Raw genomic sequence first — 56,578 nt, 5'->3', positions numbered from 1 at the left:
GGCGCCTCGGCGGCCGCGGCGGCCCCCGCATCCGACTCGCCCGAGGCGGGGTTCGCCCGCGACATGCAGGTGCACCACGGTCAGGCCGTCGAGATGGCGATGGACATCTACCGCACGACCCGCAACGACGACGTGCGCGTGCTCGCCTACGACATCGCCACGACGCAGTCGGCGCAGAAGGGCGAGTTCTACGATTGGCTCGTGAAGTGGGGGCTGCCGCAGGCGGGCGGCCCGCTGATGGGGTGGATGGATGCCGCGGACACCTCGCACCAGCACGCCGGCACGGGTGCGGCCCGCCCGTCCGAGGCCGAACTGATGACGCAGATGGGCATGGCCAGTGCGGACGAGCTCGCCGCGCTGCGCGCGCAGACGGGTACCGCGGCGGACTGCACGTTCCTGGGGCTGATGATCCGGCACCACCAGGGGGCGCTGCCCATGGCTCAGGCGCTGCTGCAGCTCGGACACGAGCCGCGTGCGCTCACGGTGGCCCAGGGCGTCATCGACACCCAGTCCGCCGAGATCGACCTGATGACCTCGCTGCGCGCCGGCCTGGGCTGCACCGGCTGAGACCTCAGGCGCAGGCGGGACAGGCCTGCGCCGAGACGTCGGCGGAGGCGGCGCCGGAGTGCCGCCGCGCGTCGATGACGTGCCCGGCCGCGATCGTCCATGCGTTCCGGGTACGGGCGATCTCGTCGTCGGCGCCGGCGAACGGGTCACGGTCGGCGATCGCCAGGTCGGCGGCGGCGCCGACGCGGATCCGGCCCGCCGCCCCGTCGCCGATGAGCGCGTGCGAGCCGCTCGTGTACGCCGCGAGGGCCACCGCCAGCGGCAGGGACTCGTCGGCGCCCAGCGGGTCGACGTCGGGATGGTCCGCCTCCCTCCGCGTGACGGCGACGCCGATCGCGGCCCACGGATCGGGCGCCGACACGGGCCAGTCCGATCCCATCGCCAGCGCCGCGCCCGAGCGCCACAGCGACCCGAACGGGAACTGCCACGCGCTGCGCTGCGGACCGAGCAGCGGAGCGGTGACGGTGCGCATCACCTCGCTGCGGCACGCCCAGAGCGCCTGCGCGTTGACGGTCGTCCCGGTCGCGGCGAACCGCGGGACGTCGGCGGGATCGACGACCTGCACGTGCGCGATGTGGTTGCGCACGCCGTGGGGTGCGGGCCCCGCCGCGGCGAAGGCGTCCAGCGCCTGGGCGACCGCGGCGTCGCCGATGGCGTGCACGTGCACCGGGATGCCGGCCGCGTTCACCTGCGCGACGACGGCGTGGACGACCTCGTCGGGGAAGTAGCTGAGCCCGCGCGATCCGTCCGGGTAGCCCCCGCGAAGTGCGGCCGTCTCCGACTCGACGATGCCGTCGAGCATGAGCTTGGCCGTGCGGGTGGGGAAACCCGTGGCATCCGCTCGATCGGCGCGCTCCCGCAGGCCGGCGACGAAGTCCGCGACGGCGTCGACCGTCAGGTCCCGCGGCACCCAGACCGCACCGGTGGGGCGCCCGCGCATGCCCGCGGCGCGCGCGAGGAGGTACGCGTCGGTGAAGTCCGGGATGCTGCCGAACGAGGCGAGCGCCGCCTCCTGCCAGCCCGTCACGCCGAGGGAGAGCAGATGGTCGGCGGCCGTCCGGATGCCGGGGGCGAGCGCGTCGGGGCCCGGCTGCGGGGCGATGCGGCCCACCAGGTCGACGGCGCCCTCTCTCAGGGTGCCCTGCGGCTCGCCGTCGGCATCCCGCACGATGCGCCCGTCGGGCGGGTCAGGCGTGGTCCGGTCGATCCCGGCGAGGGCGAGGGCGCGCGAGTTGGCCCACGCGCCGTGCCGGTCGCTGTCGAGCAGCAGCACCGGACGGTCGGGCACGACGGCGTCGAGCGCCGCGCGCGAGGGCGTGCCGCCGGCGAACCACTCGGCGCGCCAGCCGCCTCCGCGCACCCACGCCTGCGGGTCGGCGAGCGCCTCGGCGTGCGCGCGGATGCGCTCGAGGCATCCCCGCTCCGAGCCGGTGTCGTCGAGGGTGCAGTCGAGGCCCTCCAGGGCGACGAGGCCGAGGTGCACGTGCGCATCGGCGAAGGAGGGCGCGATGAGACCGCCCGCGGCATCCAGCTCGTCGGCGTGCGGCAGCCCGCGGCGCACCTCGTCGCGCGCGCCGACGGCGACGATGACGCCATCGCGCACGCCCACGGCCTCTGCGTCGATGCGCTGCACGCCGTCGAACACCGCTCCGCCGGTCACGATGAGCTCGCTCATGTCGATCCTCTCTCAGCTCGCGTGGAGCACGGGCCGGAAGAAGCGGTGCGCGGGAGGCGCCCACAGCGCGGCGAGCACGAGCGCGTGGACGGCGATCTGGGCGAGCGACCACCCGTCCCAGTCGTGGTCGACCGCGAGGCTCCACGCCTGCAGCGCGATCAGCGCCAGGGCGAGCACGCTCACGAACAGCCGCGACAGCCCGCTGCCCCGGGCCAGCCCCGACGCGGCGGCCACGGACAGCAGGCCGAACAGCACGATCCCGACACCGATCAGCGACACGCTCATCACCATCGACCCCGGCACGTCGTAGCGGCTGAGCAGGAACAGGATGCCGAACATGGCGCTGGCCAGACCACCGAGGTAGACCAGCGCGACGGCGATCGTGACCGGCACCGGACGCGAGACCTCCCGCGTGTGCGAGACGGCATGCGCCGGAGCCGCATCGGCGAGGGCGCGCGCGACGTAGCGGCGCTGGATCGCGCGCACGACCTCGATCAGCACGATCGCGGCCACGCACGCGCCGGTCACCACGACCGCGGTGACCTGGCCGGGATCGACCAGCAGGAAGAACGACCGCGACAGCGCGACGGAGAAGATGACGACGAGGGCGACGAACATCCCCCCGACGACGGCGCCCTTGTAGCGGTTGAGCGGGCGGCTGAGCACGGCGAGGATCCAGATGCCGACGACGGCGAGGATGATGGTGGCGCCCGTGCGCAGCTCGTCGACCTCGATGCCCGCGCCGCGGACGACGAGCGTGTACGCGGTGAGGGTCAGCGCCACGATGACCCCGGTCGGGATCGCGAAGCTCAGCGAGCGACGCAGGAACCCGGGGATGTAGCGCTGCGCGTTCGGCATCAGGGCGAGGAAGAAGGCGGGGATGCCGATCGTCAGCCCGTCGGTGATGGACAGCTGCCGCGGCAGGAAGGGGAACTCGAGCAGCAGGAGCCCGAAGAGCAGCGCCAGCAGGGTCGCGTACGTGGTCTTGGTGAGGAACAGCATCGAGACGCGCTCGATGTTCGCGATCACCTGCCGCCCCTCGGCGACGACGTCGGGAAGGTGCGAGAAGCGCCCGTCGAGCAGCACGAGGCGGGCGACGGCCTTCGTGGCCGCGGCGCCCGAGTTCATCGCGATGCCGATGTCGGCCGTCTTGATCGCGAGCGCGTCGTTGACCCCGTCGCCGGTCATGGCGACGGTGTGCCCGTTCGACTGCAGCGCGACGACCATCCGCTTCTTCTGATCGGGGCTCACCCGACCGAAGACGGTGTGCTGCTCCAGCACCTCGGCGAGCGCGGCGTCGTCGTCGGGGAGCTCGCGGGCGTCGTAACCCTCCGCGGCATCCACGCCGACCTCGCGCGCGATAGCCGCGACCGTGCGCGGGTTGTCGCCGGAGATGATGCGGATGCCGACCCCCTGGGCGCGGAAGTACTCGAGCGTCTGGGCGGCGTCGGCGCGCACCTTCTCGCGGAAGGTCAGCACCGCCACGGGCCCGAGCCCCTCGGGCAGTCGCTCGTGCTCGGCGTCGTCGGCGCTGAGCACGCTCGCCGCATACGCGAGCACGAGGGTGCGGCGGCCGGTGGAGGCGCGCGCGACCACCGCGGAGCCGAGCGGGTCGGCGACGTCGCTCGCGGCCGCGCCGAACACCATCTCCGGCGCACCGAGCACCCACGTGCCGGCGGCGTCGCCGTCGGCGTCGAACGAGACGGCGCTCCATTTGCGGGCCGACGAGAACGCGATGGTCTCCGCCGCCACGCGGGGGCGCGCGGCGGCTTCGGCGGCGAACGGCTCGCGCAGGGTGCGTGCGGTCGCGTTGGCGTCGGGCGCGGCGCCGTACCAGCCCAGCGTGCGGCGCCAGCCGTCGACCTCGTCGAGCAGGAACGCGTCGTCGTAGACGATCTCGCCCTCGGTGAGCGTGCCCGTCTTGTCCAGGCAGATGACGTCGACCCGGGCGAGGCCCTCCACGGCGGGCAGCTCGTTGACGAGCACCTGTCGGGCGGCCAAGCGTGCGGCGCCCACCGCGAAGGTGATCGACGTCATCAGCACGAGCCCGAGCGGGATCATCGCGGTGAGCGAGGCGATCGTGTTCACCACCGCCTGCACCCACGAGCCGGTCTCCCACGCGACGCGCCAGCCGCCCGCGACCTGCATCTGGGCGTTCAACACGAGCAGTCCGATCGGGCCGATCCCCCACCCGACCCAGGTGAGCACGCGGTTGATCGAGTCGCGCAGTTCGGAGCCCACCAGCGAGAACCGCTTCGCCTCGTCGGCGAACGCGTTCGCGTAGGCGTCGGCCCCGACGCGGATGACCTGCGCGTCGCCGTCGCCGCCGACGACGATCGACCCGGACAGCGCTTCGTCGCCGAGGCGCTTGTCCACGGCATCCGACTCGCCGGTCAGCATCGACTCGTCGATCTGCAGGCCGCGCGAGCCCACGATCCGGGCATCGGCCGGCACCTGGTCACCGGCGCGCAGCACCAGGATGTCGCCCAGCACCACCTCCGTCTGCGCCACCTCCTGCTCGGTCCCGTCGCGGCGCACGCGCGCGGCGGCGGCGTTGAGCAGCGCGAGCTTGTCGAGCGCGGCCTTCGCGCGGAACTCCTGCACCGAGCCGATGACGGCGTTGGCCACCGCCGCGAAGCCGAAGAGGGCGTCCTGCCAGCGGCCGAGGGCGAACAGGATGCCGAAGCACGCGAAGACGATGCCGTTGAAGAGGGTGAACACGTTCGCGCGCACGATGCTGGCGGCGCTGCGGCTCGTCTCGGCCCGATAGGCGTTGGAGCGCCCGTCCGCGATGCGCGCGGCGACCTCGTCGGCGCGGAGGCCGACGGCCGGATCCACCTCTTCGAGCTCGACGCCGACGTCCTGCGCGGGGCTGGTCATGGCTTCACACTAAAGGAGCGGCGCGGCTCGTGTGCCCACGAGTTCCGCGCCGCTCCCCCGAAGGACGGTGCCGAACGATCAGCCCTTCGTCGCCCCCGCGAGGAGCCCCCGCACGAAGAAGCGCTGCAGGGCGAAGAACACCACCAGCGGCACGATGATCGAGATGAACGTACCGGCGGCCTGCAGGAACCACTGGTCGCCCCACGTGCCCGACAGCGAGTTCAACGACTGGGTGATCGGCAGCGACGACGACGGCGCGAAGATCGTCGCGACGAGCAGGTCGTTCCACACCCAGATGAACTCGAGCACCGCGAAGGACGCCAGCGCGGGCGCGGCCAGCGGCAGGATCATCCGGAAGAAGATCTGCCCGTGTCCGGCGCCGTCCACCCGCGCCGCCTCGATGACCTCGCTGGGGATCTCCGCGATGAAGTTGTGCAGCAGGAACACCGCCAGCGGCAGGGCGAAGATCGTGTGCGCGATCCAGACCGTCGCGAAGCTGTGCTCGAGCCCGCGGAGGTCGAGGGCCGGGAAGACGGTCACGTCGCCGATCGTCATGCCGCGGGAGAACAGGCTCAGCAGCGGCACGAGAGCCATCTGCAGCGGCACGATCTGCAACGCGAACACCGCGATGAAGGCGAGGTTGCGACCCTTGAAGTCGATCCACGCGAACGCGTAGGCCAGCAGCGAGGCGACCGCGAGGGCGAAGAAGACGACCGGGATCGTGATCGCCAGCGAGTTGAGGAACGACTCCCCCAGCGTCAGCGCGGTGCCGCCGGAGGTCAGCGCCTTCTGGTAGTTCTCCAGCGTGAACGACGGGTCGGTGAACACCGTCCACCAGCCGGTGCTCTGCACGTCCGATCCGGGGCGGAACGACGTGACGAACAGGCCGAACGTGGGGATGGTCCAGAAGATCGCGATGATGAGTGCCGCGATCGTCGCGCCCTTCGACGACAGGCGCTTGCGCGCCATCGCCTCGTGCTTGCGCGTGTCGCGGGAGACCTGCCGTGCCGAACGGGTGTCGGTGACGGGCTCGATGACGTCGACGCCGGTGCTCATCGGATCTCCCTCTGCTTGCGGATCTGGATGATGTTGAAGACGATCAGCGGCGTGACGAAGATGAACAGCACGACCGCCAGCGCCGCCGCGTGGCCGTAGCTCTGGAAGCGCTGCTGCTGGTTGACCATCTCGAAGGCGAGCACCGAGGTGTTGGCGCGACCGCCCGTCATGACCGCGACGATGTCGTAGATCTTCAGCGCCGCGATGGCCACGGTGGTCACCACGACGACGATCGACGAGCGGATGCCGGGCACGGTGACGTTGCGGAACCTGTCCCAGGCGTTCGCGCCGTCGAGCTCGGCGGCTTCCATCTGCTCCGGCGGGACCGCCTTGATGGCCGCCGACAGGATGACCATGGCGAGGCCCGTCTGACTCCAGATGAACACCACCATCAGCAGCAGGCTGTTGATCAGGGGCGTCACGCTCAGCCAGGCGACGGGGTCGCCCCCGAAAGCCGTGATGATCGCGTTGAGCAGACCCAGCTGATCGCCCTGCCGGTAGTCGTACATGAACTTCCAGATGATGCCGGCGCCCACGAACGAGATGGCGAACGGCATGAAGATGAGCACCTTCAGGAACCGCTCCCCCGCGGCACGGTCGATGAACACCGCGTAGGCGAGCCCGACGATCGTGGCGATGGTGGGGCAGATCAGCACCCAGATGACGGTGTTGATCACCGACCACGTGCCTTCCGGCTGCGTGAACACCCACACGTAGTTCTCGAAGCCCACGAACTCGGCGCCCGTCTTGTCGTAGAACGACTGCACGAACGTGGCGATGAACGGGTAGATGAGACCGATCAGCAGCAGCACCGCCGCGGGAGCGGCGAACAGCACGAGCTGGAAGAGGTAGCCGGCGCCCTTGCGCGCACGGTAGTCCAGCACGAACAGCGCGCCCCCGGAGACCAGGGCGATGCCGAGCACGTAGATGAACGCGTTCGCGTAGGGCCGCAGCAGCATCAGCGCGATCACCGGGATGGCGAAGCACGCGACGAGGCGGATCCAGAAGTAGAGGCGACCGGGGCGCGGCGCGTACTCGATCAGCAGCAGGAGCACGCCGACGACCGCACCGAAGACGATCAGGATGATCGGGATCTGGACGATCGGCCCCATGACGCCGAGCCACTGGAAGAACGCGGTGAGCGAGACGCCCGGGATGACGATCTTGGCGGGATCCTCGACGGGTGCGCTCAGCAGCAGCAGGACGACGAGCGCGAGGACGACGACGAGCGCGCCGGTCGCGATACCCGCGGTGACGCGGGGAGAGAAGGCGCGGCGCCGGCCCGGCGGAGGCTTCGGGGCATCCGTCTGGGATCGCGCGGGCGCGGTGGTGGTTGCGGACATCGATGAGCCTCCGTGTGCTTCGGCGGACGCGGGACGTGGGTGACGACGAGGGCGGGCACCGCGGGCGGGATGCCGAGGCCTCGGCATCCCGCCCGCGGTGTCACGCGGTGGGTGTGACTAGTTGTTGTAGCCGGCCTGGATGTCGCTGAGGACCGTGGCCTGGTCCTTGCCGTCGATCCAGTCGACCATGCCCTTCCAGAACGAACCGGAGCCGACCGTGGCGGGCATGAGGTCCGACGCGTCGAAGCGGACCGTGGTGTTCGGGTCCTGCAGCAGCTTCATCGCCTCGGTGAGGAACTCGCTCGAAGCCTTGCTCGGGTCCGCCTTGAGGTTGGCCGAGATGGCGCCGCCCTCGCTGACGCGGGCGTCGGCGAACTCGGGGCTGGACATGAACTCGAGCACCTTCTGCGTGGCCTCGCTGTCGGAGAAGCCGGCGACGAACTCGCCACCGACCTCGATCGTGGCCGAGCCCTCCTTGTAGCCGGGGAGCACGAAGGCGTAGACGTCACCGTCGGGCGCGACCTTCGGGGTCTCACCCGATGCCGTCTTCACGGTCAGGAAGTTGGCCGTGAGGAACGACGCCTGGTGGGTCATCGGGCAGGAGCCGTCCGCCACCTTCGCCGCGACGTCACCGAACGCGGTGCTGTTGATGCTCTTGACGTCGCCGTAGCCGGCGTTGACGTACGACGGGTTCAGCAGGATGTCGCCGACCGCGGTGAACGCGTCGGAGATCGGCTTGTCCGTGAACTTCACGGTGCCGTCGACCCACTGGTCGTACACGTCGGGACCCGACTGGCGCAGCACGAGGTCCTCGACCCAGTCGGTGCCGGGCCAGCCCGACGCGCCGCCGGACTCGAAGCCGGCGCACCAGGGCGCCGCCCCGGTCTTCTCCTGGATCGTCTTGGTCAGCGTGAGCAGCTCGTCCCATGTCTTCGGGATCTCGACGCCCCACTCCTTGAACTTCGCCGGCGAGTACCAGACGTAGCCCTTGATGTTGGCGAGCATCGGTGCCGAGTAGAACGTGCCGTCGATCGTGCCGTACTTCTTCCAGTCGGGCGACCAGTTGGCGTCGACGTTGTCCTCGACGGCCTTCGGTGCCGCCTTCACGTCGCCCGTGCCGACGAGGGTCTTCAGCAGACCCGGCTGCGGCACGATCGCGATGTCGGGAGCATCGCCACCGGTCACCTTCGTGACGATGTTGGCCTCGAAGCTCTTGTCGCCCGTGTACTCCACGGTGACCCCGCTGGTCTTGCTCCAGTCGTCGAAGACCTTCTGCAGGGCGTCGGCCTCAGAACCGGTGATACCGCCCGCGATCCGCACGGTGCCCCCGGCCGCTGCCGATCCCCCTGTGCTGCCGCCGCTGCTGCCGCCTTCGGCGCAGCCGGCGAGAGCGAATGCCGCCACGCCCATGACGGCAAGAGGCGCAATCCAGCGCCGCCGTGACATCCCCATGTGATTCCTCCTCATTGAGTGCTCGGATGATTCCTGTGCACACGGTTCCTTCCCGGAACCGATTCCAGGCAAAGCTATTGGACACGCTCCCACGACACAAGGCAGCGATTGTCACAACCCGATAACGACAACTATCGCGCGGAACGCGCCGCCACGAAGATGAGAGCAACCGGTTCCATACTGAACCGTGAGAAAGACGATCGATCAGCTCGAGGAGGAGCGCCGATGGCGGGCATAGCGGAGGTCGCCGCCCACGCGGGCGTTTCGAAGGCCACCGCCAGTCGTGCCCTGAGCGGCGCCGGCTACGTATCCGAGAGCACGAAGTCGCGGGTGCGCGCGGCGGCCGCCGAGCTGGGCTACGTCCCGTCCGCCGGGGCCGTCGGACTCGCGACGGGCCGCACGCAGAACGTCGGCGTCGTCATGCCCTACGTCAACCGCTGGTTCTTCGCCGAGGTGCTCGAGGGCATCCAGCAGGCGCTGCTGGAACGCGGCCTCGACCTCACCCTGTACGACGCGAAGCCCGGTACCGACGGGCGCGCCCGGATCTTCGACGACTTCCTGGCGCGCAAGAGGTTCGACGGTCTGATCGCGGTGGGCCTGGAACCGGTGGACCACGAGCTCGAGCGTCTGACGCGCATCGACCGCCCGATCGTCAGCGTCGTCGGCTCGAGCGACCTGACCAGCGTCGTCGCGGTGGACGACGCGGATGCGGCGCGGCGGGCCACCGAGCACCTCATCGCCCTCGGCCATCGCGACATCGCGTTCGTGGGCGGCGCTCCCGAGAGCCACTGGGCGCACGTCGACCAGGAGCGGCTCGCCGGCTACCGCCACGCGATGCGCGAGGCGGGCCTGTCGCAGTTCGCCCGGCACGCGCACTCCGAGGTGACGCTGCCCGACGGCTACGCCGCCTCCGCCGATCTGCTCAGCGACACGCGCCGCCGCCCGACCGCCATCGTGGGCGTCTGCGACGAGGTGGCGATCGGCGCGATCATCGCGGCCCGTCGCCTCGGCATCCAGGTGCCGTCGGCGCTGAGCGTCGTGGGGATCGACGACCACGAGTTCGCCGACATGTTCGCCCTCACCACGCTCCAGCAGGTGCCGCGGGAACAGGGCCGGGCCGCCGTGGGCGTGCTGCTGTCCGAGATCGCCGAGCCGGGCCGCGCGCGCACCGAGCTGCGTCTTCCCGCCCGGCTCGTCGTGCGCAGCTCCACGGCCCCGATCAGCGACGGCGTCGAGCGGGTCTGAGCGCGCCGCACGGACGCGGAAGACCCCCGGGCCGAGCCCGGGGGTCTTCGCTGCAGTTCTTCGAGAAGAGCTGATTACTTGATGGTCACCGAAGCGCCGGCCTCCTCGAGGGCAGCCTTCGCCTTCTCGGCGGTCTCCTTGTTCGCGCCCTCGAGCACGGCCTTGGGGGCACCGTCGACGACGGCCTTGGCCTCGCCGAGGCCGAGCGAGGTGAGCTCGCGGACCGTCTTGATGACCTGGATCTTCTTGTCGCCGGCGGCCTCGAGGATGACGTCGAAGGAGTCCTTCTCCTCGACCTCTTCGGCGCCACCCGCGGCACCCGCGGCGCCGGCAACGGCGACGGGGGCGGCAGCGGTGACGTCGAACTTCTCCTCGAACGCCTTCACGAACTCGCTGAGCTCGACGAGGGTCAGGCCGGCAAACTGCTCGAGCAGCTCCTCAGTGGTGAGCTTCGCCATGATGTATCTCCTAGATGGGTGGGGTGTATGGGAAAGAGCTCGCCGGTCGCTTACGCGGCCTCGGCGGTCTCCAGCTTTTCGCGAAGCGCGTCGATGGTGGCCGCAGCCTTGCCCATCGTCGCCTTCATCATGCCCGCCGCCTTCGCCAGCAGAACCTCACGGCTCTCCAGGGAGGCGTACTTGTTGACCTCGTCGGCGCTCAGGGCGTTGCCCTCGAAGACGCCGCCCTTGATCACGAGAAGCGGGTTGGCCTTGGCGAAGTCACGCAGAGCCTTCGCGGTGGCGACGAAGTCGCCGTGCACGAACGCGACGGCCGAGGGGCCCTTGAGGTCCTCGTCCAGCGCCGTGATCCCCGCGTTGTTCGCGGCGATCTTGGTCAGCGTGTTCTTCACCACGGCGTAGCTCGCGTCCTGACGGATGCTGTTGCGCAGCTGCTTGAGCTGGGCGACCGTCAGACCGCGGTACTCGGTCAGCAGAACGGCAGTCGAGTTCTCGAAGTTCTTCGTGAGCTCGGCGACCGATGCATCCTTCTGCGCCATGGTCACTCCTTGATGTGAACGTGACACCCCGCGGTGGCGGAGCGTCGGCCTCGACCGGCTGTCCTGCGATACGGACCCCGCACAACGAGAAAAAGCTCCGGCGCAAGCGCACGGAGCTTCGTGTCCGGTTTCCCGGTGCTGTCTGTGACACCTGCGCGGGCCCCTGCGATGCAGAGCTTCGTCGGCATCCGCTTGCGCGCACGCCGAGACCAGCGGTCTTTGGCTTCCCCCAGCATAGGCGACGCCGGCACCGTCGCCAAATCCGGGCGGCGCGGGTGTCGCGGGGCCCGGCTGTCGACGGCGCGGGTTAGCCTCGATGTCATGACTCCGGAGGCCTTCGCACGCATCGCTCCGGAACTGGCCTCCCGCATCGTCGCCGACTCGCGCGACCGCGTGGGCTGGATGCGCGCCCGCTCGCGCGGCATCACCGCGACGGATGTCGCTCAGCTGACGAGTCCCGCCGCCATCGCGCGCGCGGCCGACGCCAAGCTCGGCGCCGGGCGCGGCTTCTCGGGCAACGCGTACACCGACCACGGACGTCGCCGCGAGCCGGAGATCGCCGCCTGGGTCGCGGCGACGCACGGCATCCACCCCTCGTCGGCCCTCTTCCACGCCGTCGTCGAGAAGCGCCACCTCGCGACCCCCGACGGCATCACGGTCGATCAGGACGGTCGTGTCGTGCTCGCGGAGATCAAGACCACGAACAAGACGTGGCGCTCGATCCCCCGCACCTACCTGCGTCAGGTGTGGTGGCAGCAGCACGTGCTGGGCGCCGAGCGCACCCTGGTCGTGTGGGAGGAGCACGACGGGTTCGTGCCCGTCGGCGACGAGCCCCGGTGCGCCTGGGTCGACCGCGACGAGCGGGAGATCGGCAACCTCGTGCGCCTCGCGACCGAGCTGATCGACGAGCTCTACCGCCGCACCACCGCGCGCCGGGTCGGGGCGGCGCCGGCCGATGCCGCCGCACCGCGCGCCCGCGAGCCGTTCCGCGCCCTCGCCCTCGCCGACTGACCGCCCGCCGGATGCCGGGGCCTCGGCACGGGCAGAGCCGGGTCGGGAATAGTTGACGCAGGTCAACGTTGCTCATATAGTTGACCCAGCTCAAACGTTGACTGAGATCAACCATCCCGTCGCCCCCGGCGACTCCTCCGCATCGCCGCACCTCCAGGAAGCACCCCTATGTCAGAAACCCTCACCGACGGCGCACCGCGCATGACCCATCGGCAGGTGCTCGAAGCCCTGTCCGGTCTGCTGCTGGGCATGTTCGTGTCCATGCTGGCCTCGACCGTCGTCTCCAGCTCGCTGCCCGTGATCATCCACGACCTCGACGGCAACCAGGCCGCCTTCACGTGGGTCGTCACGGCGACCCTGCTCACGACGGCGATCTCGACCCCCATCTGGGGCAAGCTCGCCGACCTCACCAACCGGAAGGTGCTCTACCAGCTCGCGATCGTGATCTTCGTGCTCGCGACCGCCGCCGCCGGATTCTCGCAGAGCCCCGAGATGCTCATCGCGTTCCGCGCCGTGCAGGGCATCGGCGCCGGCGGCCTCGCCGCGCTCAGCCAGGTGCTCATGGCCGACATCATCAGCCCGCGCGAGCGCGGCCGCTACATGGGCCTGTTCGGCGCGGTGATGGCGCTCGCCACGATCGGCGGGCCGCTGCTGGGCGGTGTGATCACGGATGCCTGGGGCTGGCGCTGGAACTTCTTCGTCTCGCTTCCGGTCGCCGTCGTCGCCCTCGTGCTCGTCCAGGCGACCCTGCACGTGCCGGCCCGCCCGAAGAAGAAGACGACGATCGACTACCTCGGCATCGTGCTGCTGTCGGCCGCCGTCTCGCTGCTGCTGGTCTGGGTCACCAACGCCGGCACGACCAAGACCGGCGACTGGTGGGATCTCGGCAACAACGACTGGTGGAGCCTCACGACGGTGCTGATGGTCGGCGGCGCGATCCTCGCCGCGATCCTGTTCGTCATCGTCGAGCTGCGCTCGCGCGAGCCGCTCGTGCCGCTGACGCTGTTCCGCAACCGCACGTTCACGCTGTCGGTCATCGCCTCCATCGCCACCGGCATCGCCATGTTCGGCGCCTCGGTGTTCCTCAGCCAGTACATGCAGCTGGCGCGCGGGGCGACCCCGACCGAGGCCGGGCTCATGACGATCCCGATGATCGGCGGCCTCCTGGTCGCCTCGGTCGGCGTCGGCACGCTGGTGACCCGCTACGGCACGTGGAAGCCGTACCTCATCGTCGGCGCCGTGCTGCTGATCGCCGGCTCGTCGCTGCTGTCGACGATCCACTACGACACGGACTTCTTCCTCGTCTCGGTGTACATGTTCCTGCTCGGTGCGGGCGTGGGCATGACGATGCAGAACCTCGTGCTGGTCGTGCAGAACACGACCCGTCCGGAGGAGATCGGTGTCGCGAGCTCCGGTGTGACGTTCTTCCGGAGCCTCGGCGGGACCATCGGCGTCTCGGTCATGGGCGCCGCCCTCGCCGCGCGCGTGGTCGACCTCGTCGCCGAGCGCAAGGAGGAGATCACCGCCGCCGTGATGGGGCTCGGCGACCAGGCCCAGTACTGGGGGCAGCAGCTGCAGTCCGGATCGCTGCCCAAGGTCTCGGCGATGCCCGATACGCTTCGTGTCGTGTTCGAGGACATCTACGCCAACGGCATCTCCCATTCCTTCCTGATCGCCGTCCCCTTCGCCGTGATCTCGCTGATCGCGATCGTCTTCCTCCCCAACAAGCCGCTCACGACGATGACCACCGTCGAGCGCCTGCAGGCGAGCGAGGCCGACCTCGCGACCGTCTCCGTCCCGGAGGCCATGGAGACGCTGACCGCGACCGGATCGGTGCGCACCGTGCGCACGGGAACCCGCGACGATGGCTGAGACCTCCGCAGCCTCCAGCTCCCGTACCGACGCGGTGCGGGAGCTGGAGGCCGAGTTCGGGGAGCTGATCACCCGCTTCCAACGGGTGATCAGCGAGATCGCGAACCGGGTGAGCCCGGGCCTGCTGCCGGGCGCGTACAAGGTGTTCACGACCATCGCCCGCCGCGACGGCGTGACCCTGTCCACGCTCGCCGATCACCTCATGATGGACAAGGGCCAGCTGAGCCGGACGATCCGTGAGCTGGAGAGCCTCGGCCTCATCTCGCGCGCCCCCGACCCCGCCGACGGCCGCTCGAGCCTGCTGTCCGCCACGGCCGAGGGCCGGGGGCGCCTCGAGGCCGCGCGGGCCCCGCAGCAGGGCCTGCTGCTGGATGCGATCGTGGACTGGCCCCTCGACGACATCCATGCGCTGACCCGCCTGCTGCACGCGCTCGGCGAGAGCGTCACGCGCCGCTGACGACGCTTAGCGGCCCGGTAGCACTCGCGTAACACGGCGGAGACATCCCCGGGGTTGACTGGTCGACACGGGGGCACCACGCCTCCCCGGCCGCACGTGCAGCCAACGCCGACACGCACGGGAAGGAGCGACCCGATGGTCTCTCACCGTCTCACCCGATTCCGGCCTCTGCGGGGCGCCGCGGCAGCGGATGCCGCCCACACCGCCCCCGTCCCCGAGATCCCCCGGGACATGCGCGCGATGGTCTTCGACGAGGTCGGCGGCGCGGAGGTGCTGCACGAGGCCACGATCCCCGTGCCGGCTCCCGTGCTGAGCGAGCTGCTCGTGCGCGTGGTCGCCGCCGGGGTCAATCCCATCGACGCGAAGACCCGCTCCGGCGCGGGGGTGTCGGGGGCCATCGACGCGTTCCCGAGCACGCTCGGCTTCGACTTCAGCGGCGTCGTCGTCTCGGCGCCCTACGAGTCGCACCCGTTCCCTCCCGGCACCGAGGTGTTCGGGATGACCCCCTTCCCCCGCTCCGGCGGATCGTACGCGGACTACGTCGTGGTGCCCACCCTCTCCGTCGCGCGCAAGCCCGCGTCGCTCTCGCACGCCGAGGCCGCGGCCGTGCCGCTGGCGGCGCTCACCGCGTGGGGACTCGTCGTCGAGACCGCGCACGCCCACGAGGGCCAGCGGGTGCTCATCCACGCCGGCGCGGGCGGTGTGGGCCACTTCGCGGTGCAGCTGGCCGCCTACTTCGGCGCACAGGTGATCGCCACCGGATCGGCCGGCAACCTCGCGTGGCTGCGCGAGCTGGGGGCATCCGTCGCCATCGACTACGCGACCACGCGCTTCGAGGACGTCGTCGGCACCGTCGACGTCGTCATCGACCTCGTCGGCAACGTGCACGACGACACGGGCACCCGGTCGCTGGGCGTGCTGCGCCCGGGCGGCCTGTACGTCCTCGTGCCCACCGGGGGCTGGCCGCAGTACGCGGATGCCGCCGCGGCCGCGGGCGTGCGGACCACCTCGTACAAGGTGGTCCCCGACGGCACCGTCCTGGCGACGCTGGCGCGTCTGCTCGACTCGGGCGCGATCCGCGTGTTCGTCGACCACGTCTACGACCTGGGCGAGGCCGCGACGGCGCACCGCGAGGTGGAGCGGGGTCACACCCGCGGGAAGATCGTCCTCGCGGTCGGCGACTGCTGACTCACCGCGACAGCACGCGGCGTCCCTCCGCGACGATCTCCCCCGCCACCGCGTCGAGCAGGGGCGAGCGCAGGTTCCACTGCTGCCAGAACAGCGCCACCGCCACCTCTGGTCCGCCCAGCGGCACGAGGGCGCCGGAGGCGAGGGCCTCGCGCGACTGCAGGCGCGGCAGCAGAGCCCATCCCAACCCGAGTTGGACGGCCGTCGCGAAGTCGTGCGACGCGGGCACGCGGTGGCGCGGCGGGGCGGTGGGGTCCACGCCCCGGGCCGTCAACCAGCGCGTCTGCAGGTCGTCGCGGCGGTCGAAGTCGATCACCGGCGCCCGCCGCAGCCCGTCGCGGTCGCCGTCGGCGTCGCCGGTCAGCCACCGATCGCGGAAGGCCGGGGTCGCGACCGCCTCGTAGACGAGCTCCCCGAGCGGGCTGACCCGGCATCCGCCGACGGGCTGCTCACGCGAGGTGACCGCCCCCATCACCGTGCCCGACTCGAGCAGGCCCGCCGTGAAGTCCTGGTCGTCGCGGTGCAGGTCGAAGACCACCGGATGGCGCGCGCTCAACCGCGCCAGCGGGGCGAGGAACCAGGTCGCCAGGGAGTCCGCGTTCACGGCGAGGGGCACGCGCGTCGTGGCGGCATCCGCGCCCAGTTCCGCGATCGCGTCGGCCTCGAGGAGCGCGAGCTGGCGGGCGTAGCGGACGACACCGTGCGCCGCCGGCGTCGCGCGCACCGGCTTCGTCCGCACGAGGAGCACCTGTCCGAGCGCGTCCTCGAGCGCCCGGATGCGTTGGCTGACGGCGGAGGGGGTGAGGTGCAGTCGGCGCGCGGCGACTTCCAGCGTCCCCTCCTCGACGGCCGTCGCGAGGGTGAGCGCCAGCTCGGGCGAGATGCGGGACATAAGCTCAGCTTACGAGGCGTGAGAATCGTCACCTGGACTGATCACGACGATCCTCCTAGCGTCGAAGCCGTGCTCCCCACCGTCCTCGCCGGTTTCGGCCTCGGCCTGTCGCTCATCGTCGCGATCGGCGCGCAGAACCTCTTCGTGCTGCGCCAGGGCATCCGCCGCGAGCGGGTGGTGGCCGTCGCCCTCGTGTGCGCGCTGTCGGATGCCGTGCTCATCGCGGTCGGCGTCTCCGGCATCGGCGCGATCCTGCACGCCGTCCCCTGGCTCATCGACGCCGTGCGGTGGGCGGGCGCCCTCTTCCTCGGCGGCTACGGGCTGCTCGCGGCGCGCCGGGCGCTGCGTCCGGCGCATGCGGCGCTGCAGGTGTCCGATGAGGGGCCCCGCGACGCCGAGCGCGCGCCGCGGCTCGCACCGATCGTCCTGACGTGCCTCGCGCTCACCTGGCTCAACCCGCACGTCTACCTCGACACCGTGTTCCTCCTCGGCTCCGTCGCGAACACGCACGGCGCGGACCGTTGGTGGTTCGCCGCGGGGGCCGCCGCGGCATCCGTCCTCTGGTTCTTCTCGCTCGCCCTCGGCGCCCGTCATCTGGGGCGCCGGCTGGCCACGCCGCGCTCCTGGCGCATCGTCGACGGCGTGATCGCGGTCGTGATGATCGCCCTCGCGGTGAGCCTCGTCTGGCCCCGCTGACGCGGTGCGGGCAGGATGGGGGGATGATGCGTGTCCACCTCGTCGCCCGCGGCGGCGTGCAGGGCGTCGGCTACCGATTCACGATGGAAGCCGTCGCCGCGCGCGCCGGGGCCACCGGATGGGTGCGCAATCGCCCCGACGGCAGCGTCGAGGCCGAGGTGGAGGGCAGCGATGCGGCCGTGGCCGACGTCGTGGACTGGGCCCGCCGCGGCCCGCGCGGCGGCTGGGTCGACGACGTGCAGGTCGAGCAGATCGCGCCCGAGGGCTCCGGCGTCTTCGAGATCCGCCGGGACGGCTGAGACGACGACGGGGCCCCACCCGAAGGTGGAGCCCCGTCGTGAGGTCGATCCGAGGATCAGACCAGGGAGTTGACGTCCAGCGGGATGCCGGGGCCGAACGTGGTCGACACGGCGCCCTTCTGGATGTAGCGGCCCTTCGAACTCGAGGGCTTCAGGCGCACGATCTCCTCGACCGCGGCGGTGAAGTTCTCCTCCAGCTGCTCGGCCGTGAAGGAGGCCTTGCCGACGACGAAGTGCACGTTGGCGTGCTTGTCGACGCGGAACTCGATCTTGCCGCCCTTGATCTCCTCGACGGCCTTGGCCGGGTTGGGGGTCACGGTGCCGGTCTTGGGGTTCGGCATGAGGCCACGGGGACCGAGGACCTTGCCGAGGCGTCCGACCTGGCCCATGAGCTCGGGCGTGGAGACGGCCGCGTCGAACGCGGTCCAGCCGCCGGCGACCTTCTCGATGAGCTCGGCGCCGCCGACCTCGTCCGCGCCCGCGGCGATGGCGGCCTCGGCGGCCGGGCCCGTCGCGAACACGATGACGCGGGCGGTCTTGCCCGTGCCGTGCGGGAGGATGACCGTGCCGCGGACCATCTGGTCCGCCTTGCGCGGGTCGACCGCGAGCTTGAGGGCGACCTCGACGGTCGAGTCGAACTTCTTCGACCCCGTCTCCTTCGCGAGCTTCACGGCCTCGGTGGACGTGTAGAACTTGTCGCGGTCGATCTTCGCCGCGGCTGCTTCGTAAACCTTGGACTTAGCCATTGTGCGTTCCCCCTCAGTCCTCGACCGTGATGCCCATGGAGCGGGCGGTGCCGGCGATGATCAGCGAGGCGGCCTCGATGTCGTTCGCGTTCAGGTCGGGCATCTTCGTCTCGGCGATCTGACGGACCTGGTCCTTGGTGAGCTTCGCGACCTTGACGGTGTGCGGGGTCTTGGAGCCCTTCTGCACGCCGGCGGCCTTCTTGATGAGCTCCGCGGCGGGCGGGGTCTTCAGGATGAACGTGAAGCTGCGGTCCTCGTAGACGGTGATCTCCACGGGGATGACGTTGCCGCGCTGCGACTCGGTCGCGGCGTTGTACGCCTTGCAGAACTCCATGATGTTGACGCCATGCTGACCGAGCGCGGGGCCGATCGGCGGCGCCGGGTTGGCGGCACCGGCGTTGATCTGAAGCTTGATCAGGCCGGTCACCTTCTTCTTCGGTGCCATTCTCTTTCCTTCTGTCGAGCGCCCGTGGCCGGAGCATCGGGGCGCGCTTCCACGCGATCGGCGGACCCGAAAGGTGGTGGGGAGGTCGCGCGACGAGCGCGCAACCTGATGATTCTACCGGATGCCGCGGCATCCGGTGGCGATCACTGCTTGGTGACCTGGTCGAACGACAGCTCGACCGGCGTCTCGCGCTCGAAGAGGGAGACGAGCACCGTGAGCTTGCCGCTCTCCGGCTTGATCTCGCTGATCGAGCCGGGAAGACCCGCGAACGAGCCCTCCTTGATCGTGATCGTCTCACCGATCTCGAAGTCGACCTCGGTGATGACGCTGCGCGCCTGGGTCGCGGAACCCTTGGCCCCGCCGCCCTTGACGGGCGCCGTCTCGGTGACCTGCACGAGGGACTTCAGCATGTTGAAGGCCTCCTCGAAACGCAGCGGCGTCGGGTTGTGGGCGTTGCCCACGAAGCCCGTGACGCCGGGCGTGTGACGCACGACCGACCACGTGTCCTCGTTGAGCTCCATGCGCACGAGCACGTAGCCGGGGATCCGGACGCGCGTGACCATCTTGCGCTGACCGTTCTTGATCTCGACGACGTCCTCCATGGGGACCTCGACCTGGTAGATGTCCTCTTCGACCTCGAGCGAGTTCTTGCGCTGCTCGATGTTGGCCTTCACCTTGCGCTCGAAGCCCGCGTACGAGTGGATGACGTACCACTTGCCGGGAAGCGACCGCAGCTCGGTGCGGAACGCCTCGTAGGGGTCTTCGGGTGCGGCGTCGGCGTCGTCCTCGGCGGCCTCGACCACCTCGCCGGCGGTCTCGACCTCGGCGACGAACTCCTCGTCCAGCACGGGGGCGTCGGGCTCGCCGTTGACGTCGGGACCGTCGTAGGGCGCGATCTCCTCGGCGGCGTGAGCGGCCGCGTCGGCCTCCTCCTCGGCGAGGGCGTCGGTGAGCACCTCGGCGGCGGCTTCGGCCTCGGCGGCCTCGTCGATCTCCAGTGCGTCGTTCACGATGGCGTCTGCCTCCGGGTCTTCGATGTCGATGTCGTCGTACTCGTCGTCGTCGACGGCCGCGTCCTCGTCGTCGACCACGTGGACGGCGAGGTGCTCCGCGGGCGCGGAGGCGCGCTCCTCGGCGGCGAGGATGTTGCCCTCCTGCGCCTCGTCGTCTTCACTGGACTGCTCGGCGGCGGTGGCCCAGTCGACGTCGTCGGTGTACTTCTCAGACACGTATGTCCTCTTCCCTCGGGGGTCGTGCGGTGACAGCTCGGGCGTCGGCTGGATCAGCTCGGCACGCCGAAGACGACCTGCACCACCCAGGTGAAGAGCAAGTCGAGGCTGTACACGACGGCCATCATCACGACGACGAAGCCGAGGACGACACCGGTGAACTTCAGGAGCTCCTGGCGGGTCGGCGTGACCACCTTGCGGAGTTCGCCGAAGACCTGGCGGATGAAGAGCGCGATCCGCTGGAAGAAGTTCAGCTTCTTCTCGCGGGGCGTGCCGCCTGCTGCGACGACCTCGCCGTGCGCCTCTTCCTGGACCATGTACCCACCCATGTGACGTGCTCGGACGTTCTCGGACTTGCTTCCGCGCCGGCGTGGACCGGCGCGCCTGCTGTGTCAACTGATCGCTGACGCGCAGGGCGGACAGGAATCGAACCTGCAACCTGCGGTTTTGGAGACCGCTGCTCTGCCAATTGAGCTACCGCCCTAGAGATCCGGGGATCCCAGGGTGAAATCCGCCTCCCGTGCTCGAGGACCACGCGGGAACCACGCGGGCACGGCAAAAGAATGCAGACTTCAAGTGCACTGTCCAGTGTACGTCATGCCATCTGGACGCGCGAACCGTCAGTACTCCTGCACACCGTACCGATCGGGTTCCGGCCCCCGGCGGAAGTCGCGTCCGGACAGGGATGCCGGCACGACGCGGACGTAGTTGTACTTCACCGTCGGGATCCACGGGCGCAGCCCGAGCTCGTCCGCGGCGCGCACGTCGTCGGCCGTCGTCAGGCGGTGGGCGTGGCCGCGCACCACCACGCTCCAGGCGTCGGTGTCGCTGTACTCGTCGACCTCGAAGAGCACGCCGTCGTTGATCGTGAGCTCGGTCAGCTTGCTGCCCTCGGCGGTGCGGAAGACGATGCTCTCCCCGTCGAGGATGTAGTTCACCGGGAAGATGTCCAGGACGTCGCCGACGTGGGTGACCAGGCGGCCGAGCTCCTGCTCGGCGAGTCGCTGCCAGCACTGCCGGTCATCGAGGAAGCTGACCGCATCCGAGGTGTCCATGGCCTCATCCTGCTCCGCCGGCGCGCGCGGCGCCACCCCCGCGCGCCGGGCAAATTCTCGAATAGCCTGGAGGTATCCCCGACGCTCCACCCCGAGGTATGACGCTGAACGAGAACGCCGCCCATCAGTTCCAGGTCGACCTGCGCGGAGTCATCGATCTGCTCAGCCGGCACATCTACTCCGGCCCCCGCGTGTATCTGCGCGAGCTCCTGCAGAACGCGGTCGACGCGATCGCCGCGCGCCGCGGCGTCGACGGCGGGGGCGGGCGCGTGCGGATCACGCCGGTGAGTGCGGCATCCGACGAGTTCGTCCTCCGCGACGACGGCGTCGGTCTCACCGCCGCCGAGGTCGCCGATCTGCTGGCGACCGTGGGGCGCAGCTCCAAGCGCGACATCTTCGACCTGCCGCGCGGCGACTACCTGGGCCAGTTCGGCATCGGGATGCTGTCGTGCTTCATGGTCTGCGACACCATCGTCATCCGCTCGCGCAGCGCCGCCGCCGGCGAGGCCGTCGAGTGGGTGGGCCGCTCCGACGGCACCTTCACCGTCAGCCCCGGCGCGCCGGAGACCCCCGTCGGCACCAGCGTGCACCTCTCCCCCCGCGCCGAGACGCGCGCCCTCGTGGAGACCGCGACGGTGCTCGAGCTCGCCGAGACCTTCGCCGCCTACCTGCCCGTGACGATCGCGGTCGACCTGCCCGCCGGCGGCGAGACGACGATCACCACCGCGCCGCCGTTCCTGTCCGCCGACCGCGAGACGCGGCTGGCCTACGGCCGCGACCTCCTCGGTGCGGAACCGCTGGACGTCATCGCGCTGACGGTGCCGGCGACGCAGACCCGCGGTGTCGCCTACGTGCTGCCGTTCGCGCCGCCGCCGTCGGCGCGGCAGAGCACCCGCGTGTACCTGCGCCGGATGCTGCTGACCGAGCGCGCCGATGACATCCTCCCCGACTGGGCGTTCTTCGCGCGCGCCGTCATCGACTCGGAGGGACTGCACCCGACCGCGAGCCGGGAGGCGCTGGTCGACGACGACGCGCTGGAGCAGACCCGTCGGGAGCTGGGCGACGGCATCCGTCGGTGGATCCTCGACCTCGCGCTGAGCGATCCCGCCCGTCTCGCGCAGTTCGTCGCGATCCACGAGGTCGCCCTCAAGGCGCTCGTCCGCCACGACGACGAGCTCGCCCGCTTCATCGTCCGCTGGCTGTCGGTGGAGACCACGCAGGGCCGGCTGCGGATCGAGGAGCTCGTGCGCCGGTTCCCGCACGTGCGCTACGCCGAGACCGTCGACGAGTTCCGCCAGGTGGCGAGCGTCATCGACGACGGCGGGGTGCTCGTCGACGGCGGCTACGTCTACGACGCCGATCTGATCCGACGCCTCCCCGACGTCTTCCCCCACGTCACCGTCGAGCGCATCGAGGTGCTGGACGAGATCGACCGGCTCGACCTGCCGCCACTGGACGACCGCGCCGCCGCGTTGGAGCTGGAACGACGCGCGGCGGCGGCGCTGCCCGACGTCGACGTGATGGTCCGCTCCTTCGCGCGCGGCGAGCTGCCGGGCCTGTTCGTCTCCGACCCCGCCGTGCTGCGCGCGCTCGATCGCGGCCGTGCCCGCAGCGCCGGCGGTGCGCTGTGGGGCGGCGTGCTCGATCGCGCCGCCGCGGTCGTCGGCGGCGCGCCCGCCGACGGCGCCCCCGCCGCGCGGCTGTGTCTGAACTGGACCAACGCGCTCGTGCGCCGACTCGGATCGGCCCCGGACGGCCGGGTGTTCGACCTCGGCATCCACCTGCTGTACGTCCAGTCGCTGCTGGCCGGCCACCACCCGCTCGGCGCGGCCGACCGCGCACTGATGACGACCTCGCTCTCGGAGCTGCTCGGCCGTGCGTTGCACGCCGACGACCCGGCGGCATCCGCATCCCCCGAAGGAGAATCATGACCAGCTTCGCCTCCCGCGTCCGCACGCTCTTCGACGAGATCGACCGCACGCCGTGGGGTCCCGCCGAACGCGCGCTCGTCGCGGACGCCGTGTCGCTGGCGCGCGAGAGCGGTGACGAGCGGCTCGAGTACGAGGCCCGGCTGCGGCAGACATCGAGCGCCAACATGGCCGGCGACACCGACCTGATGTTCACCTCGTTCGCGTGGTGCCTGGCCCATCACGACGCCGACCCGGAGCGCTTCCCGGCCGTGCTCGAACCCGCCGGCGACCTTCTCTGGCACTACAAGTGGATGGCCGGCGCGCTCTCCAACTCGCCCGAGTTCGCCCCCGCGCAGATCGCGGCGGTGCTCGACGACATGGCGGAGCACTACCGCCGCGCCGGCGTCGGCGAGTCGGGCGTGCTCATGGCGCGCTTCGAGGACGCCTGGTCGGCGGGCCGCGTCGAGGAGGCGGCTGCCCTGCAGCAGCGACTGGAGGCGACCCCGCGAGACGACTACAGCCACTGCGACGCGTGCGTGCGCAGTCAGTTCGCCGGATTCTTCGCCGAGACGGGACGAGAGGACGACGCGATCCGCCTCGTGCAGGAGATGATCGAGGGCGGCTTCTCGTGCGGCGAGGAGCCGGAGCACGCGCTCGCCCGCATCCTGCTGCCGTACCTGCGCGCCGGGATGCTGGACGAGGCGCGCGCCGCGCACCTGCGCAGCTATCGGCTGGCCAAGGACAACCCCGCGAACCTCGCGATCATCGCGGACAACGTGGTCTTCTGCGCCGTCACCGGCAACGACGCCCGCACCCTGGCCCTCGTCGAGAAGCACCTCCCCTGGCTGGTGCACGACGGGCTGGATGCCGCGGCGCACGAGACCGCCCTGGCCGCGTTCGCCGTCGGCCTCGACGCGGTCGCCGCGGGCGGGCACCCCGACACGCCCGTGCGCGGCTCGGAGGCGGCCGAGCTGGTGGCCGTGCTCGGCCCGCACGACGGCCCGTGGTCGGCCGCCGAGCTGGCGGCGCGGGCGTGGGCCGAAGCCGACCGCATCGCCGCCGCGTTCGACGCGCGCAACGGCACCGACGCGCATGCCCGTGCTCTCGCGCGACTGCGCGAGAGCGGGGCCGAGCGCTACGACGTGTCGATCCGCTCCCACGAGTTCTCGACCCTGGTCGCGGCCGAGGAGCCGCAGACCCCGCAGCAGCGGGTGGAGCGCGCGCTCGTGCTCGCCAGCGCGGGATCGAGCACCGCGATCGACGCCATCCGTGCCGCCCTCCCGGACGCCGTCGGGGAGGAACGGGTCGCTCTGAGCTCGCACCTCGTCTCCGCCCTCACCTCGTACGGCCGCACCGACGAGGCGTCCGCCGCGCTCGCGGACCGGCGCGCCATCCTGCGGGAGGCGGGCCTGGACGTGCAGGAGGCACTGGAGGAGCGGCTCGGACTCGTGCTGTTCGGCGTCGACCTGGTCGAGTCGCTCCCGCGCGTGCAGGACGAGCTCGACGCCCTGGCGGCGGATCGGATCGCCGAGCGGGCGGATCTGCTGTCGACGGTCGCGATCGGCCGGCTCTGGGCGGGCGATCACGACGCCGCGCTGGCGCCGGCCCGCGATGCCGCGGCCCTGTTCGCCGAGGCCGGCGACGTGCGCCGCGCCCACGGCATGCGGCTGCTCGAGGCGGACGCGCTCTCGGCCGCCGACGACGCGGCCGGCGCCATCCGGGTCATCGACGCGCTGCTGGCCGATCCCGCGGTCGACGACGGCCGACGCGTGCGCGCCCTGGTGACCCGTGCCCGGCTGCACGGTGTCGTCGAGGAGTTCGCCGCGGGCGCCGCGGCCGCCGACGAGGCGGCGCGGATCGCGGTCTCGATCGGCGTGGACGACGTGATCGTCTCGGAGTCCTTCCTGCTCGCGGCGATGCTGCACGAGGATGCCGGTGCGCCCGCGGCGGCGGTCAGCCGCTACCGGGTCGCCGCGGAGCGCCGCGACGGCGCCGAACTGTCGAGCGTGGACGTCCGTTTCCGCCAGGGCCGTGCGATGCTCGCCGCCGGGTTCGCCGCGGAGGCGGTGGACACGCTGAACGAGGTGCTCCGCGAGGAGAGCGAGATCGGCGTCGAGCCGGCCTCGCGCGCCCTCACCGCCGCGCTGCTGGCGCAGGCGCTGCAGGCGGCCGAGGAGTACGGCAACGCCGTGGGAGCGTGGGCGTACACGGCCGATCTCCGCGAGGAGGCCGAGGATGCCGCGGGCCGGGCGTACGCGCTCGTGCAGCAGGGCCGCCTGCTCGGACGCTTCGGCGCCCTGGACGATGCGATCGAGGTGCTCGCCGAGGCCGTCGGCATCGTCCGCGGCGACGACGACGAGGTGGGCCTGCTGGCCGACGCCCTGCACACCCTCGCCCAGGCGCATCAGCAGCGCGGCGACGACGAGGCGTTCGCCCTGGTCGACGAGGCTCTGGAGCTCGGCCGACGCCACGAGGCGGCCTGGTTCGTCGCGGACGTGCTCGACACCCGCGCCCGTCTGCTGATCGGCCGCGGAGACGTCGACGACGCCGTCGCGACCGCCCTGCAGGCCGCGGACGCGTTCGCGGCGGCGGGCGACCCGGCCGGCGCGGGCGGGTCGGAGCTGCTGGCGGCGCGCGTGCTGCGCGAGGCCGGCCGGCCCGGCGACGCCGTGGCGGTCTACCGCGCCGCCTTCGACCACGCCGACGACGCCGAGGCCCTCCGACAGGCCGTCGCCCTCGAGCTGGGCGACGTCCTCGAGGGCCTCGGCCGTCACGCCGAGGCGGCCGAGGTCCGGGCGGTGCTGCCGGCCTGACCGGGCTCAGCCCGCGATGCGGATGAGCTTCTTGTTGACGAACTCCTCGGCGGCGAGCAGACCCATCTCGCGTCCCGTGCCGCTGCGCTTCACGCCGCCGAACGGCAGCTCGGGCGAGTCGGCGAGGACGATGTTGACGTAGACCATGCCGGCGTCGATGCGGTCGGCGATACGGGCGGCCTGCGCGGGGTCGGTCGTGAAGACGTACGAGCCGAGGCCGAACTCGGTGCCGTTCGCGATCTCGACGGCCTCGTCCTCGCCGCTGACGCGGTAGACGACGCCGACGGGACCGAAGAACTCCTCGCGGTAGGCGTCCATGTCGGCGGTGACACCGGTGAGGACGGTGCCGGGGAAGAAGGCGCCGTCGCGCGTGCCGCCGGTCACGACCGTCGCGCCCTGCGCGACGGCACGGTCGACCTGCTCCTGCAGCCGCTCCGCGGCCGCCAGGGACGACAGCGGTCCGAGCACGGTGTCCTCGGCGAACGGATCGCCGACCTTCGCCGCCTGCAGGGCCGCGGCGAAGCGCTCGACGAACCCGTCGTACAGCTCGTCGGCGACGAGGAAGCGCTTGGCGCCGTTGCAGGACTGACCGTTGTTGTCCAGGCGCGCATCGACGGCCGCCTGCACCGCGGCATCCAGGTCGTCGGTGGACAGCAGGATGAAGGGGTCCGAGCCGCCGAGCTCCAGCACGACCTTCTTGAGGTTGCGGCCCGCGATCTCGGCGACCGCCGCGCCGGCGCGCTCGCTGCCGGTGACGGAGACGCCGTGCACGCGACGGTCGGCGATCACGTCGGCGGCCTGCTCGTTCGTGAGGCGGACGTCGACGTAGGCGCCGGCGGGGAATCCCGCGTCGGCGTACATGGCCGCGATGGCCGCCGCCGACTCGGGGCACTGCGGCGCGTGCTTGAGCAGGATCGTGTTGCCGATCGCCAGGTTGGGCGCGGCGAAGCGGGCGACCTGGTAGTAGGGGAAGTTCCACGGCATGATGCCCAGCAGCACGCCCAGGGGCGAGCGGCGGATGACGGCGGTGCCCTCCCCCAGGATGTCGAGGGGCCGGTCGCCGGTGATCTCGTCGATGTGATCGGCGTAGAACTCGGTGATGTCGGCGGCGAAGTCGACCTCGCCCTCGGCCGCGGCGAGCGGCTTGCCCATCTCGCGCACGATGATCGCGGCGAGCTCGTCGCGGCGCTCGCGGTGCAGCTCGGCGACGCGACGCAGCAGCGCCGCGCGTTCGGCGGGCGTCGAGGTGCGCCCCCACGTCTGGGCCGCCTCGTGGGCGGCCGCGACGGCGGCCTCGACCTCCGACGAGGTGGCGTCCGGGTAGGTGGCGAGGGTCTCGCCGGTGGCGGGGTTCACAACCGCATACGTCATCGTCGTTCTCCGTTCGTGTCGGATCGTGCTCGGTTCGCGTTCGGATCAGGTGGCGGGGATCAGCGTGTACTTCGTCGACAGGTACTCGTGGATGCCCTCCAGGCCGCCCTCGCGCCCCATGCCCGACTGCTTGACGCCGCCGAACGGTGCCGCCGCGTTGGACACGACGCCCGCGTTCAGCCCCATCATGCCGGTTTCGAGGCGGTCGATCATCCGCAGGCCCCGGGCGAGGTCCTCGGTGAAGACGTAGGAGACGAGGCCGTACTCCGTGTCGTTGGCCAGGCGCACCGCCTCGTCCTCGCTCCCGAACGTCGCGATCGCCAGCACCGGGCCGAAGATCTCCTCGCGCAGGATGTCGCTGCCGGCGGCGACGTCGGTGAGCACCGTGGGGGCGAAGAAGGTCCCGGGTCCGTCGATGGCCTCGCCACCGGTGAGCAGCCGGGCTCCGCGGGAGACGGCATCCGACACCAGCGCCTCGGTGCCGTCGACCGCCTTGCGGTCGATGAGCGGGCCGATCTGCACCCCGTCCTCCGTGCCGCGTCCGACGCGCATGGCGTCCACGCGCGCGGTGACGCGTCGGGCGAACTCCGCCGCGACGGACTCGTGCACGATGAAGCGGTTCGCGGCGGTGCAGGCCTGCCCGATGTTGCGGAACTTCGCGAGCATCGCCCCGTCGACCGCCTTGTCGAGGTCGGCGTCGTCGAAGACCACGAACGGCGCATTGCCGCCGAGCTCCATCGACACCCGGAGCACGCCCTCGGCCGCCTGCGCGATGAGCTTCTTGCCCACCGGCGTCGATCCCGTGAACGACAGCTTGCGCAGGCGGGGGGCGGCGATGATCGGTGCCGAGAGTGCACCCGAGCGCGTCGTGGTGACCACGTTGACGACACCCGCGGGCAGACCCGCCTCGACGAGCAGGTCGACGAAGGCGAGCGTCGTCAGCGGGGTGAGCTCGGCGGGCTTGACCACCACGGTGCACCCCGCGGCGAGCGCGGGAGCGATCTTGCGGGTCGCCATCGCCAGCGGGAAGTTCCACGGCGTGATGAAGAAGCACGGTCCCACCGGGCGCTGGCTGACGATCATCCGCCCGGTGCCCTCCGGGTTGGAGCCGTAGCGGCCGGCGATGCGCACCGCCTCCTCGCTGAACCAGCGCAGGAACTCGCCGCCGTAGGTGACCTCCCCGCGCGCTTCGGCGAGGGGCTTTCCCATCTCCAGGGTCATCAGCAGGGCGAACTCGTCGGCGCGGGCGGTGAGCAGGTCGAACGCCCGGCGCAGGATGTCGCTGCGCACGCGCGGAGCGGTGGCCGCCCACTCCTCCTGCGCCGCGACCGCGGCGTCGAGGGCACGGATGCCGTCCTCGGGCGACGCGTCCGCGATCTCGACGAGGGTGTCGCCGGTCGCCGGATCGACCACCGGGAAGGTGCCGGCGGAGCCGTCCACCCACTCCCCGGCGATGAACAGTCCGCGGGGAACCTTCTCGAGCAGTGCGCTTTCGCTGATCAACGTGCGGCCTCCTTCAGGCGACGGGTGCTGGCGGGGGCGTCCGTGGACAGCGTCTCGCCCCGGAAGAAGGCGGGGCGCTTCACGAACTGCCAGATCATGAGGACGATGCCCACCACGATGATGAGCATGCCGAGGATGAAGACGATCCCGACGCCGCCGACGTTGGCCCCCGACCCGTAGGCCGGGTCCATCGAGTCGAACAGCGTCGTGAAGAACAGGACGGCGAGGATGGCCCCGCCGACGAGCGGGAACAGGAAGGTGAAGAAGACGTTGCGCACCGAGTCGAACCACTGCTTACGGAAGTACCAGACGCAGGCGAATGCCGTGATGCCGTAGTAGAAGCAGATCATCATGCCGAGGGTCAGGATCGTGTCCCACAGCGTGTTCTCGCTCACGACGCGCATGACGGCGTAGAACGCCGAGGCGACGATCGCCGAGACGATCGTGGCGAAGCCCGGCGTGAAGAACCGCGGGCTCACCCGGGCGAACGCGGGCGGAAGCGCGCCGTAGTGCCCCATCGACAGGAGCGTGCGCGCGGGTCCCACGAACGTCGACTGCAACGACGACGCCGAGGAGGTGAGCACGGCCAGCGACACCAGGAACGCCAGGGGACCGAGGATCGGCCCGGACAGGTGGAAGAACACGTTCTCTTGGATGCCCTCGTTGCCGAGGCCGAGCTCGCCCGTGCCGACACCGGCGTACATGATCATGGCGACCGCGAGCAGCAGGTAGATCGAGACGATCGTGAGCACCGTGATCGTCGCGGCGCGGCCCGGGGTCTTCTCGGGATCCTTCGTCTCCTCGTTCATGGTGAGGGTGACGTCCCACCCCCAGAAGATGAAGATCGACAGCGACAGGCCCGCCGCGAACGCGCTGAACGAGCCGACGGCGAACGGGTTGAACCAGCCGATGTCGAACGGCTGGAAGTCGAAGCCCTTGCCGCCCACGGCCTCCACGATCGCCGCGATCGCGAAGAACAGCAGCACGGCCACCTGGAAGGTGACCAGCACGTACTGCAGCTTCTGGGTGGTCTGCATGTCGCGGTAGGAGATGAAGGTCGCCGCCAGCATGAACAGCAGGCACACGCCGACGTTGATCCAGGTGTTCGCGGCCAGGTCGGCGATCTCCGCGTTGCCCGTGACCTGCGACAGCAGCAGGAACAGGAAGTCGACCGCGACGCCGGCGAGGTTCGACAGCACGAGGATGGTCGCCACCACCAGGCCCCACCCGGCCATCCACCCGACCCACGGGCCGAACGCGCGCGCCGCCCAGGTGAAGCTGGTCCCGGCATCCGGCATGCGGTTGTTCAGCTCGCGGTAGCCGAAGGCCACCAGCAGCATGGGGATGAAGCCGACGAGGATGATCGCCGGGATCTGTGCGCCGACGGCGGATGCCGTGGGCCCCACGGCCGCCGTGAAGGTGTAGGCCGGGGCGATGCACGAGATGCCGATGACGACGGCGCCGATGAGACCGATCGTGCCGGCGCTCAGCCCTTTGCTGGACAGGCCGCCGGTCTCGGCGGGCACGGCCGGCGCGTCGGATGCGGAGGGTGCGCTCATCGTCGAGCCTCCTCGGAGTGGGAACGGGTGCGGGGGACGACGATCACCGGGACGGTGATCTCGTGGAGCATCTTGGCCGCAGTGGAGCCGAGGAACAGCCGTCGCGGCTGGGCGAGTCGGCTCGAGCCGACCAGCACGACCTCGCCGGGAAGCCAGTCGAGGTACGACACCGCCTCCTCGATGCTGTCGCCCGCGGCGACCGCCACGTCGGTGCGCAGGCCGGCGGGAAGCTCGGCGCGCGCCGCGGCGAGCACCTCGTCGGCTTCGGTCGTGCCGGCGATGCGGATCGCCGCGGTGTCGGCCGACGGCGGCAGGTCGACCGGCAGCAGCGAGAGCAGCCGGACCGGCGCGCCGATGGCGCCGGCGAGCTCGGCCGTCTCGGTGATCAGCGCGTCGGCGCCGGGTCGGGTGCCGATCGCCACCGTCAGACGTGCGATGCCGGTCTCCGGCGCGATCTTGCGCGCACCGCGCGGCACGAGCACGACCGGCACGTCGGAGGAGTGCAGCAGCTCGGTCGTCGTCGAGCCCAGACGGTGGCGGCCGCGCGAGCCGCCGTCGGCGGCGCCGACCACGATGTACGAGGCCCTCAGCTCGTCGGCGAGGGTCACCAGCCCCTCGGCGAACGACTCCGCCGGCCGGACGTGGGCGTGCGCCACGACGTTCGCGGGGATGCGGTCGATCGCCTGCGCGATCCACGTCTGGGCCTGCGCGTGCAGGTGACGGTCGTAGCCGGCATCCGGCGGGGTGATGACGCTGCGGTCCGCGCTGGGCAGGATGATCGCGACGTCGAGCACGGCGTCCAGGGCCGCCGCGAGCCGCGCGGCGAACGCGACGGCGTCGCGACCGGGCTTGGTCGCGGTGTAGCCGACGACGAGGTGACCGCTCATGCGCGGATCTCGTCGAGGATCTGTTGCGCCGCGACGCGTCCCATCCGGATGGCGCCGTCGACGTGCTGGTAGCCCGCGCCGGCCATGTCGCTGCAGGCGAAGTGGATCGGCCCGACGGGCGTGCGCAGGTCGGCGCCGTAGCGGTGGAGCCCGCCGAGGTCGAAGGATGCCGCGTACGCGCCGCGCGTCCACTCCTCGCTGCCCCAGTCGCTCTCGTAGTAGACGACGGGGTCCTTCGCCTCGGGGCCGTAGTAGTGGCTCAGCGACTCGAGGATGCGCTCCTTGCGCTCCGCGGCGCTGAGGCGGAACAGGTCGTCCGCGGTGCGGTCGGACACGAAGCCGACCAGGGTGCCGCGCTCGTCGCCGTGGTTCGTGTTGTCGTAGGCCTCGTGCGAGAGCTCGTAGGGGCTGAACGCGGTGCCGGACAGGCCCTTCTCGCGCCAGAAGGGCGTCTCGTACACGGCGTGCACCTTGATGACGAAGCCCATCGAGATGTGCTGGTGCATCTGGTGCTGCAGACGCGGCAGCGGCGGGACGAACGAGATGCGGTTGTAGAGCACGGGGGCCAGCGCGAGGATCGCGTGACGGGCCCGCACCGTCACCCCCTCGGCGACGGCGACGACGCCTTCACCCTCGGTGTACTCGAGGGTGCGCACCGGCTGGCCCAGGAAGACGTCGTCGCCCAGGCGCTCGGCGAGCAGCAGCGGCACCTGCTGCAGACCGCCGACGACGCGCTTGTCGAGGATGAAGTCGGCGTCGACGAGGTGGGTGTAACTGCCGGCGGATGCCGCCATCAGCAGCGACTGCAGCAGCGAGAACGAGTGCGTCGGCTTGGTGAGCATCGCCGAGCCCGTCGGGAAGGCGAGGTTGCGGATGGCCTCGTCGTCGTCGGTCTGCTCGCGCAGCCAGGCATCCCAGGAGACGGTGTCCCACTCGGCGGCCTTCGGGTGGGCCCACGGGCGGTCGGGGTCGATCTCGGCGACCATCGCGTCCAGGCGCGCGGTCACCTCGGCGATGATCCGCTCGGTCTCGGCGCTCACGGGGAACATGTCGCCGGTGTAGCGGTGGGCCACCCCGTCGGGTCCGATGTAGACGCTGTCGCCCTCGCGGTAGCGGTCGAAGGTCTCCAGGCCCAGCTCCGCGATGGTCTCCTTCAGCGCGTCCTGGTCGGGCGAGACCCACTGGCCGCCGATCTCGAGCATCGCGCCTTCGATCGTGTCGGTCCACAGCCGGCCGCCGACGCGATCGCGCGCCTCGAGCACGGCCACCGACAGACCGGCCTTCTTGAGCTGGTTCGCGGCCGTCAGGCCCGCCGCTCCCGCTCCGATGACGACGACGTCACGTGTGATCTCGGTCATGGTATCTCCTCTGTCGTGGGTCCGGTTGCGTGGTGCTCCCGCACGATGTCCCAATAAGCGCTGTCACAGTGGCCTCTGGAAGACCGAAAGTGGGACATCGCCGGGCGCAAGTGGGACATGGGGTGGGGTGATGGCGTGGTGCCGGGGCGGGCTCAGTGGGCGGCGACGGCGGCGTGGGCGGCGACGGCGGCGGCGACCACGTCGACGCCCTCGGCGAGGAGGTCGTCCGAGATCGTCAGCGGCGGCAGGAAGCGGATGACGTTGCCGTAGGTGCCGCACGTGAGGACGATGACGCCCTGCGCGATCGCCGCTTTGGCGACCGCCGCGGTCAGCGCGGCATCCGGTGCCTTCGTGGCGGGGTCGACGAACTCGACGGCGATCATGGCGCCGGCGCCGCGGACGTCGCCGATGCGGGCGTCGGAGCCCTGCAGCGACTCGAAGCGGGCACGGAGGATCCCCCCGATCTCTCGTGCCCGCTCGAGCAGCCCGTCGTTCTCGAACGCGTCCATCGCGGCGAGCGCGGCGGCACAGGCCACGGGGTTGCCGCCGTACGTGCCGCCCAGACCGCCGCCGTGGGTCGCGTCCATGATCTCGGCGCGACCGGTGACCGCCGCCAGCGGCATGCCCCCGGCGATGCCCTTCGCGGTCGTGATGAGGTCGGGGACGATGCCGAACAGGTCGCTCGCGAACATCTCGCCGGTGCGGGCGAAGCCCGTCTGGACCTCGTCGGCGATGAAGACGACGCCGTTCGCGCGGCACCAGTCCACGACCGCCGGAAGGAACCCCTCGGCGGGGACGATGAAGCCGCCCTCGCCCTGGATGGGCTCGATGATGACGGCGGCGAGGTTGTCGGCGCCGATCTGCTTCTCGATCAGCGAGATGGCCCTGGCCGCGGCGTCCGCACCGCTCAGGCCGTCGCGGAACGGGTAGGACGCGGGCACCCGATAGACCTCGGAGGCGAACGGCCCGAAGCCGCTCTTGTACGGCATCGACTTGGCGGTGAGGGCCATCGTCAGGTTCGTGCGGCCGTGGTAGGCGTGGTCGAAGGCGACGACGGCCTGACGTCCGGTCGCCTTCCGGGCGATCTTGATCGCGTTCTCGACGGCCTCGGCGCCCGAGTTGAACAGCGCGGACTTCTTCTCGTGATCGCCCGGGGTCAGCCGGTTCAGCCGCTCGGCGACGGCGACGTAGGACTCGTAGGGCGAGATCATGAAGCACGTGTGGGTCATCTGGGCGACCGCGGCCTGCACGGCCGCCACGACGCGCGGGTTCGCGTTTCCGACGCTGGTCACCGCGATGCCGCTGCCGAGATCGATGAGCGAGTTCCCGTCGGCATCCACGACGACCCCGCCGCCCGCGGCGACGGCCTCGATCGGCACCGTGTGCGCGACACCCGCGGCGACGGCGGCGCTCTTGCGGGCCAGCAGCTCCTGCGAGCGGGGGCCGGGGATGCTGGTGACGAGGCGGCGCTCCTGCGCCAGGGTCGGTCCGCCGACGACGGCGCTGTCGATGATGCTCATGCCGGGAGCGTATGAGCCGCGAGCCCCGCGTCACACCTTCCGCCGTGTACATTCTGAGTCGAAGGGCATACATCGCGTACAGCGGGGTGCGCCCGTCGACCCGCAGACCGCACCGCCGCGCGCGGCCCCGCAGCGCGCCGAGGAGGCCCCGCCGTGACCGATCCGCAGCCCACCCTGCGCGCGCTCCTCGCGCGCCGCGACCTCGATCTGCGCCTCGCGTCGGATCCGGACGACCTCGACGCGGGAGCGCTGGAGGCCCCGCTGCGGTGGGTGCACAGCTCGGACCTCGCCGATCCGACGCCCTTCCTGGCCGACGACCTCCTGCTGCTGACCACCGGCACCCAGTTCGTGGGGGCGGGCCCCGCGCCCGACGGCGACCTCGACGGGTACACGGCCTACGTCGCACGGCTGCGCACCCGCGGCGTGCGCGGCCTCGGGTTCGGCACCGAGGTCGTCCGCGACGGCATCCCGCCCGCCCTCGTCGAGGCGTGCCGCGCCGAGCGGATGCCGCTGTTCGAGGTGCCCTACCGCACCCCGTTCATCGCCCTCGCCCGCGCGAACGCGGAGGCGATCGCCGCCCAGGCGTACGCCCGGCGCACGTGGGCGCTCTCGGCGCAGCGCGCCATCTCGCTCGCCGCCCTGCGCCCCGACGGGCTCGCCGCGACGGTGGCGGAGCTCGCAGCGCAGCTCGGCGCGTGGGTCGGGCTGTTCGATGCGGCGGGCACGCTCACCCAGAGCGCCCCCTCCGACGCCCTCGATGAGGCCACGCTCGCGGCGCTCGCGACCGAGGCCGGGGCCGTCCTCCGCCGCGGCGCGCGCGCCGCCTCGACCCTCGACATCGGCGACCGTCACGTCACGATGCAGACGCTCGGCCGCGGCGGCCACCTGCGCGGCCTCATCGCGATCGTGGGCGCCGACCTCGATCTGGAGGGGCGCAGCGTCGTGACCTCGGTGATCGCGATGGCCGGGCTCGCCCTCGAACAGAACGTCGGCCTCGGCCGGGCCCGCTCGGCCCTGCGCACGGGCCTGCTGCAGACACTGCTGTCCGACGACCCCCAGCTGGCCCGACGGGTGTCGCGGGAGCTGTGGGGCCCGCTGCCGGCGGCGCCCGTCGTGGTCGCGGTGGCCAACGTCTCCCCCGGGCGTGCGGACGCCGCCGTCGACTGGCTCGAGCTGCGCGCGGCCGAGCGCGGCGGCCTCTTCTACGCCCGCAGCTCCGACGGCATCGTCCTCGTCGAACCCGCCGGCGACGAGCGGGCCGCCGAGGCGCTCTCGGGGCTGCTCGACGCCGCCGTGGGGGTCTCGGAGCCCGCCGAGTACGCGGCGTTCGCGCGGGCGCACGCGCAAGCCCTCACCGCGCTGCGCACCGCCGCGCCCGGGCGGGTGGGGCGCTTCGCGGATGCCGCCGGCGTGCTGTCGAGCCTCGACTCCCCCGCCGCGCGGGCCCTGGCGGACGCGCGCCTGCGCCCCCTGCGCACGCACGACGCGGCCCACGGGACGGCGCTGATCGAGACGGTGCGCACGTGGCTGGCGCACGATGCCCGCATCGACGAGGCGGCGCGCAGCCTCGGCATCCATCGGCACACCGTGCGCGCCCGCGTCGCGCACGCGCAGCAGCTGCTCGGCGTGGACCTGTCCCGGTTCCCGGCACGGGCGGAGCTGTGGGCCGCGCTGGTCGCGTCGGACTGAGACGCGCGCGGGATTCTTGGCGGACTCTTGGCGTGCGTGTGGGTGGATGATGGCGGACAGGAACGGAGGACGCATGTCGCGCGACGGTGCCCGACCACGGCTGCTCTACGTCGAGGACGACCCGACGATCGCCGGGATGACCGTCGAGGTGCTCTCGGAGGTCTATGAGGTCACGCACCTCACGGACGGCCGCGCGGCCCGCGACCGCGCGCTGGCCGAACGCTTCGACGTGCTCGTGGTCGACCGCCGCCTGCCCGGGCTCGACGGCGTCGAGCTGGTGCAGGCCGTGCGCACCGCCCGCCTGACGACACCGGTCCTGCTGCTGACCGCGCTGGGCGCCGTGTCGGATCGGGTCGACGGCCTGGATGCCGGGGCCAACGACTACCTCGTGAAGCCCTTCGACTTCGACGAGCTGCTCGCGCGGCTGCGCGCCCTGGTGCGCGGCCACCGGGCGGAGGGGCGGCGGCGCCACCTCGGCGACTGGACCTTCATCGCCGAGTCGGCAGCCTTGTACGGTGCGGGCGGGGAGCGCATCGCCCTGACGGCGACGGAGGCGCGGCTGCTCGCTCTGCTCGCGGAGAGCCCCGAGCACGTGTTCTCGCGCGACGAGATCCTCGGTGCCGTCTTCTCCTCGGACGATGCGCTCAGCTCGGTCGACACCTACGTCCACTACATCCGCCGGAAGGCGTCGCCCGAGATCATCGAGACCGTGCGGGGCCGCGGCTACCGCGCCGGGAGCAGCGCATGAGCGACGACGCCGACCGCCGCCGCCTGCACCGCGCGGCGCTGAACGTGGGCGTCCTGGTGGGCGTCGCCTCCGCCGTCGTGGTGACCGCCGGCGTCGCCGTGCTCGTCTCGATCCTGCTGCTGTCGGCGCGCCCCGAGGCGCACCGGGGCGGCGGGGACGCGGGCCGACCCGGCCCGGACGGCGACCGGATCGTGGTCGACGTCGACCACGTGCTGCCCTGGGTGATCGCGCTCGGGGTGGCGGGCGTGGTGCTGCTCGCCCTCGTCGCCTGGTTCGCCGCGCGGCGGGCGGTCACTCCTCTCGCCACGGCGCTGCGCCTCCAACGGGGGTTCGTGGCCGACGCGAGCCACGAGATGCGCACGCCGCTGACGGCCCTCACGAGCCGGGTGCAGATCCTCGAACGGCGCCACCGCCGGGGCGAGGACCTGACGGCCACCCTCGCCGCGCTGCGCTCCGACGCGGCCGTGATGGACGAGGTGCTCACCGACATGCTGCTGACCGCGGAGGGCAGCGCCTCGGAGCGCACCCCCACGCCGGTGGCGGACGCGATCGCCGCCGCCACGGCGACCATCGCGCCGCTCGCCGAGGAGGCCGGGGTCGCGGTCGTCGTCACCGGCGCGAGCGCCGCTCTGGTCCGGATGCCGCGCGTCACCCTCACCCGGCTGTGCGTGGCGCTGCTGGACAACGCCGTGCAGCATTCGCCGACGGGGGCGACCGTCGAGATCTCCGCGGCGACGTCGGGCGACACCGTCGAGGTGCGGGTGCACGATGCCGGCGCCGGCATCTCCGACGCCGATCGCGACCGGATCTTCGAGCGGTTCGCCCGCGGTCCGGAGTCGGGGAGGCGGCGGGGCTTCGGTCTGGGGCTCGCACTGGTGCGCGAGGCGGCCACGACGGTGGGCGGCACGGTGGGCATCGAGTCGACCTCCTCGCGCGGGACGACGATGGTGCTGCGGCTGCCCGCCGCCTGACGACGGCTCGGCCCGCGCCCGGCCGCCTGCCGCGGCGCGATCAGGCCGCCGCGTGGACGACCGTCTCCACGCCCACGCCGCCGAGCCACCGGCGCACGCGGAGCGACGCGGGCTCGCCGCCGGGGCCGTCCGTCGCGGCGGCGACCAGTCCGGAGCGCAGCGGCGCACCCCACAGCCAGCCGAGGTCGTCGTCTGCCGAGACGGCGACCGCCGTCGCCCACGCGTCGGCGGTGGTGAGGTCGTCGGCGCCGACGGTGGCGCTGACGAGACCGGGCACCGGCTTGCCCGACCGCGGGTCGCGCAGGTGCGCTCCCCGCTCCGCCGTCCCCGACGTCGCCACGGCGCCGGCGCGCAGCTCGACTGTCGCCAGCAGCGCGCCCGGGAGGCGCGGGTCGGCGATGCCGACGCGCCACGACCAGTCCGCGTCGGCGGCCGTCCACACCCGCAGATCGCCGCCGACGTTGATCCCGACGGCCACGACGTCGCCGCCCTCGAGGAGGGGGACCAGGTGCGCGTCGGCGGAGCGGTCGGCCGCCCAGCCCTTCACGTAGCCGGTGGGATCGAATCCGCCGCGCCAGGAGGCGCTGAAGCGGCCGCCGGTGGCGGTCTCGAGCCGGGCGCAGGCCTGCGCCACCTCCCGCAGCCGCGGATCGGCGTCGGCGAGCGCCAGCTCCCCGCGACGCAGCCGTGAGACCTGCGAGGCGGATCGGAACGGCGAGAAGAGGGCGTCGAGCTCGCGCAGCGCCGCGATCGTGGATGCCGCGGCGTCCGCGGCACGCGGCGGCACGGCGCCCGCGGCGATCACGTGGATGCTGACGGTGGTGCCCATGACCGCGGCCGTCCAGGCCTGCCGCCGCGGCGCGTTCACGCCGCCGCCTGATCGATCGCCGACTGCAGCGACGCGATGTAGCCGTCGCTGGTGTAGGTCGCCCCCGAGACCATGTCGATGGCGGCGCTCTGGGCGGCCATCGTCTCCGAGATCAGGCGGGGCAGCGCGTTCTGGTTGATCTGCCGGTCGCGGCCGTTGCTGCTCGGGTACTGGGGGGTCTGCACGTCCGTGATGACACCGCCCGCCACCGTGATCTGCACCTGCACGGCGCCGTAGCGGGTGTCGGCGGCGGCGCCCGTGTAGGTGCCGTCGGCGAGGCCGGTGCCCGACGAGGCCGTCGCGGACGGTGTGGCCGCGGCGGCCGACGCGGTGGCGCGCGGCGTCGTCGTCGGCGTCGTCGCGGTCGGCGCCGTCGCGGTGCGGGCGGCGGCGGTGGCCGTGTCCGTCGCCGCGGACGCAGACGCGGACGCCTGATCCTCGGGCAACGACGTGCGGTAGCTGAAGAGCAGGACGAGCCCGCTCAGGGTCGCGAGTATCGCGTAGACGATCTTCTTCATCGTCGTCTCCTCTCCCGGCGTCAGACGCCGAAGGCTTCGCTGTGGATCCGGTCGGCGCTCACGCCCGCGGCGCGCAGGTCGCGCCGGACGGCGGCCATCCAGGGCTCGGGTCCGCAGAGGAACACGTCGTGCTCGTCGAGGGCCGGCACCAGCCGCCGCAGCAGCTCGGCGCCCCGTCCGTCGGCGAAGTGCGCCGGCATCCACGTGGAGCCCTCGACCCGCCGTGGGCCGTGGAGCGCGACGTGGCGGACGCCGCGGTCGCGCACGAGGCGGTCGATGGCCGCCGTCCGCATCGCCTCGGCCGGCGCGTGGTCGCGCGTCACGAGCGTCGCCTCCCCGGGAGCGTACGGCTCGGCCTCGAGCAACGCCACGAGGGGTGCGACGCCCGCGCCCGCGCCGAGCAGGAGCAGGCCCCGCCGGGTGCGCGCCTCCCCCGTGAACTCTCCGTACGGCCCCTCGATGAGCACGCGCGTGCCGGGGCGCAGCGTCGCCAGGCGCCGGGTGCCGTCTCCGACCATGCGGGCCGCGACGACCAGCTCCCCGCGGCGCGGGTCGGCGGCGAGCGACAGCGGGTGCCCCCTCGTCCAGCCGGGGCCGTCCAGGAAGCGCCACACGAAGAACTGCCCCGCGCGGGCGCCGAGCCGCCCGAGCCTGCGGCCGCGCATGCGCACCACGACGCCGACCGGGCCGTCGGCCTCCACGGCCGTGACGCGGATGCCGTGGCGTGCCGATCGCCACAGCGGAAGGCCGACCCGGTACACCAGCACCGCCGCCGCCGTGACGGCCCACAGCCCCCACCAGTAGACCTCGGCGAGCGGATGCGCCGCGAAGTCCGCGCCGGTCCACAGCATGTGCGGGATCGCGAGGCCCACGCCGAGGTAGCCGTACAGGTGCAGCAGGTGCCACGACTCGTAGCGCATCGCGCGGCGCGCACGGCGGATGCTCGTCACCACGACCAGCACCAGCAGGCCCGTCCCGGCGGTGGCGAGCAGCATCCCGGGATAGTTCCAGACGAAGTCCCACAGCTGCACGAACACGTTCACGTCCGCCTGCGCCGCGTAGCCGGCGACCAGCAGGGCGATGTGGGCCAGCAGCAGCCAGAACGACCAGAAGCCGACCCAGCGGTGCATCCGCGTGATCGCGTCGCGGCCGAACGCCCGCTCGAACAGCGGCACGCGCGCCATCAGCAGCACCTGGTACAGCAGCAGGTTCGCCGACACCAGGCCCGTGATGCGGCCCAGCGTGTTGAGGGTGTCGGCATCCCACGCGAGCAGATCCTGCACGGCGCCGCCGGCGACCCACAGCGCCACGACGAACAGGCTGGTCGCCCAGACGACGGCGATCGCGACGAGGCGCCGCACCGGTCGCCACGACCGGGCGCGCACGGCGGGTGCGGCGGCGACGAAGGTGGCTCGGGTGGCTCGGGTGGCGGCCTGGGTGGTCATGCGTCGAGCGTCGCCGAGCGGCTCTGAGACAAGGCCAAGAATCCGCCGCCCCGGCGGCATCCATAGGAACCTGACAGGAAGGCGGGCCGGAGCTCAGCAGCCGCAGCTGTGGCGGATCACCACGCGCGGGGCGAACACCGCATCGAAGCGCGTCTGCCCCTCCGGGAGCGGGCCGGCGGTGCCCGCCAGGATGCGCGCGGCGGCGCGGCCCATCGCCTCCATCGGCTGACGCACCGACGTGAGCGTCGGCGTGCTGAGACGACCGGCCAGGATGCCGTCGAACCCGGTGACCGCGACCTCGTCGGGCACCCGCACGCCGAGCGCGGCGAGGGCGTCCAGCGCCATCAGGGCGTGCTGATCGGTGGCGCAGACGAGCACGCGCGGCAGGGCACCGCTCGCGTGCAGCGCGCTCAGCTGCTCGACCATGCGGTGCGGACCGCGCACCGTCCCGTCGATCGGCTCGTCGCGCGGGCGCAGACCCCAGCGGGTCAGCGACGCACGGTAGGCGGCGAACCGCTCGGCGTTGTCGAAGCCCTCCTGCCGGCCGACGAACGCGACGTCGTCGTAGCCGTGATCGCGCACGAGATGATCCACGAGCGCGCTCATGCCGCCCGCGTTGTCCACGCGCACGCGATGGTGCGGGTCATCGCCCGGGGCGACGCTGAACAGCACCGTGGGTATGGTCGCGGGCATCCGCAGCAGCGCCGTCGGCAGCACGGGCGACGGGAAGATCGCCAGACCGTCGACCCGGCCCGCCGTGTCGGCCACCGAGACGTCGCTGTCGGAGCCGCTGGAGAGCACCACCGGCCGCCCCAGCATCCAGCACTCCAGCGCGAAGCCGCGCTGGACCTCGTCGACGTACAGCGGGAACGCGCGGGGATCGGACAGCGTCTCGTCGTCTGTCTGCGACCACGGGATGATGGCCCCGGCATCCAGCGGCGGACGGCGCGTGTCGGGCCGCGGCGGCGCGATGTCGCTCGGGTCGGCCCGCTCGAGCATGAGGTCGAACGCGTGCAGGCCCAGGATGCCGGTGCGACCGTTCGCGAGCCCACGGGCGGCGGCGCTCGGGGCGTAGCCGAGGCGGCGCGCCGCGGCCAGCACGCGCTCGCGCGTCGCCTCGCTGATGCGCTCGGGCCGGCGGAAGGCGAACGACACCGACGCGATCGACACGCCCGCCTCCTGCGCGACGTCGTAGACCGTCGGGCGACGCGAGCCGGCGTCACTCATGCGCAGCCCCTCCTCGTGTCCACGGCCGCCTCACGCGTCGGCGCGGCCTCCGACCCGCATCGGCAGCTCCAGGCCGAAGTGGACCGGGAAGAGGGGGTCGCCCGTATCCGACGGTACATCTTCGCGGGAGGAGCGCACGGCATCCATCGAGCGCGGCAGCTCGATCGGCAGGCGCCCCTCGGGGGCGATGCGGCCCGTGAGCACGTCGACGACCGCGCGCGACGAGCTGCCGAAGTCGACGACGATCGCCGACGCGAACGCCGCGAACGGGGTCAGGATGCCGGGACGGTCGAGATTGACCACGAGCACGAGCGGGCAGTGCGCGGCGATGCTCCTCATCCGGTAGACGCGGCCGGGCGGGAACTCCAGCGAGCCCTGGTGGAACCACGCCTCGAGGAAGAGGTCGTCGCGCGGCTCGAACGGCGCACCGAGGCGCACGAGCGCGAGATCCGCGTCGGCGGGGTCGGCGACGATCTCGCCCAGCTCGGCGACGTCCTCGGGGCGGAACCCCTCGACGTACACCCGGCGCCCGGCTCCGCTCAGCGGCAGCACCGGGTGATCCGCGCCCGGCGTCGGACGGTTCTGCACCACCGTCAGCGAACGCGCCTGCGCGCGCTCCCCCTCCGCCCGGAACTGCGCGTTCCCGACGATGCGCTCCGCCTCGTCGGGGTCGACGAACGGGTCGTCGAACAGGCCCAGCTGGAACTTCACGCGCAGGAGGCGAAGCGCGGACGCGTCGATGCGGGCCTCGTCGACGCGCCCCGCGCGCACGAGCGCGATCAGCAGGTCGACGCACTCCTCGCCGCCGAACTGGTCGGCCCCGGCATCCAGGATCTTGAGCATGCGTTCGCTCGGCGACAGCTCCTCGACGCCCCAGGCGCGCGCCGGCAGCACCTGGTCGCCGACATGGTTGTCGTTGACCAGCTCCCAGTCGGTGACGACGACCCCGTCGAAGCCGAGCTCGCCGCGGAGGAGGTCCGTGACGATCTGCCGGTTGTAGCCGAAGCCGACCTCTTCGATGGGCACCCCGTTGCGCTCCAGCCCGATCGGCATGCCGTAGTACGGCATCATCGCGGCGGTGCCGCGGCGGATCGCCTCGCGGAACGGCTCCAGGTGGTACTCGAACATGCCGCCCGGGTAGACCTGCTCGCGCCCGTAGGGGAAGTGCGCGTCTTCGCCGTCCTTCTGCGGACCGCCGCCCGGGAAGTGCTTTGTCGTGCACGCGACACTGTCGGGTCCGAGCGCGTCGCCCTGGAAGCCCTGCAGATAGGCGGCGGTGAACTCGGCGACCCGCCCGGCATCCTGCCCGAGGGTCTGGGCCTGCCGCCCCCAGCGGGGCTCGGTCGCGAGGTCGATCTGGGGGTGCAGGGCGGCGCGGATGCCGACGGCGCGGTACTCCTGCCGCGCGACGTCCGCGAACCGGCGCACCGTCTCGACGTCGTCGATCGCCGCCAGTCCGAGGCCCTCCGGCCACTGCGAGAACGGCCCGGCGGCGAAGCCCACGCCGGTGTTCTCGACGAACGCGTGCCGCGGATCGGTGCTGACGGTGACGGGCACCCCGTGCGGAGTCTGCGCGGCCAGGGCCTGCAGGTTGTTGTTCCAGACGGCGGCCTGCCGGGCGGAGCGGATGGCGTGCACGTTGAAGTGCGACAGGTGCTTGCCCCGGACGACCGTGGTCGTCGGCGACTTCGAGATGCGCCCGGGCGCCTCCAGCAGCTCGCCCTCCTCCCCCACCTCGATGACGGTCTGGAACATCAGCCCGCACTTCTCCTCCAGGCTCATCCGGGCCACGAGGTCGGCGGCGCGCTCGTCGGCGCTCAGGCGCGGATCCTCGTACGGATCCATCACCCCGTTGCCGTTGAGGTCGCGGAAGCGGGTGCCGTCGGGCGCGGTGAGATACGTGGGGGTCATGATTCTCTTTCTCGAGGCGGGTCGCGGGGGCTCACTTGAGCCCGGTCGTGGCGACGCCCTGGATGAAGTAGCGCTGCAGGAAGACGAACAGCAGCAGGATCGGCGCGATCACGAGCACGGACCCCGCCAGCAGCAGGCCGTAGTCGGTCGCGTTCTGTCCGGTCGAGTACAGCGAGAGCGCCACCGGGAGGGTGTACATGTTCTCGGTCTGGGCCGCGACGAGCGGCCACAGGAAGTTGTTCCACGACGCGAGGAAGGTGAGGATGCCGAGGGTCGCCAGCGGCGGCCCGCACAGCGGCATGACGACACGGGCGAAGATGCGCAGCTCCCCCGCCCCGTCGATGCGCGCGGCCTCGATGAGCTCGTCGGGGATGCCGAGCATGAACTGGCGCATGAGGAACACGCCGAGCGGCGTCGTGATGAACGGCAGGATCAGCGCCGCGTAGCTGCTGGTCAGCCCGAGCGAGGAGACCATCACGAACAGCGGCACGAAGGTGACGACGCCCGGCACCATGAGCGTCACGAGCACCACGGCGAACAGGATCTTCTTGCCGGGGAAGTCCATCTTCGCCAGCGCGTAGCCGACCATCGAGCAGAACACGAGGTTGCCGAGCACGGTCAGCAGTGCCACGACGATGCTGTTGGTGAAGAAGCGGCCGATGTCGAGCGGGCCGAACCACTGGGCGAAGTTGTCCCACGTGAACTCGCGCGGCCACCACGTGGGCGGGCGCTGCAGGATCTCGGCCTGGGTCTTGACGGAGCCCAGCAGCATCCAGGCGAACGGCAGCATCCACACGATGAGGCCGACGACGAGCACGGTGTAGGTGACGGCCCGGCCGGTGACGGCGCGGCGCGCGCGCCGCGTCGGGCGGGCGGTGACAGGAGCGGTCATGGCGGGGTCCTCTCAGTCCTTCGTCCGCAGCAGCCGGAACTGCAGCAGGCTCAGCAGCGCGATCGCGAGGAACAGGATGTAGCTGGCCGCCGAGGCGACACCGTACTGCCCGAAGCCGAACTGCTTGAACGTGTAATAGGCGACCGACAGGGTCGAGTCGAGCGGGCCGCCCTGGGTCATCACGAAGGCCTCCTCGAAGAACTGCAGGAAGCCGACCGAGATGAGCACGGCGCCCAGCAGCAGCGTCGGGCGCAGCATCGGCAGCGTGACCGCGGTGAGGCGCCGCCACGCCGAGGCGCCGTCCATCATGGCGGCCTCCTTGACGTCGGTCGGGATGGCCTGCAGGCCCGCCAGGAAGATCACCATCAGCGTGCCCACGTTGCGCCACACCGCCATCGCGATGAGCGACGGCAGCGCCCAGGTGGTGTCGTTGAGCCAGTCCGGCCCCTGGATGCCGACGACGGCGAGGGCGCTGTTGAGCAGCCCGTCCGGCTGCAGGATGTAGCGCCACACCACCGCGACGGCGACGATGCTCGTCACGACCGGTGCGTAGAAGCCGACGCGCAGGAACGAGACGATGCGCCCGCCGCCGGAGTTCAGGGCGAGGGCCAATGCGAGCGCGACGGCCATCGTCACGGGGATGCCGACGACGACGAACGTCGCCGTCACGCCCATCGACTTCAGGAACGTGGGGTCGGTCAGCACTTTGACGTACTGATCGAGGCCCACGAAGTCGACCGCGAACGGGGAGCGGATGTCCTGCGCGCGGAAGTCGGTGAACGACATCGCGAACGAGCCGACGATCGGCACGATCATGAAGACCGCGAACACGATCACGAACGGGAGCGCGAACCCCCACGCGATCCATCCCTGACGCCGACGCCGGGACGACCCGGGTCGGCGACCACGGCCGCGACCGGAGACGGCGGCGGCCGTTCCGGTCGCGGCCAGTGATGCCTGCGTCATCTCGATCAGCCCATTCCGAGGGCGTCGGCCTTGCTCTGCAGCTCCTTCATGGCGTCTGCAGGGCTCTGGGTACCCAGGCGCACCTTCTCGAGCACGGCGTCGCCCGCGGCGGCGACCTGCACCCACGTCGTGGTCGCCGGCACCGACTTCGCGGTCTCGAGCTGCGTGCCGAACGCGGCGAGCGTCGGCTGCGAGGCGAGGGCCTGCTCCTTCCACGCGGCCTGGACGGCGGGCAGGTCACCGGTCTTCTCGTACCACTGCGCCTGCGTCGTCGGGTCGGTCAGCCACTGCGCGAGCTTCCAGGCGGAGTGCGCGTTCTTCGAGTTCTTGAAGACCGTGAGGTTCGCGCCGCCGCTGAACGAGGTGGACGACTCCTTCGTGGGCAGCACCGCGGTGGTGAACTTGCTGGAGAAACCCTCCCCGCCGACCTTCTCGAGCGAGCCGATCATGAACGGCCCGTCGATGAGCATCGGGGTCGTGCCGGCGACGAAGTCCGCCTCCTGCGCGCCCGACGAGCGGTCGGCCGCCGGGTTGGCGATGCCCTTCTGGAAGAAGCTCTGGTAGTACTCGTACGCCTCCACCATCTGCGGCGTGTCGACGGTCCAGGTGTCGCCGTCGACGAGCGAGGCGCCGTTGGACCACGGCATCCACAGCGTGCCCTGGAACGAGTCGTTGCCGCCCGGCAGGCGGATGCCGTACTCGGCACCGGCCTTGGACTGCATGTCGGCGGCCATCTGGCTCAGCTCGTCCCACGTGGTGGGGGCCGTGGTCCAGCCCGCCTTCTCGGCGAGGTCGGTGCGGTAGTAGAGCACGCGGGTGTCGACGTACCAGGGCGCCCCGGTCATGCGGTCGCCCACCTGGGTCGACGCGACGGCGCCGGGGAAGGTCCCGGAGGTGTCGAGGTCGGTCGGCACGGTCTGGAACGCGTCGGCGAAGTCGGCCATCCAGGTCGAGCCCATCATGGCGATGTCGGGCGTCGTGCCGCCGGCGATGGCGGTCTGGATCTTGCTGTACGCGGCATCCCACGGGATCGCCGTGACCTCGACGGTGACGCCGGGGTTGGCCTCTTCGAACGTCTTCACGAAGTCGGGCAGCGCCTCGCCCTCCGCACCCATCGCCCACATCGTGATCGTGCCGGTGGCCGGCTCGCTTCCGATGGTCGTGGCGCTGTCGGGTGCGCTCGCGGCGTCGTCTGCGCGACCGCATCCCGCGAGCGCGAGCGCGCCGATGGCGACGAGAGCGACGGCTCCCAGCCGGACATGTTTCATGGTTCCTCCTCGAACGGGACACCCGCTGCGGTGTCGCTGGCCACTTTACTTATGCGCATAACCTTCGTCAAGACAGTGTCCCGCGAAACACCATCGACGCACCGAGACACCGCTGCGCGCGGCGTTTCTCGGTGCGCGAACGGTTTCTCGCCGACGGAGCGGCGAGCCGCTCAGTCGCGCGGAGCGTGCGCCTCGAGGAACTCGTAGAGGTCGGTCGTGTCGACGCCCGGGAACGAGCCGGTCGGCAGGGTCGCCAGCAGCGTCCGGGGCGTGCGGACGTTGGGCCAGGCCTGGTCGCGCCACTGCGACTCGAGCTCGGCGGGAGCACGGCGGCAGCACACCTCGACGGCATGGCGCGAGACGCCGCGGTTGGTGGTCTCGCGCCCGACGAACCACTTGGTGTCGTCGAAGCGCACCCCCACCGACACCGAGTGCGCGCCCTCGCTCGAGGCCTCCACGCGCGCGGTGCACCAGAACGTGCCGTTGCCGGTGTCGGTGTACTGGTAGTACGGGTTGAACTTGTCGGGGATGTCGAAGACGACCCGGCTCGTCCAGCGGCGGCAGCACAGCTGCCCCTCGATCGCCCCCAGGCGGTCGGAGGGGAAGTTCACGTCGTCGTTCTCGTACGCCTTCGTGATGGTCCCCGACTCGTGCACCTTCAGGAAGTGCACCGGGATGCCGAGGTGACGCGTGGCCAGGTTGGTGAAGCGGTGCGCCGCGGTCTCGTACGACACCGAGTACGCATCGCGGAGGTCCTCGATCGACAGCGCGCGGCGCGACTTCGCGTCGTGGAGCACCGGGACCGCGTGATCCTCGGGGATCAGCAGCGCCCCCGTGAGGTAGTTCGTCTCCACGCGCTGGCGCAGGAACTCGGCGTACGAGCGCGGCTCGGCGTGGCCGAGGATGCGACTCGCGAGCGCCTGCAGCACGGCTGTGCGCGAGTCGCCCTTCGCGGGCACCGTGCTCGAGAGGTACAGCCGCCCGTGCTTGATGTCGGCGACCGACCGCGTCGACGCCGGCAGGTCGGCGACGTAGTGCAGGGAGAAGCCCAGATGGGCGGCGATGTCCGACGCGGTGCGCTGCGTGAGCGGACCTCCGGGGTGGTCGACGGCGCGCAGGATGCCGCGGGCGTGCTCCTCCAGCTCGGCGAAGTAGTTGTCCTGCCGTCGCATGAGGTGGCGCAGCTCCACGTTCGCCCGCCGCGCCTCCTCGGGGGTGGCGGAACGCTCGTCGCCGAGCCGCTCGATCTCCCCCTGCAGCGCGAGCAGCGCCCGCAGGGCGTCGTCGGGGACCGACTTGCCGATGCGGAACGGCTCGATGCCGAGCGCCCGGAACGTCTGGCCCTTCATGGCGCGCTCGAGGGCGATCTCGAGGGTGGCGCGCTCATCCAGCGGCTCCGCCTCGAGGAGCTGGTCGACCGTCGCCCCGAGGGCCTTCGCGATGGTGCGCAGGAGGGTGAGCTTGGGCTCGCGCTTGCCCGTCTCGATCATCGACAGCTGGCTCGGCGCGCGCTCGACGGCCGCCGCGAGCTCGTCGAGGGTCAGGCCGCGGGCGGTGCGCAGCTGCCGGATGCGCCGGCCGATCGTGAGGGCGTCGGCCTCATCGTCGGCGGCGCCCGAGAGGTCGGCGAAGGGAACATCGACGTTCGTCATGTCCGGGATTGTGTCACAGAACGTGAACTTCGATCAATCTTCACAATGGATTTGGTTACTCCTGGCCTCAAACTTCACCCACAGTGGAGACACGAGCCACCGCCGGCCCCGCCCCGGCATCCGATGAAGGAGAGCACCATGACGATCCAGGCCACCCCCGGTCAGCCGCCCCTCCGCGCGGGCGACCAGACGCAGACCGCCGCCGAGCTGCAGGAGATCTGGGACACCGACCCGCGCTGGGACGGCGTCGAGCGCACCTACACCGCGGAGGACGTCGTCCGCCTGCGCGGCAGCGTCCGCGAGGAGAACACCCTCGCCCGCCGCGGCGCGGAGAACCTCTGGAACCTCCTGCACACCGAGGACTACATCCGGGCGCTCGGCGCGTACACCGGCGGTCAGGCGGTGCAGCAGGTGCGCGCGGGCCTGAAGGCCATCTACCTCTCCGGCTGGCAGGTCGCCGCCGACGGCAACCTCGCCGGGCAGACCTACCCCGACCAGAGCCTCTACCCGGCCAACTCCGTGCCCGCCGTCGTCCGCCGCATCAACAACGCGCTGATCCGCCAGGACCAGATCGAGCACACCGAGGGCACCCTCACGCAGGACTGGCTGGCGCCCATCGTCGCGGATGCCGAAGCCGGCTTCGGCGGCCCGCTCAACGCGTACGAGCTCGCCCAGTCGCTCATCCAGTCGGGTGCCGCCGGCATCCACTGGGAGGACCAGCTCGCCAGCGAGAAGAAGTGCGGCCACCTCGGCGGCAAGGTGCTGGTGCCCACGCAGCAGCACATCCGCACCCTGAACGCGGCTCGGCTCGCCGCCGACGTCGCCGGCGTGCCGACCGTCATCATCGCCCGCACCGACGCGCTGGCGGCCGATCTGCTCACGAGCGACGTCGACCCCCGCGACCAGGAGTTCACGACCGGCGAGCGCACGAGCGAGGGCTTCTACCGGGTGCGCCCGGGCCTGGAGGCGGTCATCAGCCGCGGCCTGGCCTTCGCCCCCTACGCCGACCTGCTGTGGGTGGAGACGGGCGAGCCCGACATCGAGCTGGCCCGCGCGTTCGCGAGCGCGATCCACGAGCGGTTCCCCGGCAAGATGCTCGCCTACAACTGCTCGCCGAGCTTCAACTGGAAGCGTCACCTCAGCGACGAGCAGATCGCGACCTTCCAGCAGGAGCTGGCCGACCTGGGTTACAAGTTCCAGTTCATCACCCTCGCGGGCTTCCACGCCCTCAACTACTCGATGTTCGATCTCGCCTCCGGCTACGCCGAGCGCGCCATGAGCGCGTACGTCGAGCTGCAGGAAGCCGAGTTCGCCGCGGAGGCCCGCGGCTACACCGCCACCAAGCACCAGCGCGAGGCGGGCACCGGCTACTTCGACGTCGTTTCCACGGCGCTCAACCCCGACAGCGCGACCCTGGCTCTGGTGGGATCCACTGAGGCCGAACAGTTCCACTGAGCACCCAACCCCACACGACACAGAAAGAGCAGGGCCATGACTCCCACCGCCACGGGCACCGCGCCCGCATCGACCATCACCATCACGGGACCGATCCGCGACCGCTACGACGAGATCCTCACGCCTGCGGCGATCGCGTTCCTCGCGGAGCTGCACGTCCGCTTCGCCGGCCGCCGCCACGACCGGCTCGCCGACCGGATGCGGCGCCGCTTCGAGATCGGCAACGGGCACGACCCGCAGTTCCGCTCCGACACGGCCCACATCCGCGAGGACGCCGACTGGACGGTCGCCGGGGCGGGTCCGGGGCTGGAGGACCGCCGTGTCGAGATCACCGGCCCCACCGACCCGAAGATGACGATCAACGCGCTCAACTCGGGGGCGAAGGTGTGGCTGGCCGACCAGGAGGACGCCACGAGCCCCACCTGGCGCAACGTCATCGAGGGTCAGCTCTCCCTGTTCGACGCGATCCGCGGGCAGCTGTCGTACACGAGCCCCGAGGGCAAGGAGTACCGCGTCACCGCCGAGCGCACGCCCACGATCGTGATGCGCCCGCGCGGCTGGCACCTGGTGGAGAAGCACATCCGCTACACCGACCGCGCCGGCCGCGACCTCGCGGCATCCGGTTCGCTGGTCGACTACGGCCTGTACTTCTTCCACAACGCGCAGCGCCTCATCGACAACGGCGTGGGCCCCTACTTCTACCTGCCGAAGATCGAGTCGGCCGAAGAGGCGAAGCTGTGGGACGACGTGTTCACCTTCAGCGAGGAGTACATCGGCATCCCGCACGGCACGATCCGCGCGACGGTGCTGATCGAGACGCTGCCGGCCGCGTTCGAGATGGAGGAGATCCTGTTCGAGCTGCGCGATCACGTCGCGGGCCTGAACGCCGGGCGCTGGGACTACATCTTCTCGATGATCAAGAACTACCGCGGCCGCGGTGCGCGCTTCGTGCTGCCCGACCGCAGCCAGGTGACGATGACGGTGCCGTTCATGCGGGCCTACACGGAACTGCTCGTGAAGACGTGCCACAAGCGCGGGGCCTTCGCGATCGGCGGCATGAGCGCCTTCATCCCCAACCGGCGCGACCCCGAGGTGACCGCCCAGGCGTTCGAGAAGGTCGCCGCGGACAAGAAGCGCGAGGCCGGCGACGGCTTCGACGGCACGTGGGTGGCCCACCCCGACCTGATCCCGGTGGCGCAGGCGGAGTTCGATGCGGTGCTCGGCGAGCGCCCGAACCAGATCGACCGCCAGCGGCCCGAGGTGAACGTCCGGGCATCGCAGCTGATCGACGTGCACATCGGTCTGCCGGTCACGGCGGCGGGCGTGTACGGCAACGTGTCGGTGGCGATCCGCTACATCGAGGCGTGGCTGCGGGGCCTCGGCGCCGTCGCGATCGACAACCTCATGGAGGATGCCGCGACCGCCGAGATCAGCCGCAGCCAGGTGTGGCAGTGGATCCACCAGGACCGCACCACCGACGACGGCACCCGCATCACGCGCGAGTACGTGGAGGGCCTCATCGAGCGGGTGCTCGGCGAGGTGGATCGGCGCCCCGTCTCCGCCGAGGACCGTGGCGACCGGTTCGACGACGCGGCGGCCATCTTCCGCGATGTCGCGCTGGGCGAGGACTTTCCGACGTTCCTGACCCTCGGGGCCTACGCCGACTACCTGACCGACGAGGACTGAGCGTCGGAGGCGGGGGCGGATGCCGCGGCATCCGCCCCCGTCTGCGTGCGTCCGCCCTGGGCACGGTCGATCACCGCCGCGAGCCAGACCGCGCCGAACCCGATCACGGCGGTCATCGCCTGCGTGATCAGGGCGATCGCTCCGCTCGGGAAGCTGTGCTGGGTCATGACCGGCGTCACCAGCGCGGGGATGATCGCGAGGACCAGCACGATCCACGACAGGGGGTGGCGTCCCCGGGCGATCAGCCACCCTCCGACACCGGCGATCAGCATCACCATCGCCTGGTTGAGGACGAAGCGCCAGACGTCGGCCGGCTCGACGAGGTTCCCGCCGGCGCGCTGGAGCCCGAAGGTGGCCCACAGCAGCAGCACGACGGCGGCCAGCGTGAAGGCCCCGAGGCGCCGCCACCCCGACGTGGGCAGCAGGACGATCGCGATGAGGATCGCGCCGAGCACGAGGAGGAACTGCGCGGCGTTCAGGAAGGGGATGTCGGTGGCGATCGTCCCCGCGAAGCTCTCGGACTGCACGATCGCGGAGAAGTCGGTCGCGACCCCGAGGTAGACCCCGAACATCACCAGCACGATGGCCGCCCCGTAGCGGGCGGCGCCGTCGAAGCGGAGAGTCGGAGCCATGGGCAGAGAGTAGCCGACATCCTCCCTACAATCGGGGGATGGAAGGCGGACGGGGCCCGGATGCCGGGACGAGCCGGCGCGAGTTCCTGCGCCGCACGGGGATCGGCGCGGCGGGGCTGGCGATCGGCGGCTCCGCGGCGGCGGCGGTCACGACGGCCGCCACGGTGCACCCGCCCGAGTTCACGCCGCTCGCCCCGCGTCACGCGCCCGGCTTCGATCACGTCGTGGTCGTGATGTTCGAGAACCGCAGCTTCGACAACGTGCTCGGACACCTCTACAGCGCGCAGGAGAAGTCGGCGGGCGAGTTCGACGGGATCGCGCAGGGCGCGTACGCCAACGCGGGACCCGACGGCGTGCCGGTTCCGGCGCACATCTACGCCGGCTCCACTGACGCGATCATGCAGCAGCCGCAGCCCGACCCGGGCGAGACCTACCCCCACGTGAACACGCAGCTGTTCGACGTCATCGACCCGCCGTCCAACGCGGACCTGCGGGCGCACCCCCTGTCCGATCCGTTCAACGCGCCGCCGGCGGGCATGCAGCCGGCCAACAGCGGGTTCGTCACGGACTACATCGTGAACTTCCGGCTGAGCATGCGACGGGAGCCCACGGCCGAGGAGGTGGCGGTCGCGATGGGCGGCTTCGCCCCCGAGATGCTGCCGGTGCTCTCGACCCTCGCCCGCGAGTTCGCGGTGTACGACCGGTGGTTCGCGGCCGTGCCGTCGCAGACCTTCTGCAACCGGTCGTTCTTCCACGCGTCGACGTCCCACGGGTTCGTCACGAACCACGACGGCGACGACTACGAGAAGTGGATCGAGGCGCCGGCGACACCGACGATCTTCAACCGGCTGGTGGCGGCCGGCATCCCGTGGCGGGTGTACTACGACCCGACGCAGCTCGTGTCGCTGACCGGGATGCTGCACGCGCCCGTGCTGGAGCAGTACTGGAAGACGAACTTCCGCGACATGCGCCAGTTCTACGCCGATGCCGCGCAGGGCACGCTGCCCGCGTACTCGTTCATCGAGCCCCGCATGATCTTCAACCACAACGACATGCACCCGCCCTGGGGCGAGCTGCGCGACGGCACCCTGACCCTCGACGACGGGTCGACGCTCGAGATCGACAACAGCGCCGTGTCGGATGTGCGCGCGGGCGACAAGCTCATCCAGGACGTCTACGACGCGATCCGCACGAGCCGCACCCGCGGCGGCTCGAACGCGATGAACACGGCCCTGGTCATCACCTTCGACGAGCACGGAGGGACCTTCGACCATGTGGCGCCGCCCGCCGCGGCTCCGCCCGGATCGGGCGAGCCCGGCGAGATGGGCTTCCGCTTCGACCGACTCGGTCTGAGGGTGCCGGCGATCGTCGTCAGCGCCTACACCGCCGCGGGAACGGTCATCCACGACGAGATGCACCACGGCTCGGTGATCAACACGCTCTGCCGCCTCCACGGGCTCCGGCCGCTGACCGCGAGGGATGCCGGGGCCAACCCCGTCTTCAACGCGATCAATCTCACGGTGCCGCGCCAGCCCTACACGTGGCCGCAGCCGTCGTCGCTGTGGCGACCGCCCAACCCCGAGGCGGTCGCCGAGCAGACCACCGCGACGCACAAACGGCGGCCGCTCACGTCGCCCGCGCGCGGACTGGTGGGGCTGCTGATGTCGCGCTTCAACCGCGACGCCGTCATCCCCACCACCTACGGCGAGGCGTTCGACGCGCTGGTGGAGCACGGCGACGGACTGTTCGGCACGACCGACGCGGAGGTGCGCTGACCGTCGACGGAGCGGGGTTGACAGGTATGGCTAATGTCATTAGCTTTAGGGCTATGGAAACAAGCCCGAACGACACCGCCGCCGCCGCGTTCGCGCGACTCGGCATCCATCACCTGCGCCGCCCCGAGGGACGCGTCGCCTACCGCCTCACCGGAGAAGGACCGCTGGTCGTCTGCGTCCCCGGGATGGGCGAGATCGCCGCCGCGTACCGCTACACCGTGCCCGCGCTCCGCGCCGCCGGCTTCCGCGTGGCGGTCATGGACCTGCGCGGCCACGGAGACTCCGACGCCACGTTCTCCGCCTACGACGATGCGGCCGCCGGAAGCGACGTGCTCGCGCTCATCGCACACCTGGGGGCCCCGGCGGTCGTCGTCGGCACCTCGATGGCGGCGGGCGCCGCGGTGTGGGCGGCGGCCGAGTCGCCCGAGGCGGTCCGCGCCCTCGCGCTGATCGGCCCGTTCGTCCGCAACGCCCCGACGAACCCGGTTGCCGCCGCAGTCTTCCGCCTGCTCATGCAGCGCCCGTGGGCGCGCGGCGCCTGGCTGGCCTATCTCCCCCAGCTCTACCCGGGCCGCCTCCCCGCCGACTTCGCCGCGCACCGCGACGCCATCCGCGCGGCGATGACGCGACCGGGGGCGACCGCGGCCTTCGTGCGCACCACGCGGACCGACCACACCCCGGCGGAGGAACGCCTGCCCCGGGTCACGGCCCCCACGCTGGTCGTGATGGGAACCGCCGATCCCGACTTCCGCGACCCCGCGGCGGAGGCGGCGTGGGTCGCCGAGCGCCTGAACGCCCGCGTGGAGCTGATCGACGGGGCCGGGCACTACCCGCAGGCCGAGGATCCCGAGAGGGTCACCCCGGCGCTCGTCGCCTTCTGCCGCGAGGTGACGGGTGCCTAGGGCCGGGCTCACCCCCGGCGCCGTGGTCGCCGTCGCGCTCGAGGCGATCGACGACGTCGGCAGCGAGGCGCTCACCCTTGCGGAGGTCGCGGCGAGGGCGGGTGTCAAGGTCCCGAGCCTGTACAAGCACGTCGCCTCGCTCGAGGTCCTGCGCACCGCCGTCGCGACGGCGGCGACTCGCGAGCTCGCGCACGAACTGCGGATGTCGGCCGTCGGCGTCTCCCGGGCGGAGGCGCTCGACCGGCTCTGCCGCACCTACCGGTCGTATGCGCTGCGGCATCCGGGACGCTACGCGGCGACCCAGCGGGCGCCGCTGCCCGGCGAGAGCCGCGACGACGCGCACACGCGCGCCGCCGCCGAGGTGCAGGAGGTCGTCTCGGCGACGTTGCGCGGCTACGACATCGCCGACGACGATCAGCTCGTCGACGCCACCCGCGCGCTCCGCGCCGCGCTCCACGGGTTCTGCGCCCTGGAGAACGGCGGCGGGTTCGCGATGCCGGTCAGCGTGGAGCAGAGCTTCGCGCGGCTGATCGCCGGGCTCGATCGGATGCTGTCGACCTGGTCGAGCTGAGAGCTCTCGCCGGGGGCGGAGTCACTCCCGTCCCGGATCGATCGGCGCGAAGCGGCCCAGACCGCCTCCGCCGACGAGTCGTGACGCGGCGAGCGCGCCCGCGACGGCCAGGAAGATGGGCAGCAGCAGGGTGAAACCGGTGCCCGTGAACTCGATGATCAGCGCGATGGCCGTGAAGGGCGCCCTCATGTTGGCGGCGAGGAAGGCTCCCGCCGCCACGATCGCCAGGGCGGTCGCGTCGGCGCCCGGCCAGATGAACGCCCATCCCGCCGCACCCGCGGCGCCGAGCGACGCGCCGATCGCGACGGACGGCTGCAGCGTGCCGCCGATCGCACCCGAGCCCAACGAGATCGCGGTGACCACGTACTTCAGGACCGCCAGAGCGAGCAGCAGGAGCGCCGGCTGCGTGAGATCGAACCCGGCCGTCGCCAGCGCCCGGCCGTTGCCGAGCAGCAGGGGGAAGAACGAGCCCACGACCCCCACCGCCGCGAACGTCAGCGGGAGGACGAGCAGCAGCCGCCACCCGGTGGGTCGCCGGCGCGACAGTCGTGCGGTGACCGCGGAGAAGCTGGTCGCCCCCCAGCCCATGAGGGGGCCGATGAGCAGCGCCGCCACCAGCAGCGAGGGGTTCACCTCCACCGGCGCCACCTGGTAGAGCGATCCGTCGGCCACCAGCGGACGGGCCACGAAGGTGGCGATGGCGCTCACCGACAGCGCCACGACAGCGGCCCCGGCGCTGAACCGCGCCAGCAGGATCTCGATCGCGAACAGGGCGCCCGCGAGGGGGACGTTGTAGACGGCGGCGAGACCCGCGCCGGCCGCCGAGGCGATGAGGATGGTCCGCCAGCGCGCGTCGATGCCGAACCACCGCACGAGGGTGGAGCCCGCCATCGCGGACAGCTCCCGCGGCGCCACCTCCTTGCCGATCGAGGCGCCCAGACCGACCGAGGTCACCTGGATGACGGTGTCGGCGAGCGTCTCCCACACCGGCATCCGCGTGCCCGCGACGCCCTCCTCGACGCTCGCGATGCGCCGGCCGAACCGGCGCAGCAGGTACCAGCCCCCGGCGGCGATGACGCCCGCGGCGGTGAGGCTGACGATCGGGAGCCACCAGGGCGAGGGAAGGGCGAGGCCGTCGAGGAAGGGGCCTTCGGCGCTTCCCCACACGAGGTGCTCGACCGTGTGCACGATCCACACCAGCAGGAGCACGGCCACTCCGGTCGCGACGCCGACCGCGGCGGTGGCGACGCCCAGCCGGACCAGCGCCCACAGACCGGCACGGCGGGCGCGCGAGCGCTCCCCACGCGGCCGCGTGCGGGCCGTCACGGTGCCGCCATCGGCGCCAGCCGCACCTCGACGCCGCGCTCACGAAGCTC

General features: G+C 71.7%; 49 protein-coding genes and 1 tRNA gene (2 of these 50 only partly in view). 18 read left to right on the top strand and 32 right to left on the bottom strand.

The window, feature by feature from the left end:
- Positions 1-567 carry the 3' portion of a DUF305 domain-containing protein gene (locus MHO01S_RS11360; protein ID WP_060959199.1) on the top strand. 108 nt of this gene lie to the left of the window's left edge, so only the last 567 of its 675 coding nucleotides appear in the window; the start codon falls outside the window, past its left edge; its stop codon occupies positions 565-567.
- A gap of 4 nt (positions 568-571) precedes the next feature.
- On the opposite strand, the gene MHO01S_RS11355 is transcribed toward MHO01S_RS11360, so the two are convergent.
- The 5 genes from MHO01S_RS11355 to MHO01S_RS11335 form a co-directional block, all read right to left on the bottom strand.
- A complete protein-coding gene (locus MHO01S_RS11355; protein WP_061782328.1) occupies positions 572-2,242 on the bottom strand; it encodes an amidohydrolase in 1,671 nt (556 codons plus the stop codon).
- Between the two features lie 12 nt (positions 2,243-2,254).
- Positions 2,255-5,122: an HAD-IC family P-type ATPase gene (locus MHO01S_RS11350; RefSeq protein ID WP_061782327.1), complete on the bottom strand. Its 2,868-nt coding sequence runs from the start codon at positions 5,120-5,122 to the stop codon at positions 2,255-2,257.
- A 78-nt stretch (positions 5,123-5,200) separates the two neighbouring features.
- On the bottom strand, positions 5,201-6,178 hold the full coding sequence (locus MHO01S_RS11345; RefSeq protein WP_060959201.1) for a carbohydrate ABC transporter permease: 978 nt from the start codon (positions 6,176-6,178) through the stop codon (positions 5,201-5,203).
- Complete coding sequence (locus MHO01S_RS11340; protein WP_060959202.1) at positions 6,175-7,521, bottom strand: carbohydrate ABC transporter permease; 1,347 nt, start codon at positions 7,519-7,521, stop codon at positions 6,175-6,177. The genes MHO01S_RS11345 and MHO01S_RS11340 overlap by 4 nt, the downstream gene beginning before the upstream one ends.
- 117 nt (positions 7,522-7,638) lie before the next feature.
- Positions 7,639-8,973, bottom strand: coding sequence for an ABC transporter substrate-binding protein (locus MHO01S_RS11335; protein ID WP_060959203.1), 1,335 nt, complete (start codon positions 8,971-8,973; stop codon positions 7,639-7,641).
- A 225-nt stretch (positions 8,974-9,198) separates the two neighbouring features.
- Here MHO01S_RS11335 and MHO01S_RS11330 point away from each other — a divergent pair, with 225 nt between their 5' ends.
- Positions 9,199-10,218: a LacI family DNA-binding transcriptional regulator gene (locus MHO01S_RS11330; RefSeq protein ID WP_060959204.1), complete on the top strand. Its 1,020-nt coding sequence runs from the start codon at positions 9,199-9,201 to the stop codon at positions 10,216-10,218.
- A 74-nt stretch (positions 10,219-10,292) separates the two neighbouring features.
- Here MHO01S_RS11330 and rplL read toward each other — a convergent pair whose 3' ends face one another.
- Both rplL and rplJ read right to left on the bottom strand, forming a co-directional pair.
- On the bottom strand, positions 10,293-10,676 hold the full coding sequence (rplL, locus tag MHO01S_RS11325; RefSeq protein ID WP_060959205.1) for a 50S ribosomal protein L7/L12: 384 nt from the start codon (positions 10,674-10,676) through the stop codon (positions 10,293-10,295).
- A gap of 50 nt (positions 10,677-10,726) precedes the next feature.
- On the bottom strand, positions 10,727-11,215 hold the full coding sequence (gene rplJ, locus MHO01S_RS11320; protein WP_060959206.1) for a 50S ribosomal protein L10: 489 nt from the start codon (positions 11,213-11,215) through the stop codon (positions 10,727-10,729).
- 321 nt (positions 11,216-11,536) lie between these two features.
- Here rplJ and MHO01S_RS11315 point away from each other — a divergent pair, with 321 nt between their 5' ends.
- The 4 genes from MHO01S_RS11315 (at position 11,537) to MHO01S_RS11300 (ending at position 15,743) form a co-directional block, all read left to right on the top strand.
- Positions 11,537-12,226 carry a YqaJ viral recombinase family protein gene (locus MHO01S_RS11315; RefSeq protein WP_082734116.1) on the top strand — a complete coding sequence of 230 codons (690 nt, stop codon included), beginning with the start codon at positions 11,537-11,539 and terminating at the stop codon, positions 12,224-12,226.
- A gap of 168 nt (positions 12,227-12,394) precedes the next feature.
- A complete protein-coding gene (locus MHO01S_RS11310; RefSeq protein ID WP_061782326.1) occupies positions 12,395-14,098 on the top strand; it encodes an MDR family MFS transporter in 1,704 nt (567 codons plus the stop codon).
- The gene (locus MHO01S_RS11305; protein ID WP_060959208.1) at positions 14,091-14,555 is read left to right on the top strand and encodes a MarR family winged helix-turn-helix transcriptional regulator; all 465 of its coding nucleotides are present in this window, start codon (positions 14,091-14,093) and stop codon (positions 14,553-14,555) included. The genes MHO01S_RS11310 and MHO01S_RS11305 overlap by 8 nt, the downstream gene beginning before the upstream one ends.
- Before the next feature lie 135 nt (positions 14,556-14,690).
- Positions 14,691-15,743 (top strand): NADP-dependent oxidoreductase, encoded by a 1,053-nt coding sequence (locus MHO01S_RS11300; protein ID WP_060959209.1) that lies wholly within the window; start codon positions 14,691-14,693, stop codon positions 15,741-15,743.
- A gap of 1 nt (position 15,744) precedes the next feature.
- On the opposite strand, the gene MHO01S_RS11295 is transcribed toward MHO01S_RS11300, so the two are convergent.
- Positions 15,745-16,635, bottom strand: a complete 891-nt coding sequence (locus MHO01S_RS11295) for a LysR family transcriptional regulator ArgP (protein ID WP_060959210.1) — start codon at positions 16,633-16,635, stop codon at positions 15,745-15,747.
- A gap of 69 nt (positions 16,636-16,704) precedes the next feature.
- Here MHO01S_RS11295 and MHO01S_RS11290 point away from each other — a divergent pair, with 69 nt between their 5' ends.
- Positions 16,705-17,331 carry a LysE/ArgO family amino acid transporter gene (locus MHO01S_RS11290; RefSeq protein WP_082808076.1) on the top strand — a complete coding sequence of 209 codons (627 nt, stop codon included), beginning with the start codon at positions 16,705-16,707 and terminating at the stop codon, positions 17,329-17,331.
- Positions 17,332-17,354: 23 nt separating this feature from the next.
- A complete protein-coding gene (locus tag MHO01S_RS11285; RefSeq protein WP_060959211.1) occupies positions 17,355-17,630 on the top strand; it encodes an acylphosphatase in 276 nt (91 codons plus the stop codon).
- A gap of 56 nt (positions 17,631-17,686) precedes the next feature.
- Here MHO01S_RS11285 and rplA read toward each other — a convergent pair whose 3' ends face one another.
- The 6 genes from rplA to MHO01S_RS11255 form a co-directional block, all read right to left on the bottom strand.
- A complete protein-coding gene (rplA, locus tag MHO01S_RS11280; protein ID WP_005050012.1) occupies positions 17,687-18,376 on the bottom strand; it encodes a 50S ribosomal protein L1 in 690 nt (229 codons plus the stop codon).
- A gap of 13 nt (positions 18,377-18,389) precedes the next feature.
- Entirely contained in the window at positions 18,390-18,821 is a 432-nt protein-coding gene (rplK, locus tag MHO01S_RS11275) for a 50S ribosomal protein L11 (RefSeq protein WP_005050009.1), read from the bottom strand.
- Between the two features lie 143 nt (positions 18,822-18,964).
- A complete protein-coding gene (gene nusG / locus MHO01S_RS11270; RefSeq protein ID WP_060959212.1) occupies positions 18,965-20,050 on the bottom strand; it encodes a transcription termination/antitermination protein NusG in 1,086 nt (361 codons plus the stop codon).
- A gap of 53 nt (positions 20,051-20,103) precedes the next feature.
- Entirely contained in the window at positions 20,104-20,367 is a 264-nt protein-coding gene (gene secE, locus MHO01S_RS11265; protein WP_167626531.1) for a preprotein translocase subunit SecE, read from the bottom strand.
- A 94-nt stretch (positions 20,368-20,461) separates the two neighbouring features.
- Positions 20,462-20,534, bottom strand: a tRNA-Trp gene (locus tag MHO01S_RS11260).
- 136 nt (positions 20,535-20,670) lie between these two features.
- A complete protein-coding gene (locus MHO01S_RS11255) occupies positions 20,671-21,105 on the bottom strand; it encodes a pyridoxamine 5'-phosphate oxidase family protein (RefSeq protein WP_060959214.1) in 435 nt (144 codons plus the stop codon).
- A 98-nt stretch (positions 21,106-21,203) separates the two neighbouring features.
- Between MHO01S_RS11255 and MHO01S_RS11250 the strand changes: the two genes are divergently transcribed.
- Both MHO01S_RS11250 and MHO01S_RS11245 read left to right on the top strand, forming a co-directional pair.
- On the top strand, positions 21,204-23,036 hold the full coding sequence (locus MHO01S_RS11250) for an HSP90 family protein (protein WP_061782325.1): 1,833 nt from the start codon (positions 21,204-21,206) through the stop codon (positions 23,034-23,036).
- Complete coding sequence (locus MHO01S_RS11245; protein WP_061782324.1) at positions 23,033-25,828, top strand: hypothetical protein; 2,796 nt, start codon at positions 23,033-23,035, stop codon at positions 25,826-25,828. Before MHO01S_RS11250 ends, MHO01S_RS11245 begins: the two co-directional genes overlap by 4 nt.
- Before the next feature lie 6 nt (positions 25,829-25,834).
- On the opposite strand, the gene MHO01S_RS11240 is transcribed toward MHO01S_RS11245, so the two are convergent.
- From MHO01S_RS11240 to gabT, 6 genes are all read right to left on the bottom strand, one after another.
- Complete coding sequence (locus MHO01S_RS11240; protein ID WP_061782323.1) at positions 25,835-27,199, bottom strand: NAD-dependent succinate-semialdehyde dehydrogenase; 1,365 nt, start codon at positions 27,197-27,199, stop codon at positions 25,835-25,837.
- Positions 27,200-27,244: 45 nt separating this feature from the next.
- Positions 27,245-28,702 (bottom strand): NAD-dependent succinate-semialdehyde dehydrogenase, encoded by a 1,458-nt coding sequence (locus MHO01S_RS11235; RefSeq protein WP_060959219.1) that lies wholly within the window; start codon positions 28,700-28,702, stop codon positions 27,245-27,247.
- Positions 28,699-30,261 (bottom strand): APC family permease, encoded by a 1,563-nt coding sequence (locus tag MHO01S_RS11230; RefSeq protein ID WP_060959220.1) that lies wholly within the window; start codon positions 30,259-30,261, stop codon positions 28,699-28,701. The genes MHO01S_RS11235 and MHO01S_RS11230 overlap by 4 nt, the downstream gene beginning before the upstream one ends.
- The gene (locus tag MHO01S_RS11225) at positions 30,258-31,148 is read right to left on the bottom strand and encodes a universal stress protein (RefSeq protein WP_060959221.1); all 891 of its coding nucleotides are present in this window, start codon (positions 31,146-31,148) and stop codon (positions 30,258-30,260) included. The genes MHO01S_RS11230 and MHO01S_RS11225 overlap by 4 nt, the downstream gene beginning before the upstream one ends.
- Positions 31,145-32,506, bottom strand: a complete 1,362-nt coding sequence (locus MHO01S_RS11220) for a flavin monoamine oxidase family protein (RefSeq protein WP_060959222.1) — start codon at positions 32,504-32,506, stop codon at positions 31,145-31,147. Before MHO01S_RS11220 ends, MHO01S_RS11225 begins: the two co-directional genes overlap by 4 nt.
- Before the next feature lie 152 nt (positions 32,507-32,658).
- A complete protein-coding gene (gene gabT, locus MHO01S_RS11215) occupies positions 32,659-34,026 on the bottom strand; it encodes a 4-aminobutyrate--2-oxoglutarate transaminase (protein ID WP_061782322.1) in 1,368 nt (455 codons plus the stop codon).
- A gap of 153 nt (positions 34,027-34,179) precedes the next feature.
- On the opposite strand from gabT, the gene MHO01S_RS11210 reads away from it, so the two are divergent.
- The 3 genes from MHO01S_RS11210 (at position 34,180) to MHO01S_RS11200 (ending at position 37,434) form a co-directional block, all read left to right on the top strand.
- A complete protein-coding gene (locus tag MHO01S_RS11210; RefSeq protein WP_061782321.1) occupies positions 34,180-35,715 on the top strand; it encodes a helix-turn-helix domain-containing protein in 1,536 nt (511 codons plus the stop codon).
- A 73-nt stretch (positions 35,716-35,788) separates the two neighbouring features.
- Positions 35,789-36,463, top strand: coding sequence for a response regulator transcription factor (locus tag MHO01S_RS11205; RefSeq protein WP_061782320.1), 675 nt, complete (start codon positions 35,789-35,791; stop codon positions 36,461-36,463).
- Positions 36,460-37,434, top strand: a complete 975-nt coding sequence (locus tag MHO01S_RS11200; RefSeq protein WP_061782319.1) for a sensor histidine kinase — start codon at positions 36,460-36,462, stop codon at positions 37,432-37,434. Before MHO01S_RS11205 ends, MHO01S_RS11200 begins: the two co-directional genes overlap by 4 nt.
- Positions 37,435-37,474: 40 nt before the next feature.
- On the opposite strand, the gene MHO01S_RS11195 is transcribed toward MHO01S_RS11200, so the two are convergent.
- The 9 genes from MHO01S_RS11195 to MHO01S_RS11155 form a co-directional block, all read right to left on the bottom strand.
- Positions 37,475-38,302, bottom strand: a complete 828-nt coding sequence (locus MHO01S_RS11195) for an FAD:protein FMN transferase (RefSeq protein WP_061782318.1) — start codon at positions 38,300-38,302, stop codon at positions 37,475-37,477.
- Complete coding sequence (locus MHO01S_RS11190; protein ID WP_061782317.1) at positions 38,299-38,820, bottom strand: FMN-binding protein; 522 nt, start codon at positions 38,818-38,820, stop codon at positions 38,299-38,301. Before MHO01S_RS11190 ends, MHO01S_RS11195 begins: the two co-directional genes overlap by 4 nt.
- Positions 38,821-38,840: 20 nt before the next feature.
- A complete protein-coding gene (locus MHO01S_RS11185) occupies positions 38,841-40,265 on the bottom strand; it encodes a ferredoxin reductase family protein (protein ID WP_061782316.1) in 1,425 nt (474 codons plus the stop codon).
- 93 nt (positions 40,266-40,358) lie between these two features.
- A complete protein-coding gene (locus MHO01S_RS11180; RefSeq protein WP_061782315.1) occupies positions 40,359-41,492 on the bottom strand; it encodes a LacI family DNA-binding transcriptional regulator in 1,134 nt (377 codons plus the stop codon).
- Positions 41,493-41,522: 30 nt separating this feature from the next.
- Entirely contained in the window at positions 41,523-43,403 is a 1,881-nt protein-coding gene (locus tag MHO01S_RS11175) for a glycoside hydrolase family 3 protein (RefSeq protein ID WP_060960396.1), read from the bottom strand.
- A gap of 31 nt (positions 43,404-43,434) precedes the next feature.
- Positions 43,435-44,295 (bottom strand): carbohydrate ABC transporter permease, encoded by an 861-nt coding sequence (locus MHO01S_RS11170; protein WP_060960395.1) that lies wholly within the window; start codon positions 44,293-44,295, stop codon positions 43,435-43,437.
- 12 nt (positions 44,296-44,307) lie between these two features.
- Positions 44,308-45,261: a carbohydrate ABC transporter permease gene (locus tag MHO01S_RS11165; RefSeq protein WP_060960394.1), complete on the bottom strand. Its 954-nt coding sequence runs from the start codon at positions 45,259-45,261 to the stop codon at positions 44,308-44,310.
- A gap of 5 nt (positions 45,262-45,266) precedes the next feature.
- Entirely contained in the window at positions 45,267-46,529 is a 1,263-nt protein-coding gene (locus MHO01S_RS11160) for an extracellular solute-binding protein (protein WP_060960393.1), read from the bottom strand.
- Between the two features lie 170 nt (positions 46,530-46,699).
- Positions 46,700-48,181: a helix-turn-helix transcriptional regulator gene (locus MHO01S_RS11155; RefSeq protein WP_060960392.1), complete on the bottom strand. Its 1,482-nt coding sequence runs from the start codon at positions 48,179-48,181 to the stop codon at positions 46,700-46,702.
- Positions 48,182-48,319: 138 nt separating this feature from the next.
- Between MHO01S_RS11155 and aceA the strand changes: the two genes are divergently transcribed.
- Both aceA and aceB read left to right on the top strand, forming a co-directional pair.
- Positions 48,320-49,636 carry an isocitrate lyase gene (aceA, locus tag MHO01S_RS11150; RefSeq protein ID WP_060960402.1) on the top strand — a complete coding sequence of 439 codons (1,317 nt, stop codon included), beginning with the start codon at positions 48,320-48,322 and terminating at the stop codon, positions 49,634-49,636.
- A 36-nt stretch (positions 49,637-49,672) separates the two neighbouring features.
- Positions 49,673-51,322 carry a malate synthase A gene (gene aceB, locus MHO01S_RS11145; RefSeq protein WP_060960391.1) on the top strand — a complete coding sequence of 550 codons (1,650 nt, stop codon included), beginning with the start codon at positions 49,673-49,675 and terminating at the stop codon, positions 51,320-51,322.
- Here aceB and MHO01S_RS11140 read toward each other — a convergent pair.
- On the bottom strand, positions 51,301-51,954 hold the full coding sequence (locus MHO01S_RS11140; protein WP_060960390.1) for a hypothetical protein: 654 nt from the start codon (positions 51,952-51,954) through the stop codon (positions 51,301-51,303). The two genes, aceB and MHO01S_RS11140, sit on opposite strands and share 22 nt — an antisense overlap.
- A 38-nt stretch (positions 51,955-51,992) precedes the next feature.
- Here MHO01S_RS11140 and MHO01S_RS11135 point away from each other — a divergent pair, with 38 nt between their 5' ends.
- The 3 genes from MHO01S_RS11135 to MHO01S_RS11125 are packed head-to-tail and all read left to right on the top strand — an operon-like array spanning position 51,993 to position 55,202.
- Entirely contained in the window at positions 51,993-53,729 is a 1,737-nt protein-coding gene (locus tag MHO01S_RS11135; RefSeq protein WP_060960389.1) for an alkaline phosphatase family protein, read from the top strand.
- 53 nt (positions 53,730-53,782) lie between these two features.
- Positions 53,783-54,631: an alpha/beta fold hydrolase gene (locus tag MHO01S_RS11130; RefSeq protein ID WP_061782314.1), complete on the top strand. Its 849-nt coding sequence runs from the start codon at positions 53,783-53,785 to the stop codon at positions 54,629-54,631.
- The gene (locus MHO01S_RS11125; RefSeq protein ID WP_061782313.1) at positions 54,624-55,202 is read left to right on the top strand and encodes a TetR/AcrR family transcriptional regulator; all 579 of its coding nucleotides are present in this window, start codon (positions 54,624-54,626) and stop codon (positions 55,200-55,202) included. Before MHO01S_RS11130 ends, MHO01S_RS11125 begins: the two co-directional genes overlap by 8 nt.
- Before the next feature lie 21 nt (positions 55,203-55,223).
- On the opposite strand, the gene MHO01S_RS11120 is transcribed toward MHO01S_RS11125, so the two are convergent.
- Entirely contained in the window at positions 55,224-56,528 is a 1,305-nt protein-coding gene (locus tag MHO01S_RS11120; RefSeq protein WP_061782312.1) for a chloride channel protein, read from the bottom strand.
- A protein-coding gene (locus MHO01S_RS11115; protein WP_061782311.1) for a DeoR/GlpR family DNA-binding transcription regulator crosses the window boundary here: on the bottom strand, positions 56,525-56,578 show its final stretch. The gene runs 747 nt beyond the window's last position; the window shows 54 of its 801 coding nt (coding positions 748-801); the start codon falls outside the window, past its right edge; the stop codon is at positions 56,525-56,527. Before MHO01S_RS11115 ends, MHO01S_RS11120 begins: the two co-directional genes overlap by 4 nt.

The organism is Microbacterium hominis NBRC 15708 (genome assembly GCF_001592125.1).
Taxonomy (GTDB): domain Bacteria; phylum Actinomycetota; class Actinomycetes; order Actinomycetales; family Microbacteriaceae; genus Microbacterium; species Microbacterium hominis.
The sequence above is the reverse complement of the archived record's forward strand: the minus strand, read 5'-3'. Positions and strand labels throughout refer to the sequence as shown.

Excerpts from the sequence above, each read along its gene's own strand:
- MHO01S_RS11250 (WP_061782325.1), top strand. The coding sequence starts at position 21,204 with ATGACGCTGAACGAGAACGCCGCCCATCAGTTCCAGGTCGACCTGCGC.
- MHO01S_RS11180 (WP_061782315.1), bottom strand. The coding sequence starts at position 41,492 with ATGAGTGACGCCGGCTCGCGTCGCCCGACGGTCTACGACGTCGCGCAG.
- MHO01S_RS11295 (WP_060959210.1), bottom strand. The coding sequence starts at position 16,635 with ATGTCCCGCATCTCGCCCGAGCTGGCGCTCACCCTCGCGACGGCCGTC.
- rplK (WP_005050009.1), bottom strand. The coding sequence starts at position 18,821 with ATGGCACCGAAGAAGAAGGTGACCGGCCTGATCAAGCTTCAGATCAAC.
- MHO01S_RS11135 (WP_060960389.1), top strand. The coding sequence starts at position 51,993 with ATGGAAGGCGGACGGGGCCCGGATGCCGGGACGAGCCGGCGCGAGTTC.
- MHO01S_RS11345 (WP_060959201.1), bottom strand. The coding sequence starts at position 6,178 with ATGAGCACCGGCGTCGACGTCATCGAGCCCGTCACCGACACCCGTTCG.
- MHO01S_RS11305 (WP_060959208.1), top strand. The coding sequence starts at position 14,091 with ATGGCTGAGACCTCCGCAGCCTCCAGCTCCCGTACCGACGCGGTGCGG.
- MHO01S_RS11230 (WP_060959220.1), bottom strand. The coding sequence starts at position 30,261 with ATGAGCGCACCCTCCGCATCCGACGCGCCGGCCGTGCCCGCCGAGACC.
- rplL (WP_060959205.1), bottom strand. The coding sequence starts at position 10,676 with ATGGCGAAGCTCACCACTGAGGAGCTGCTCGAGCAGTTTGCCGGCCTG.
- MHO01S_RS11330 (WP_060959204.1), top strand. The coding sequence starts at position 9,199 with ATGGCGGGCATAGCGGAGGTCGCCGCCCACGCGGGCGTTTCGAAGGCC.
- MHO01S_RS11155 (WP_060960392.1), bottom strand. The coding sequence starts at position 48,181 with ATGACGAACGTCGATGTTCCCTTCGCCGACCTCTCGGGCGCCGCCGAC.
- MHO01S_RS11355 (WP_061782328.1), bottom strand. The coding sequence starts at position 2,242 with ATGAGCGAGCTCATCGTGACCGGCGGAGCGGTGTTCGACGGCGTGCAG.
- MHO01S_RS11185 (WP_061782316.1), bottom strand. The coding sequence starts at position 40,265 with ATGACCACCCAGGCCGCCACCCGAGCCACCCGAGCCACCTTCGTCGCC.
- MHO01S_RS11340 (WP_060959202.1), bottom strand. The coding sequence starts at position 7,521 with ATGTCCGCAACCACCACCGCGCCCGCGCGATCCCAGACGGATGCCCCG.
- MHO01S_RS11205 (WP_061782320.1), top strand. The coding sequence starts at position 35,789 with ATGTCGCGCGACGGTGCCCGACCACGGCTGCTCTACGTCGAGGACGAC.
- rplA (WP_005050012.1), bottom strand. The coding sequence starts at position 18,376 with ATGGCTAAGTCCAAGGTTTACGAAGCAGCCGCGGCGAAGATCGACCGC.
- MHO01S_RS11255 (WP_060959214.1), bottom strand. The coding sequence starts at position 21,105 with ATGGACACCTCGGATGCGGTCAGCTTCCTCGATGACCGGCAGTGCTGG.
- MHO01S_RS11350 (WP_061782327.1), bottom strand. The coding sequence starts at position 5,122 with ATGACCAGCCCCGCGCAGGACGTCGGCGTCGAGCTCGAAGAGGTGGAT.
- MHO01S_RS11140 (WP_060960390.1), bottom strand. The coding sequence starts at position 51,954 with ATGGCTCCGACTCTCCGCTTCGACGGCGCCGCCCGCTACGGGGCGGCC.
- MHO01S_RS11190 (WP_061782317.1), bottom strand. The coding sequence starts at position 38,820 with ATGAAGAAGATCGTCTACGCGATACTCGCGACCCTGAGCGGGCTCGTC.
- MHO01S_RS11220 (WP_060959222.1), bottom strand. The coding sequence starts at position 32,506 with ATGACCGAGATCACACGTGACGTCGTCGTCATCGGAGCGGGAGCGGCG.
- aceB (WP_060960391.1), top strand. The coding sequence starts at position 49,673 with ATGACTCCCACCGCCACGGGCACCGCGCCCGCATCGACCATCACCATC.
- MHO01S_RS11245 (WP_061782324.1), top strand. The coding sequence starts at position 23,033 with ATGACCAGCTTCGCCTCCCGCGTCCGCACGCTCTTCGACGAGATCGAC.
- MHO01S_RS11130 (WP_061782314.1), top strand. The coding sequence starts at position 53,783 with ATGGAAACAAGCCCGAACGACACCGCCGCCGCCGCGTTCGCGCGACTC.
- gabT (WP_061782322.1), bottom strand. The coding sequence starts at position 34,026 with ATGAGCATCATCGACAGCGCCGTCGTCGGCGGACCGACCCTGGCGCAG.
- MHO01S_RS11165 (WP_060960394.1), bottom strand. The coding sequence starts at position 45,261 with ATGACGCAGGCATCACTGGCCGCGACCGGAACGGCCGCCGCCGTCTCC.
- rplJ (WP_060959206.1), bottom strand. The coding sequence starts at position 11,215 with ATGGCGCAGAAGGATGCATCGGTCGCCGAGCTCACGAAGAACTTCGAG.
- MHO01S_RS11240 (WP_061782323.1), bottom strand. The coding sequence starts at position 27,199 with ATGACGTATGCGGTTGTGAACCCCGCCACCGGCGAGACCCTCGCCACC.
- secE (WP_167626531.1), bottom strand. The coding sequence starts at position 20,367 with ATGGTCCAGGAAGAGGCGCACGGCGAGGTCGTCGCAGCAGGCGGCACG.
- aceA (WP_060960402.1), top strand. The coding sequence starts at position 48,320 with ATGACGATCCAGGCCACCCCCGGTCAGCCGCCCCTCCGCGCGGGCGAC.
- MHO01S_RS11310 (WP_061782326.1), top strand. The coding sequence starts at position 12,395 with ATGTCAGAAACCCTCACCGACGGCGCACCGCGCATGACCCATCGGCAG.
- MHO01S_RS11160 (WP_060960393.1), bottom strand. The coding sequence starts at position 46,529 with ATGAAACATGTCCGGCTGGGAGCCGTCGCTCTCGTCGCCATCGGCGCG.
- MHO01S_RS11300 (WP_060959209.1), top strand. The coding sequence starts at position 14,691 with ATGGTCTCTCACCGTCTCACCCGATTCCGGCCTCTGCGGGGCGCCGCG.
- MHO01S_RS11200 (WP_061782319.1), top strand. The coding sequence starts at position 36,460 with ATGAGCGACGACGCCGACCGCCGCCGCCTGCACCGCGCGGCGCTGAAC.
- MHO01S_RS11335 (WP_060959203.1), bottom strand. The coding sequence starts at position 8,973 with ATGGGGATGTCACGGCGGCGCTGGATTGCGCCTCTTGCCGTCATGGGC.
- MHO01S_RS11170 (WP_060960395.1), bottom strand. The coding sequence starts at position 44,295 with ATGACCGCTCCTGTCACCGCCCGCCCGACGCGGCGCGCGCGCCGCGCC.
- MHO01S_RS11225 (WP_060959221.1), bottom strand. The coding sequence starts at position 31,148 with ATGAGCGGTCACCTCGTCGTCGGCTACACCGCGACCAAGCCCGGTCGC.
- MHO01S_RS11285 (WP_060959211.1), top strand. The coding sequence starts at position 17,355 with ATGATGCGTGTCCACCTCGTCGCCCGCGGCGGCGTGCAGGGCGTCGGC.
- MHO01S_RS11175 (WP_060960396.1), bottom strand. The coding sequence starts at position 43,403 with ATGACCCCCACGTATCTCACCGCGCCCGACGGCACCCGCTTCCGCGAC.
- MHO01S_RS11315 (WP_082734116.1), top strand. The coding sequence starts at position 11,537 with ATGACTCCGGAGGCCTTCGCACGCATCGCTCCGGAACTGGCCTCCCGC.